Source organism: Azorhizobium doebereinerae UFLA1-100 (assembly GCF_000473085.1).
Taxonomy (GTDB): domain Bacteria; phylum Pseudomonadota; class Alphaproteobacteria; order Rhizobiales; family Xanthobacteraceae; genus Azorhizobium; species Azorhizobium doebereinerae.
The window spans coordinates 56701-110723 of record NZ_AXBA01000020.1; the positions used below are offsets into that span (position 1 = coordinate 56701).

The 54023-nt window shown below is 67.6% G+C and carries 56 protein-coding genes and 1 tRNA gene (2 of these 57 only partly in view); 14 read left to right on the forward strand and 43 right to left on the reverse strand.

All coding sequences use genetic code 11. The annotated features are described in order from the left end of the window. Window positions 1-174: the end of a phosphodiesterase gene (locus YU1_RS0114855; protein ID WP_029004745.1), read on the forward strand. It extends 657 nt beyond the left edge of the window; the window shows 174 of its 831 coding nt (coding positions 658-831); the start codon falls outside the window, past its left edge; the stop codon is at window positions 172-174. 20 nt (window positions 175-194) lie between these two features. Here YU1_RS0114855 and YU1_RS0114860 read toward each other — a convergent pair whose 3' ends face one another. Genes YU1_RS0114860 through uraH form a run of 3 tightly spaced genes read right to left on the reverse strand, consistent with a single transcriptional unit; the run spans window position 195 to window position 3248 of the window. Continuing rightward, window positions 195-1445, reverse strand: a complete 1251-nt coding sequence (locus YU1_RS0114860) for an allantoate amidohydrolase (protein ID WP_029004746.1) — start codon at window positions 1443-1445, stop codon at window positions 195-197. Beyond that, window positions 1442-2887: an allantoinase PuuE gene (puuE, locus tag YU1_RS0114865; protein ID WP_029004747.1), complete on the reverse strand. Its 1446-nt coding sequence runs from the start codon at window positions 2885-2887 to the stop codon at window positions 1442-1444. The genes YU1_RS0114860 and puuE overlap by 4 nt, the downstream gene beginning before the upstream one ends. A 7-nt stretch (window positions 2888-2894) precedes the next feature. Then, window positions 2895-3248 carry a hydroxyisourate hydrolase gene (gene uraH / locus YU1_RS0114870; RefSeq protein ID WP_029004748.1) on the reverse strand — a complete coding sequence of 118 codons (354 nt, stop codon included), beginning with the start codon at window positions 3246-3248 and terminating at the stop codon, window positions 2895-2897. Between the two features lie 297 nt (window positions 3249-3545). On the opposite strand from uraH, the gene YU1_RS0114875 reads away from it, so the two are divergent. Further along, window positions 3546-4931, forward strand: coding sequence for a nucleobase:cation symporter-2 family protein (locus tag YU1_RS0114875; protein ID WP_035715461.1), 1386 nt, complete (start codon window positions 3546-3548; stop codon window positions 4929-4931). Window positions 4932-4972: 41 nt separating this feature from the next. On the opposite strand, the gene YU1_RS0114880 is transcribed toward YU1_RS0114875, so the two are convergent. Continuing rightward, window positions 4973-5899 (reverse strand): LysR family transcriptional regulator, encoded by a 927-nt coding sequence (locus YU1_RS0114880; protein ID WP_029004750.1) that lies wholly within the window; start codon window positions 5897-5899, stop codon window positions 4973-4975. A 121-nt stretch (window positions 5900-6020) separates the two neighbouring features. Between YU1_RS0114880 and YU1_RS0114885 the strand changes: the two genes are divergently transcribed. Together YU1_RS0114885 and YU1_RS0114890 are read left to right on the forward strand one after the other, a co-directional pair. After that, the gene (locus YU1_RS0114885) at window positions 6021-7244 is read left to right on the forward strand and encodes a urate hydroxylase PuuD (protein ID WP_029004751.1); all 1224 of its coding nucleotides are present in this window, start codon (window positions 6021-6023) and stop codon (window positions 7242-7244) included. Window positions 7245-7312: 68 nt separating this feature from the next. Then, window positions 7313-8542, forward strand: coding sequence for an ArgE/DapE family deacylase (locus tag YU1_RS0114890; RefSeq protein ID WP_029004752.1), 1230 nt, complete (start codon window positions 7313-7315; stop codon window positions 8540-8542). A 77-nt stretch (window positions 8543-8619) separates the two neighbouring features. On the opposite strand, the gene YU1_RS0114895 is transcribed toward YU1_RS0114890, so the two are convergent. The 4 genes from YU1_RS0114895 to def all read right to left on the reverse strand — a co-directional run bounded on the left by YU1_RS0114895 (window position 8620) and on the right by def (window position 13254). Then, window positions 8620-10689 (reverse strand): methyl-accepting chemotaxis protein, encoded by a 2070-nt coding sequence (locus tag YU1_RS0114895; RefSeq protein ID WP_198018937.1) that lies wholly within the window; start codon window positions 10687-10689, stop codon window positions 8620-8622. A gap of 310 nt (window positions 10690-10999) precedes the next feature. Next, complete coding sequence (gene truA / locus YU1_RS0114900; RefSeq protein ID WP_029004754.1) at window positions 11000-11740, reverse strand: tRNA pseudouridine(38-40) synthase TruA; 741 nt, start codon at window positions 11738-11740, stop codon at window positions 11000-11002. 30 nt (window positions 11741-11770) lie between these two features. Beyond that, window positions 11771-12694, reverse strand: a complete 924-nt coding sequence (gene fmt / locus YU1_RS0114905) for a methionyl-tRNA formyltransferase (protein ID WP_029004755.1) — start codon at window positions 12692-12694, stop codon at window positions 11771-11773. A gap of 41 nt (window positions 12695-12735) precedes the next feature. Next, complete coding sequence (gene def, locus YU1_RS0114910; RefSeq protein ID WP_029004756.1) at window positions 12736-13254, reverse strand: peptide deformylase; 519 nt, start codon at window positions 13252-13254, stop codon at window positions 12736-12738. 82 nt (window positions 13255-13336) lie between these two features. On the opposite strand from def, the gene YU1_RS29615 reads away from it, so the two are divergent. The 5 genes from YU1_RS29615 to YU1_RS0114935 all read left to right on the forward strand — a co-directional run bounded on the left by YU1_RS29615 (window position 13337) and on the right by YU1_RS0114935 (window position 17923). Further along, window positions 13337-14539, forward strand: a complete 1203-nt coding sequence (locus YU1_RS29615; protein ID WP_051356892.1) for a DNA recombination protein RmuC — start codon at window positions 13337-13339, stop codon at window positions 14537-14539. A 141-nt stretch (window positions 14540-14680) separates the two neighbouring features. Then, window positions 14681-15562: a bifunctional DNA-formamidopyrimidine glycosylase/DNA-(apurinic or apyrimidinic site) lyase gene (mutM, locus tag YU1_RS0114920; protein WP_029004757.1), complete on the forward strand. Its 882-nt coding sequence runs from the start codon at window positions 14681-14683 to the stop codon at window positions 15560-15562. A 134-nt stretch (window positions 15563-15696) separates the two neighbouring features. Beyond that, the gene (locus YU1_RS29620; protein WP_051356893.1) at window positions 15697-16728 is read left to right on the forward strand and encodes a lysophospholipid acyltransferase family protein; all 1032 of its coding nucleotides are present in this window, start codon (window positions 15697-15699) and stop codon (window positions 16726-16728) included. 156 nt (window positions 16729-16884) lie between these two features. Continuing rightward, window positions 16885-17655 (forward strand): enoyl-CoA hydratase, encoded by a 771-nt coding sequence (locus YU1_RS0114930; RefSeq protein ID WP_029004758.1) that lies wholly within the window; start codon window positions 16885-16887, stop codon window positions 17653-17655. A 181-nt stretch (window positions 17656-17836) separates the two neighbouring features. After that, a tRNA-Leu gene (locus YU1_RS0114935) sits at window positions 17837-17923 on the forward strand. An 8-nt stretch (window positions 17924-17931) separates the two neighbouring features. Here the strand turns inward: YU1_RS0114935 and YU1_RS0114940 are convergent. The 7 genes from YU1_RS0114940 to YU1_RS29630 all read right to left on the reverse strand — a co-directional run bounded on the left by YU1_RS0114940 (window position 17932) and on the right by YU1_RS29630 (window position 21151). Beyond that, the gene (locus YU1_RS0114940) at window positions 17932-19029 is read right to left on the reverse strand and encodes a tyrosine-type recombinase/integrase (RefSeq protein WP_029004759.1); all 1098 of its coding nucleotides are present in this window, start codon (window positions 19027-19029) and stop codon (window positions 17932-17934) included. Window positions 19030-19037: 8 nt separating this feature from the next. Beyond that, window positions 19038-19166, reverse strand: coding sequence for a hypothetical protein (locus tag YU1_RS34755; RefSeq protein WP_280790718.1), 129 nt, complete (start codon window positions 19164-19166; stop codon window positions 19038-19040). Between the two features lie 77 nt (window positions 19167-19243). Further along, window positions 19244-19432 (reverse strand): helix-turn-helix domain-containing protein, encoded by a 189-nt coding sequence (locus YU1_RS0114950; RefSeq protein WP_035715463.1) that lies wholly within the window; start codon window positions 19430-19432, stop codon window positions 19244-19246. Next, complete coding sequence (locus tag YU1_RS0114955) at window positions 19422-20003, reverse strand: hypothetical protein (protein ID WP_029004761.1); 582 nt, start codon at window positions 20001-20003, stop codon at window positions 19422-19424. Before YU1_RS0114955 ends, YU1_RS0114950 begins: the two co-directional genes overlap by 11 nt. A 103-nt stretch (window positions 20004-20106) precedes the next feature. Next, window positions 20107-20598: a hypothetical protein gene (locus YU1_RS0114960; RefSeq protein WP_029004762.1), complete on the reverse strand. Its 492-nt coding sequence runs from the start codon at window positions 20596-20598 to the stop codon at window positions 20107-20109. After that, the gene (locus YU1_RS29625) at window positions 20598-20960 is read right to left on the reverse strand and encodes a hypothetical protein (RefSeq protein WP_035715465.1); all 363 of its coding nucleotides are present in this window, start codon (window positions 20958-20960) and stop codon (window positions 20598-20600) included. The genes YU1_RS0114960 and YU1_RS29625 overlap by 1 nt, the downstream gene beginning before the upstream one ends. Further along, window positions 20957-21151, reverse strand: a complete 195-nt coding sequence (locus tag YU1_RS29630) for a hypothetical protein (protein ID WP_035715467.1) — start codon at window positions 21149-21151, stop codon at window positions 20957-20959. Before YU1_RS29630 ends, YU1_RS29625 begins: the two co-directional genes overlap by 4 nt. 137 nt (window positions 21152-21288) lie before the next feature. Here YU1_RS29630 and YU1_RS32710 point away from each other — a divergent pair, with 137 nt between their 5' ends. Then, on the forward strand, window positions 21289-21489 hold the full coding sequence (locus YU1_RS32710) for a helix-turn-helix domain-containing protein (protein WP_245263340.1): 201 nt from the start codon (window positions 21289-21291) through the stop codon (window positions 21487-21489). A 1-nt stretch (window position 21490) separates the two neighbouring features. After that, the gene (locus YU1_RS33485) at window positions 21491-21799 is read left to right on the forward strand and encodes a VpaChn25_0724 family phage protein (protein WP_156922156.1); all 309 of its coding nucleotides are present in this window, start codon (window positions 21491-21493) and stop codon (window positions 21797-21799) included. A 70-nt stretch (window positions 21800-21869) separates the two neighbouring features. Here the strand turns inward: YU1_RS33485 and YU1_RS32715 are convergent, their stop codons facing one another. The 20 genes from YU1_RS32715 to YU1_RS0115090 all read right to left on the reverse strand — a co-directional run bounded on the left by YU1_RS32715 (window position 21870) and on the right by YU1_RS0115090 (window position 45972). Beyond that, complete coding sequence (locus YU1_RS32715) at window positions 21870-24392, reverse strand: S8 family peptidase (protein WP_245263341.1); 2523 nt, start codon at window positions 24390-24392, stop codon at window positions 21870-21872. Next, window positions 24298-25371 carry an AAA family ATPase gene (locus YU1_RS32720; protein ID WP_084539890.1) on the reverse strand — a complete coding sequence of 358 codons (1074 nt, stop codon included), beginning with the start codon at window positions 25369-25371 and terminating at the stop codon, window positions 24298-24300. Before YU1_RS32720 ends, YU1_RS32715 begins: the two co-directional genes overlap by 95 nt. A 160-nt stretch (window positions 25372-25531) precedes the next feature. Beyond that, entirely contained in the window at window positions 25532-27142 is a 1611-nt protein-coding gene (locus YU1_RS0114995; protein ID WP_029004766.1) for a terminase large subunit, read from the reverse strand. Further along, window positions 27096-27497, reverse strand: coding sequence for a phage terminase small subunit P27 family (locus YU1_RS0115000; protein ID WP_245263342.1), 402 nt, complete (start codon window positions 27495-27497; stop codon window positions 27096-27098). Before YU1_RS0115000 ends, YU1_RS0114995 begins: the two co-directional genes overlap by 47 nt. A gap of 26 nt (window positions 27498-27523) precedes the next feature. Continuing rightward, on the reverse strand, window positions 27524-27907 hold the full coding sequence (locus YU1_RS0115005) for an HNH endonuclease signature motif containing protein (RefSeq protein ID WP_029004768.1): 384 nt from the start codon (window positions 27905-27907) through the stop codon (window positions 27524-27526). 4 nt (window positions 27908-27911) lie between these two features. Then, the gene (locus YU1_RS0115010; RefSeq protein ID WP_029004769.1) at window positions 27912-28532 is read right to left on the reverse strand and encodes a hypothetical protein; all 621 of its coding nucleotides are present in this window, start codon (window positions 28530-28532) and stop codon (window positions 27912-27914) included. A gap of 233 nt (window positions 28533-28765) precedes the next feature. Beyond that, entirely contained in the window at window positions 28766-29932 is a 1167-nt protein-coding gene (locus YU1_RS0115015) for a phage major capsid protein (protein WP_029004770.1), read from the reverse strand. Window positions 29933-29936: 4 nt separating this feature from the next. Beyond that, window positions 29937-30440, reverse strand: coding sequence for an HK97 family phage prohead protease (locus tag YU1_RS0115020; RefSeq protein ID WP_029004771.1), 504 nt, complete (start codon window positions 30438-30440; stop codon window positions 29937-29939). Then, on the reverse strand, window positions 30440-31645 hold the full coding sequence (locus tag YU1_RS0115025; RefSeq protein WP_051356895.1) for a phage portal protein: 1206 nt from the start codon (window positions 31643-31645) through the stop codon (window positions 30440-30442). Before YU1_RS0115025 ends, YU1_RS0115020 begins: the two co-directional genes overlap by 1 nt. Before the next feature lie 271 nt (window positions 31646-31916). After that, on the reverse strand, window positions 31917-33239 hold the full coding sequence (locus YU1_RS32725) for a diguanylate cyclase domain-containing protein (RefSeq protein WP_084539891.1): 1323 nt from the start codon (window positions 33237-33239) through the stop codon (window positions 31917-31919). Between the two features lie 150 nt (window positions 33240-33389). Continuing rightward, window positions 33390-34142 carry a hypothetical protein gene (locus tag YU1_RS32045; RefSeq protein WP_156922158.1) on the reverse strand — a complete coding sequence of 251 codons (753 nt, stop codon included), beginning with the start codon at window positions 34140-34142 and terminating at the stop codon, window positions 33390-33392. Window positions 34143-34968: 826 nt separating this feature from the next. Beyond that, window positions 34969-36555 carry a DUF4832 domain-containing protein gene (locus tag YU1_RS0115050; RefSeq protein WP_029004775.1) on the reverse strand — a complete coding sequence of 529 codons (1587 nt, stop codon included), beginning with the start codon at window positions 36553-36555 and terminating at the stop codon, window positions 34969-34971. Window positions 36556-36842: 287 nt separating this feature from the next. Then, window positions 36843-37457, reverse strand: coding sequence for a YitT family protein (locus tag YU1_RS0115055; RefSeq protein WP_029004776.1), 615 nt, complete (start codon window positions 37455-37457; stop codon window positions 36843-36845). Between the two features lie 201 nt (window positions 37458-37658). Then, a complete protein-coding gene (locus YU1_RS0115060) occupies window positions 37659-38837 on the reverse strand; it encodes a M20 family metallopeptidase (RefSeq protein ID WP_051356897.1) in 1179 nt (392 codons plus the stop codon). Further along, the gene (locus tag YU1_RS0115065; protein ID WP_029004778.1) at window positions 38834-40243 is read right to left on the reverse strand and encodes a M20 family metallopeptidase; all 1410 of its coding nucleotides are present in this window, start codon (window positions 40241-40243) and stop codon (window positions 38834-38836) included. The genes YU1_RS0115060 and YU1_RS0115065 overlap by 4 nt, the downstream gene beginning before the upstream one ends. A 159-nt stretch (window positions 40244-40402) precedes the next feature. Beyond that, window positions 40403-41380 (reverse strand): ABC transporter ATP-binding protein, encoded by a 978-nt coding sequence (locus YU1_RS0115070; protein WP_029004779.1) that lies wholly within the window; start codon window positions 41378-41380, stop codon window positions 40403-40405. Further along, window positions 41377-42357 (reverse strand): ABC transporter ATP-binding protein, encoded by a 981-nt coding sequence (locus YU1_RS0115075; RefSeq protein WP_029004780.1) that lies wholly within the window; start codon window positions 42355-42357, stop codon window positions 41377-41379. The genes YU1_RS0115070 and YU1_RS0115075 overlap by 4 nt, the downstream gene beginning before the upstream one ends. 3 nt (window positions 42358-42360) lie before the next feature. After that, the gene (locus tag YU1_RS0115080; RefSeq protein WP_156922179.1) at window positions 42361-43287 is read right to left on the reverse strand and encodes an ABC transporter permease; all 927 of its coding nucleotides are present in this window, start codon (window positions 43285-43287) and stop codon (window positions 42361-42363) included. A 5-nt stretch (window positions 43288-43292) separates the two neighbouring features. Beyond that, the gene (locus tag YU1_RS0115085) at window positions 43293-44210 is read right to left on the reverse strand and encodes an ABC transporter permease (RefSeq protein WP_029004782.1); all 918 of its coding nucleotides are present in this window, start codon (window positions 44208-44210) and stop codon (window positions 43293-43295) included. 232 nt (window positions 44211-44442) lie between these two features. Further along, on the reverse strand, window positions 44443-45972 hold the full coding sequence (locus tag YU1_RS0115090) for an ABC transporter substrate-binding protein (protein WP_029004783.1): 1530 nt from the start codon (window positions 45970-45972) through the stop codon (window positions 44443-44445). 137 nt (window positions 45973-46109) lie between these two features. Between YU1_RS0115090 and YU1_RS29645 the strand changes: the two genes are divergently transcribed. After that, on the forward strand, window positions 46110-47069 hold the full coding sequence (locus YU1_RS29645; RefSeq protein WP_051356898.1) for a LysR family transcriptional regulator: 960 nt from the start codon (window positions 46110-46112) through the stop codon (window positions 47067-47069). Between the two features lie 425 nt (window positions 47070-47494). Here YU1_RS29645 and YU1_RS0115100 read toward each other — a convergent pair whose 3' ends face one another. The 7 genes from YU1_RS0115100 to YU1_RS0115130 form a co-directional block, all read right to left on the reverse strand. Beyond that, window positions 47495-47734, reverse strand: a complete 240-nt coding sequence (locus YU1_RS0115100) for a hypothetical protein (RefSeq protein ID WP_029004784.1) — start codon at window positions 47732-47734, stop codon at window positions 47495-47497. 1 nt (window position 47735) lies between these two features. Beyond that, entirely contained in the window at window positions 47736-48665 is a 930-nt protein-coding gene (locus YU1_RS0115105) for a hypothetical protein (protein ID WP_156922161.1), read from the reverse strand. 12 nt (window positions 48666-48677) lie between these two features. Further along, the gene (locus tag YU1_RS29650) at window positions 48678-49256 is read right to left on the reverse strand and encodes a DUF4376 domain-containing protein (RefSeq protein ID WP_035715469.1); all 579 of its coding nucleotides are present in this window, start codon (window positions 49254-49256) and stop codon (window positions 48678-48680) included. Between the two features lie 11 nt (window positions 49257-49267). Continuing rightward, window positions 49268-50371 carry a glycine-rich domain-containing protein gene (locus YU1_RS0115115; RefSeq protein ID WP_029004786.1) on the reverse strand — a complete coding sequence of 368 codons (1104 nt, stop codon included), beginning with the start codon at window positions 50369-50371 and terminating at the stop codon, window positions 49268-49270. 16 nt (window positions 50372-50387) lie between these two features. Beyond that, the gene (locus YU1_RS29655; protein WP_084539895.1) at window positions 50388-51059 is read right to left on the reverse strand and encodes a YmfQ family protein; all 672 of its coding nucleotides are present in this window, start codon (window positions 51057-51059) and stop codon (window positions 50388-50390) included. Further along, window positions 51056-52093 carry a baseplate J/gp47 family protein gene (locus YU1_RS0115125; RefSeq protein WP_198018939.1) on the reverse strand — a complete coding sequence of 346 codons (1038 nt, stop codon included), beginning with the start codon at window positions 52091-52093 and terminating at the stop codon, window positions 51056-51058. Before YU1_RS0115125 ends, YU1_RS29655 begins: the two co-directional genes overlap by 4 nt. A 67-nt stretch (window positions 52094-52160) precedes the next feature. Continuing rightward, window positions 52161-52631, reverse strand: a complete 471-nt coding sequence (locus YU1_RS0115130; protein ID WP_035715471.1) for a phage GP46 family protein — start codon at window positions 52629-52631, stop codon at window positions 52161-52163. A gap of 64 nt (window positions 52632-52695) precedes the next feature. Between YU1_RS0115130 and YU1_RS0115135 the strand changes: the two genes are divergently transcribed. Next, window positions 52696-52926 (forward strand): hypothetical protein, encoded by a 231-nt coding sequence (locus tag YU1_RS0115135; protein WP_029004789.1) that lies wholly within the window; start codon window positions 52696-52698, stop codon window positions 52924-52926. A 59-nt stretch (window positions 52927-52985) separates the two neighbouring features. Beyond that, window positions 52986-53588 (forward strand): hypothetical protein, encoded by a 603-nt coding sequence (locus YU1_RS0115140; RefSeq protein ID WP_029004790.1) that lies wholly within the window; start codon window positions 52986-52988, stop codon window positions 53586-53588. Here the strand turns inward: YU1_RS0115140 and YU1_RS32050 are convergent. After that, window positions 53585-54023 carry the 3' portion of a phage baseplate assembly protein gene (locus YU1_RS32050; RefSeq protein WP_051356900.1) on the reverse strand. The gene runs 122 nt beyond the window's last position, so 439 of the gene's 561 nt are visible here — the last part of the coding sequence; the start codon falls outside the window, past its right edge — the gene reads right to left on this strand; it ends in the stop codon at window positions 53585-53587. The two genes, YU1_RS0115140 and YU1_RS32050, sit on opposite strands and share 4 nt — an antisense overlap.

Consider the following 54023-nt stretch of genomic DNA (forward strand, 5'->3'; position numbering starts at 1 on the left):
GTGAGCCTCGCGCTCGGGCCGGATGCGCCGCCCAGCTTCCACATGGAGCCGCCGGCGATGAGCCTGCACCGGTTCGCCGACGGGCGGCTCGCCACCCACACCAGCTTCATCGGCCCCTATGACGGGCCGTATCCCTTCTTCGACGCCCACAACCGGCTGGTGGGCGAGGACTGAGCGGCCCCGCCTTCGACCCGTCAGCCAGCCGGGTCGAAGGCGGTGACGAAGCCGTGCAGCACCTGCGCCGCAAGGCCGATGTCCGCGGCTTCGGCATGCTCGCGCGGGTTGTGGCTGCCGTTCGTTGAGCGCACGAACAGCATGACGATGGGCATCGCGCCGCTGAGCGACAGCCCGTCGTGGCCGGCGCCGGAGGGCAGGCGGTGGGCCGGAAGGCCGAGCCGCTCCGCCGCGTGGCTCAGCGCCGCCTGGAAGTGCGGGTCGCAGGGCGCGGCCGCCGCCTCATAGGTCACGTCCAGGCGGGCCTGGAGGCCGCGCGCCGCCGCGATGTCCCGGATGCGCGCCGTGATGTCGGCGAACGCCCGCAGGCGCTGGCCGTCGTCCGGCGCGCGCACGTCGAGCGAGAAGCGCACCGTGCCCGGCACCACGTTCACCGCCGCGCCGGGAATGGCCAGCGTGCCAACCGTGGCGACGAGGCCGGTCTCGCCTTTCGCCCGCGCCTCGGCGGCGAGGATCATCTCCGCCGCCCCGGTCAGCGCGTCCTGGCGCATCTCCATCGGCAGGGTGCCGGAATGGCCCGCCTGCCCGCGCACGTCCACCACCGCGCGCGTCGCCCCGGCGATGGCGGTGACGATGCCGAGCGGCAGGCCCAGCGCCTCCAGCACCGGCCCCTGCTCGATATGGGCTTCCACATAGCCGAGCGCGCGCCCGGCGCGGGAGCAGGCGGCGATGGCCGCGGGATCGGCCCCGAACGCCTCCAGCGCGGCGCGCCGGCTGATGCCGTCCGCGTCCCGATCGTCCAGCGTGGCCGGGTCGAAGCGCCCGGCGAGCGCCCGCGAGGAGGTGAGCGTGGAGGGAAAGCGCACGCCCTCCTCGTCGGCGAAGGCGACCACCTCGATGGGGAAGGGCAGGCGCGTCCCGTCGGCATGGAGCCGTTCCACCACGGCGAGGGCGACCACCACGCCGAGATTGCCATCGAAGATGCCGGCGTTGCGCACGGTGTCGATGTGCGAGCCGAGGATGAGCGGCGGCATGCCGGGCGTTCCGCCCTCATAGCGGCCCACCACCGCGCCGGTGGCGTCGAGATGCACGGCCATGCCGGCGCCGGCGAACCAGCGCGCCACTTCGCCCGCCGCCGCCTTGTGGGCGGGGGAGAGAGAGAGGCGGGTCATCTCGCCGGGCACGTCGGTGAAGCGCGCCAGGTCCTTCAGGCGGGCCAGCAGGCGGCCGCCGTCGAGCGGGTCCGGCGCGGGGGCCTGCACCGTGCTCATGCGGCGGCCCCCGCCGCCGGCAGGATGGTCTGGAGGCGCAGCAGGACGATGCGGGCGATCTGCGCCAGCGCCTCGGCGCGCTCCTGCTCCTGGTCGTGGGCGAGGCGGCGCTCGAAGGCAGCCAGGATCTCCGCCTTGGCGCGGCCGCGCACGGCCATGATGAAGACGAAGCCGAATTTCTTCAGGTAGGCGTCGTTGAGTTCGGTGAAGCGGGCCTTCTCGGCGGCGGTCAGCGCATCCAGCCCGGCGGAGGCCTGCTCGTCGGTGGAGGCTGCGGTCAGCAGCCGCGCCGCCGCCAGCTTTCCGGCGAGGTCGGGATGGGCGTTGATGACCGCGAGCTGCCGCTCCACGGGCGCCGCCTCCAGCACCGCGAGGAGGGCGTCGCGCAGTCCCTCGGCGGTGTCGTGGGCGGGCGTCAGGCCGGCGTCGTACAGCGCCTGCGCGATCCAGGGCGAATGCTCGATCACGCCGCCGAAACGTTCCACGAACAGCGCGCGGGAGAGGCGGGAGGGCACGTAGCCGCCCTTTGGCGGGTGGTGGGCCACCCAGTGCCGGGCGATGTCCAGGCGGCGGGCCACCCAGACGCGCTCGTGGCTGGCGATATGGTCGAGGAAGCGGGCCAGCGCCTGGGCCCGGCCGGGCCGCCCCACGAGGCGGCAGTGCAGGCCCACGGAGAGCATGCGCGGGGCGGTGGCGCCTTCCGCATAGAGCAGATCAAAGCTGTCGCGCAGATAGGCGAAGAAGTCATCGCCCGAGGCATAGCCCTCGGGGATGGCGAAGCGCATGTCGTTGGCTTCCAGCGTGTAGGGCACCATGAGGAAGGGGCCCTGGGCGCCCTCCACCCAATAGGGCAGCTCGTCCGCATAGCTGTCGGCGGAATAGAGGAAGCCGCCCTCCGCCATGGTGAGCGGCAGCGTGTTCTCGCTGGTGCGGCCCTGGTAGAAGCCGAGCGGCCGCGCGCCGGTGAGTTCCGCCTGGATGCGCACGGCCTCCGCGATATGGTCGCGCTCGGTCTCGGCCGGCAGGTTGCGATAGTCGATCCAGCGCAGGCCGTGGCTGGCGATCTCCCAGCCGGCCTCGGTCATGGCGGCGGTGGCGTCCGGGTTGCGCTCCAGCGCCTTGGCGATGCCGAACACGGTCACCGGCATGTTGCGGGCGGTGAACATGCGGTGCAGCCGCCAGAAGCCGGCGCGGGCGCCGAATTCGTAGATCGACTCCATGTTCATGTGGCGCTGGCCCGGCCAGGGCTGGGCGCCGGAAATGTCGGAGAGGAAGGCTTCGGATTCGCCGTCGCCATGCAGCAGGCAGCGCTCGCCGCCTTCCTCGTAATTGATGACGAACTGGACCGCGACCCGGGCCTCGCCCGGCCAGCGGGGATGCGGCGGATTGCGGCCGTAGCCGATGAGGTCGCGGGGATAGGCCGGGGCGGGAGGGACGGGCATCGGAACCTCAGGAGCCGCGATAGGTGGAGTAGCTCCAGGGGGAGCAGAGCAGGGGCACATGGTAGTGGCCGTCCTCAACGATGGAAAAGCGCAGCGGGATGGCGTCGAGGAAGGGCGGCTCGGTCACCTGGGCGCCCGAGGCGCGGAAATAGGCGCCCATGTGGAACACCAGCTCATAGGTGCCGGGCCGGTAGTCCTCGCCGGCCAGCAGGGGGGCGTCGGTGCGCCCGTCCGCATTGGTGGTCCGGCGGGTGATGAGTTGGCGGGTTCCGTCGGCGGCGAGGGCGAACAGTTCCAGCGCGACCCCGGCCGCCGGCTTGCCGGCCACCGTGTCGAGAACATGCGTGGACAGCCGCCCCATCGGAATCTCCCTCGAAGTGCGAGACGGATCCAGCGATCAGGCTGTTTCAAGCTGATCGGATCCGGCTCCAGCCCTGGCGCCGCCGGGCGCCTCGCGTTTTCGGCGCGCCAGCATAACCGGCGGACAATCGTTTCATTTCCCGAAAAAATCGGAAGATCTTCTCATTGCACAGATATTCCGCATGACTAAAAAATGACGTCTGATGGTTCCCGACGCGCGCAGACGCGATGCCTGAGCGCCCGGAGACGGGCGTCGGACAACATCCTTTCAGATCAAAGCTTTTCGCTGGGGGACAGCATGGCCGTTGATGCCGTTGACGAGGTTCTGCCCGCGCCCAGGATGGTGGCGCTGGGCTTGCAGCATGTGCTGGTGATGTATGCCGGGGCGGTGGCGGTGCCGCTCATCATCGGGCGGGCGCTGAAGCTGCCGCCCGAGGACGTGGCCTTCCTCATCAGCGCCGATTTGTTCGCCTGCGGGCTCGCCACGCTGGTGCAGTGCCTCGGCCTGCCCGGCATCGGCATCCGCCTGCCGGTGATGATGGGCGTGACCTTCGCCTCGGTCGGCCCCATGCTCTCCATGGCCGCGAGCCCCGACGTGGGGCTGCTGGGCATCTATGGCGCGGTGATCGCCTCCGGCCTCTTCGCCATGCTGGTGGCGCCCTTCATCTCGCGCATGCTGCCGCTGTTTCCGCCCGTGGTCACCGGCACCATCATCATGGTCATCGGCATCTCGCTGATGCGGGTGGGCATCAACTGGGCCGGCGGCGGGCTGCCGATGCTCACCAAGATGGTGAACGGCGAGATGGTCACGGTGGCCAATCCCAATTACGGCCAGCTGCCCGGCCTCGGCCTGTCGCTGTTCGTGATGCTGGTGATCCTGGCCCTGGTGAAATGGGGCAAGGGCTTCCTGGCCAATGTGGCGGTGCTGATCGGCATCGTCGCCGGGGCGATCGCCGCCAGCGCCATGGGCGTGATGCATTTCGAGAAGGTGGTGGCGGCTCCCTGGGTGGACGTGGTGCTGCCGCTGCACTTCGGCATGCCCACCTTCGCCCTCGTGCCCATCGTGACCATGTGCATCGTCATGGTGGTGGTGATGATCGAGAGCCTGGGCATGTTCCTGGCGCTGGGCGAGATGACCGGCAAGGCGGTGGACCAGAAGGCCCTGGCGCGGGGCCTCAGGGCGGATGGGCTCGGCACCCTGCTGGGCGGCCTGTTCAACACCTTCCCCTACACCTCCTTCTCGCAGAACGTGGGCCTGGTGGGCGTCACCGGCGTGAAGTCGCGCTGGGTGACGGCGACCGGCGGCGTCATCATGCTGGCGCTGGGGCTTTTGCCCAAGATGGCGGCATTGGTGGAGGCGGTGCCGCAGGTGGTGCTGGGCGGCGCGGGGCTGGTGATGTTCGGCATGGTGGCGGCCACCGGCGCGCGCATCCTCACCCAGGTGGACTTCAAGACCAACCGCTTCAACCTGTTCATCGTCGCCATCTCGGTGGGCTTCGGCATGATCCCTTTGGTGGCGCCGAACTTCTTCAAGGCGCTGCCGCACGACCTGCACCCGCTGCTGGAATCCGGCATCCTGCTCTCGGCCATCGCGGCGGTGGGGCTCAACCTGTTCTTCAACGGGGTGAAGGGCGCCAGCGTCGAGGCCGTGGTCGCCGCCGCCAAGCAGGCGGAGGCGCATTGATCCCGCGTCCCGCAAGGCAGGTCCCGAGACCAGCCGTGGGCTCAGCCCCGCGGCTGTTCGCCGAGCTTGGCCAGTTCGGCGGCCACGTGGCGCCGGCCGTCCTCCACCAGCATGTCGGCGAAGGTCTTCACCTTCAGCGGCACCAATTGGCGGGCGGGGTAGAGCACGGCGAGCGTCATGGGGCGGGGCGCATGGCGCTCCAGCACCGGCACGAGGCGGCCGTCCGCGAGGGCATCGGCCACCTCGAAGCGCGGCTTGACCACGATGCCCCGGCCCTCCACCGCCCACAGGGTGAGGATGTCGCTGTCGTCCGCCTCCAGATGGCCGGAGACGGGAACGGCAAGGTCCTTGCCTTTGTCGGTGAGCATCCAGCGGAATTCCCGCAGGGTGGCGAAGCGCAGGAGCAGGCATTGGTGGCGCAGCAAATCGGCGGGCTTCTCCGGGATGCCGTGCCGCTCCAGATAGGCCGGGGCGGCGCACAGGATGCGGTCCACCTCCGCCACCTTGCGCATGATGGTGCTGGAATCCTCCAGCGTGGCGAGGCGCAGGGCGACGTCGATGGATTCGGCGATGAGGTCGGGGGTGTGCTCGGACAGGCGCAGCCGGACGTCGATCTGCGGATAGGCGTCCTGGTAGCGCGCCGCCATGGGGGCGAGCAGCCGCCGGCCGAGGTGCAGCGGCGCCGTCACCCGGAGCGCCCCGCGCGGCAGGGCGCCCAGCTCGGAGATGTTCATCTCCGCCGCCTCGATCAGCCGCAGCGCCTCGGTCACCGTCTCGTAATAGACCCGGCCCTGCTCGGTCAGGCTCATGCGCCGGGTGGTGCGGTTGAACAGCCGGCAGCCGAGGTGCTTCTCCAGCACCTGGATGCGGTGGCTGACCACGTTGGGGGAGACCCGCAGCCGCCGCGCCGCCTCCGAGAAGCTGTCGCTTTCCACCGCCTGGGTGAAAGCCCGCATATTGTCGAGCACGCCGTCGATCCCCCGGATTGCCGGGATCCTATCCAGGCGCGTTTCCCCGGCCAATGCCACACGGTGTTGCAAATGGGAAATTGCGCGTCGAACCGCCGTTTCCGGCGTCACTGAGGGCACAATGGAACCCATCCTGCACGAATTCGGCAGCCTCCTGCTGCGCTGGGCCCATATCGTCGCCGGCATGGCCTGGATCGGCGCATCCTTCTATTTCATGCATCTGGACGCCGCCCTGCGGCCGACGCCGGACCTGCCGGCGGGCAAGGGGGGCGAGGCCTGGGAGGTCCATGGCGGGGGCTTCTACCAGGTGCGCAAGTACTTGGTAGCGCCGGCTTTTTTGCCCGACCACCTGATGTGGCACAAATGGGAATCCTACACCACCTGGATCACCGGCGCTTTGCTGCTGGTGTGGACCTATTATTACCAGGCGACGCTCTATCTTATTGATCCCTCTGTGCTTTCCCTGACCCCGCTGACCGCCTTCCTGATCGGCGCCGGTGGCATCGCCTTCGGCTGGATCTTCTACGACCTCGTCTGCCGCTCCCCGCTGGGCCGGAGCGACCTCAAGGTGGGCCTCGTGGTGTTCGTGTTCGTGGTCGCCATGGCCTTGTTTTTCCAGAAGGTTTTCTCGCCGCGCGGGGCGTTCATCCATATCGGCGCGCTGATGGCCACCATCATGACCGCCAATGTCTTCCTCATCATCATCCCCAACCAGCGCAAGGTGGTGGCGGCGCTGAAGGCGGGCGAGGCGCCGGACCCGAAGTATGGCAAGATCGGCAAGCTGCGCTCCTCGCACAACAATTACTTCACCCTGCCCGTCATCTTCCTGATGATGTCGAACCATTATCCCATCACCTATTCCACCCCCTATGCCTTCGTCATCGTCGCGCTTGCGCTGATTGGCGGGGCGATCATCCGCGTGTTCTACAATAAGCGCCATGCGGGCCAGGGAAATTGGTGGTGGTGCTGGGGCGTTGCTTTCGCCTGCCTCGTGCTGGCGGTGGCGTTGTGCCTGACCACCACCCCCGCCGGCCGCACCGCGCTGGGCCTGCCGGCGCTGGTCGGCACCGCCGAGGCCGCCCCCGCCCCGGCCGCCGCCGTGCCGGGCGAGGTGCAGGACGTGGTGATGGGCCGCTGCTCCATGTGCCATGCGGCGGAGCCGGTCTATGAGGGCATCGCCACTGCCCCGCGCGGCATCCTGCTCGACACGCCGGAGGCGATGGAACGCAACAAGCCCTTGATTCTCATGCAGGCCGCGCTCACCCACGCCATGCCGCCGGGCAATGTCACCGAGATCACCCCCGCGGAGCGGGCGGCGCTCAAGGCCTGGGCCACGGCCCGCTGATCGGCCCGGCTTGACCTTCATGCGCCCGCGCGCCTATCCCCCACCGTCCACAGAGAAAGAGACGATCCATGACCAGCCCTGATCCCGCCCGCCTGCGCGCGCTCCTGGCCGAGCGCGCCGAGGCGCAGCAGGGCTTCCTCGCCGAACTGGTGAAGGTGCCCTCGAACAATCCCCCCGGCGACTGCGCCGCCCATGCCGCGCGCACCGCCGACCTGCTGGAAGGCCTCGGCTTCACGGTTGAGCGCCATGTGGTGCCGGCGCCGCTGGTGAAGGCGGCGGGTATGGTGTCGGTGACCAACCTTATCGTCCGCCACCGCTTCGGCGACGGCCCGGTGATCGCGCTGAACGCCCATGGCGACGTGGTGCCCCCCGGCGAGGGCTGGAGCCAGGACCCCTATGGCGCCGCCGTGGTGGACGGGGTGATGTACGGCCGCGGCGTCGCGGTCTCCAAATCCGATTTCGCCACCTATGCCTTCGCCCTCGACGCCCTGAAGCGCTCCGGCCTGCCGCTCAAGGGCACGGTGGAACTGCATTTCACCTATGACGAGGAAATCGGCGGCGAGGTCGGCCCCGGCTGGATCCTGTCCGAGAAGATCACCCGGCCGGACGCGGTGATCTCCGCCGGCTTCTCCTATGCGGTGGTGGTGGCCCACAATGGCTGCCTGCACCTGGAGGTGGAGGTGAAGGGCAAGTCCGCCCACGCCGCTTTGCCCCATACCGGCGTCGATGCGCTCGCCGCCACGGCCAAGGTGCTGGACGCCATCTATGCCTATCGCGAGGCGCTGAAGGCGACCGTCTCGCCCACCAAGGGCATCGGCTCGCCGCAGATCACGGTCGGCCTCATCTCCGGCGGCATCAACACCAACGTGGTGCCCGACCGGGTGACGCTGCGCCTCGATCGCCGCATCGTGCCGGAGGAGCAGCCGGAGGCGGTGGAGGCCGAGGTCAAGGCGCTGATCGAGAAGGCTGTCGCCTCCTATCCCGGCGCGTCGGTGGAGATCCGCCGTATCCTGCTGGCCCGCCCGCTGGTGGCCAATGAGGAGAGCCTGCGCATCGCCGGCATCCTCGCCCGCAACGCCGCCGCCGTGGTGGGTGAGGACGTCTCCACCAATGGCGTGCCGCTCTATACGGACGCGCGGCTCTATGCGGAGGCGGGCATTCCCGTGGTGCTCTACGGCGCCGGCCCGCGCACCATCGAGGAAGCCAACGGCCACCGCGCCGACGAGAAGCTGCGCCTCTCCGATCTGGCGCTCGCCACCGAGGTGGTGACGCTGACCCTGGCCGAACTTCTCGGCTGAGGCTGACCCCGCGCAAACAAAACGCCCCGGATCGGTCGATCCGGGGCGTTTCGCGTTTCAGGTCAAGGAGATGGCGCTCAGGCGCGCTTCTTGGTCCACAGCGTTTCGAGCTGGGTGACGAACTCGTTGGTGACGCCCTGCAGCTTCACCGTCTGGCTCTTCAGCGTGTCGGCGGCCGAGCGGCTGCTGCGGGCGGCGTCCAGCGTCGCCTCTGCCTCGGTGAACACCGTGTCGAGCCGGGTGCGGGCGACGTCCGCATGCTCGGAAGTGCGCTGGGCGTGCTCGGCGACGATGGTGGTGGACGAACTCTGTTCCTCCACGCTGGCGGAAATGCCGGTGACGTGGCCCTTGATGGCCTCCACCTGGTCGGAGATCTGGCGGATGAAGTCCGCCGCGCCGTTCGCCGCCTGCTCGATGGCGCCGATCTGGGCGCCGATCTGCTGGGTGGCGTTTGCGGTCTGCTGGGCCAGCGACTTCACCTCGGTGGCCACCACGGTGAAGCCCCGGCCCGCCTCGCCGGCGCGCGCGGCCTCGATGGTGGCGTTGAGCGCCAGAAGGTTGGTCTGCTCGGCGATCTGCTGGATGATGCGGGTGATGTCGCTGATGCGCGACGCCGAGACGGCCAGTTCCCCGATCACGGTGTCGGTGGCGCGGGCGCGGTCCACCGCGTCCAGGGTCAGGCGCACGGACTCGTCCACCCGCACCGCGATCTCGCGGATGGAGGCGGCGAACTGGGTGGAGGTGGAGGCCACCTCCGAAATGCCGCCGCTGGTGGCTTCCACCGCCGTGCGGGCATCCCTGGCGCTTTCCTTGGTGGAATCGGAGATCTGCAGCAGGCTCTCGGAATGCTTGCCCACCCGGTCCACGTCGCGGATGACGTCGGTGACGATGGAGGACACGCTCTCCTTGAAGGCGGCGGAGAGATTCTCCGAGAGCGTCTGGCGCTCCTCCTCCTCGCGCCGGGTGCGCTCGGCATTCTCCAGTTCCAGCGCCTTGACGGCGATGAGGTTGGCCTTGAACACCTCCAGCGCGCGGGCCAGCAGGCCGATCTCGCTCTTCTCGTCGCGGCTCGGAATGTCCACGTCGGTGGAGCCGGCGGCCACCTGCTGCACCACCACCGCCAGCTTGTGCAGCGGCCGGGCGATGGACAGGGCCACCAGCAGCGCCACCAGGCTGCCGACCACCAGGGCGCCGATGGAGACGGAGAGAATGGCGGTCTTGGTCCAGGTGCCGAGCGCCAGCGCGGCATCCACCGTGGTGCGCTGGAGCGCGCCCTGCTGGTCGCTGACCTCGCGCACCAGGCCGGCCAGCTCGGTGCGGGCCACGTCCACGCTCTCGCGACGGATCTGGGCGCGGGCGAGCAGGGCGGGGATGAGGTTCTTCAGGCCGGCGACATAGGCCGTCGCGGTCTTGCCGGCCGCCTCATAGGCTTCCCGGTCGGCCGGGTCGGAGGAGGCCTTGGCGAGTTCGTCGAACTGGCCGGCGACCGCCGCCCAGTCCTTCTGCACGGTCTCGGCGGTCTTGCCCAACTGCTGGAGATCGGTGGCGGCAAGGCCGGAGCCGGTGTCGGTGACGAAGCGGGTGAGGGTCAGCCGGTTGGCGTTGACCTTGGCCTGGATGCCCGCCACCAGCGCGGCCCCGTCGGCGTCGAAGATCAGCTTCTTGCGCTCGATGAGATTCTCGAACGCCTTGTCCACGGCCGGGTCGAGGCCGCCCAGGGCCTTCAGGCTTTCCAGCGCGGCGCGGGTCTTGGCGGTGGCCTCGCGCATGCCGGTGGCGTAGCGGCCGTAGATGCGCCCGGCAGCCTCCTGGCCGCTCGCGGCGATGATCTGCGTGCCGTCCTGAAGGGCGGCGTCCAGCGCGTCGGTCCTGCCCTCCAGCATGGCGGTGTCGACGGCGGGCCAGATCTGGGTGAGGCGGCGTTCCAGATTGGCGGCCCCGGTGGCGCGGTCGATGGCCTGGCGGATCTCCGCCAGATCGCTGCTCAGATGCGACAGCGTCATGAAAGCGTAGATGCCGACGGCGAGGATGAGCAGGATCAGGAAGCCGAACCCGGCCGATATGCGCGCCACCACCGACATGTTGCGCAACAGCCGGAGGCCCTGGCCGGACGTCTGGGTTGTACCCGGCTGCGATGCTGTCGCCATGGCCATGCAATCTCCCACCAAAAATTCACAACGGCCCGCTGACCACTATTTGGCCAATCCTAGAAATTGAGCAGAGATACTGTCCAATTATGATAGTTGATGAGGTTTGATAATCAGGATTTATTGAAGGTATAAAGGTAGGTTAAATACATATCGCAGATTGCGATGTCGATTGTAGAACGCGCGCCAGGATTGTTTTTGGCCGACTCGTTTCTCGGCTGCCGTGCGCTCGCGGCCACAGGTGCGGCGGAACTGGTCTCGCGCCGCGCGCGCTTCACCCGGCCGCCTCGCCCTCGAAACGGGCGCCCCGCTACGGATAGCTGACTGCGGCGAGATAGAGCCCGCAGGCCGGCGCCATCGGCCCGCAGCGGCGGCGGTCGCGCGCGGCGAGGGCGTCCGCCAGCGCGTCCGCGCTCCAGCGGCCTTCGCCCACCCGGATCAACGAGCCCACCATGGAGCGCACCTGATGGTGCAGGAAGGAGCGGGCGGACGTCTCGATGCGGATCTCGTCGCCGTGGCGGGCCACGTCGAGCTGGTCCAGCGTCTTCTCGGGCGAGGCGGCCTGGCACTCGGCGGCGCGGAAGGTGGTGAAGTCGTGCTTGCCCAGCAGGCGCTGGGCCGCCGCGTGCATGGCCGCGGCATCGAGCTTCTGCGGGATGCGCCACGCCCGGTCCCGCTCCAGCGCCAGGTCCGGGCGGCGGTTGACGATGCGATAGAGATAATGCCGCTTCACCGCCGAGAAGCGGGCGTCGAAGTCATCCGCCACCTTCTCCACCGCCACCACCGCCACCGGGTGGGGGCGCAGATGCGCGGTCATGGCGTCGCGCACCTGGTCCGGCCGCCAGTCGCGGGTGAGCTGGATGTGCGCGACCTGGCCCGTGGCGTGGACGCCGGCGTCCGTGCGCCCGGCACCCGCCACATGCGCCGCCTCGCCGGAGAAGCCCTGCACCGCAGCCGCGAGCACGCCCTGCACGGTGGGCAGGTCCGCCTGGATCTGCCAGCCGGCGAACGGCGTGCCGTCATATTCGATGGTGAGCTTGTAGCGGGGCATGGGGGAGCAGTGGCAGGACGGCGCGGGCCGTCAAGCCAGCCGTGTGCCCGTGGGGACGTCGTTGCCGTTCAGGAAGGTGGCCGCGCCCATGGGCTGCTTGCCGGCCTTCTGCAATTCCACGAGGCGCACCGCGCCGGAGCCGCAGGCGATGGTGAGCGTGTCGTCCAGCGCCTCGCCCGGCGCGCCCGCGCCCTCGGTGCGGGTCGCGCGCAGCACCTTCACCCGCGTGCCCTCGTCCCCCAGCGGGAACCACGCGCCGGGGAAGGGCGAGAGGCCGCGGATGGTGTTGTGCACCGTCTCCGCCGGCTGCGACCAGTCGATGCGCGCCTCGCTCTTGTCGATCTTGGCGGCATAGACGACGCCGTCTTCCGGCTGCGGCGTGAAGTCGAGGCCGCCGCGCTCCAGCGCCGCCAGCGCCCGGCCCATGAGGTCGGCGCCGATCAGGCTGAGGCGGTCGTGCAGCTCGCCGGCGGTCATGTCCGGGCCGATGGCGACGCGCTCCAGGAGGCCGACCGGTCCGGTATCGAGCCCGGCCTCCATCTTCATCACCGCGATGCCGGTCTCCGCGTCGCCCGCCATGATGGCGCGCTGGATGGGGGCGGCGCCGCGCCAGCGCGGCAGCAGCGAGGCGTGGAGATTGAGGCAGCCGAGCTCCGGCGCCTCCAGGATCGCGGGGGGCAGGATCAGGCCATAGGCCACCACCACCGCCACCTGCGCCTCCAGGGCACGGAACTGCGCGGCCGCCTCCTCGCCCTTCAGCGACCTCGGCGTGAACACCGGAATACCGAAGCGCTCGGCTACCTGATGGACCGGGGAAGGGACGAGATCGAGCCCGCGGCGGCCGGAGGCTGCGGGCGCGCGGGTGTAGACCGCGACGACCTCATGCCCCCGTCCGACGATCTCGCTCAAGGTGGGCACGGAGAAATCCGGCGTGCCCATGAAGACGATGCGCATGGCGCGAACCTGGTCTCAAGAAGGACGGGGCGAGGCGGGCCTCAGCCTTCCGCCTCCCGGCGCGCGGCCTTGGTGAATTTCTTGATGACCCGCTCGCGCTTCAGGCGGGAGAGATGATCGATGAACAGGACACCGTTCAGATGGTCGATCTCGTGCTGCACGCAGGTGGCGAGCAAACCGTCGGCTTCCATCTCCTGCGCGGCGCCCTTCAGATCCTGGTAGCGGATCTTCACCTGCGCCGGGCGCTCCACTTCCTCGTAATATTCGGGAATGGACAGGCAGCCCTCGTTATAAACAGAGAGCTCCTCGGAGGCGGAGACGATCTCCGGATTGATCAACACCAAAGGCGACTTCGGCGCATCCTCGCGCGCGACGTCGATGGTGATGAGGCGCTTCTTCACCCCCACCTGGATCGCCGCCAGCCCGATGCCGGGCGCGTCATACATGGTTTCCAGCATGTCCGCAGCCAGCCGCTCGACCTCCTTGTCGATCTTGGTGACCGGCTCGGAGATCTGCCGCAGCTGCGGCTCGGGGATGATGAGGATCGAACGGATAGCCATGACCGCCAGATAGGCGATGGTAACGGCGGGGTCAACATGTTCGCCATTTGTTCGGTTGGCGGAATCGCGCTACAAGGGCCAAATGACGGATATGCTCTTCATGCTCGGCAGCCATGCCGTGACCGTGGGCGAAGCCCTGGCCGCGGCGCTGACCGCGCTCGTGGTCTGCCTGCTCCTGGCCCTGTGGCGCAATGCCGGCGCCCGCGCCGAGGATGCATCCGCCCTGGCGGCGGAGCAGGCCGCGCGGGCGGAGGCCCTGGAAGGGCGGCTGCGCGATCTCGCGCGCTTCCAGTCGGAGACAGCCGGCCGGGTCCAGGCCATGACCGAGGTGATCTCGCAGCGCCAGAGCGAACTGGCCCGCGCGGTGTCGGAGCGGCTGGATTCCACCTCGTACCGCCTCGGCGAGAGCTTCAGCACGGCGGCCCGCGCCACCCATGAGAGCCTGACCACCCTGGCCGAGCGCCTGGTGATGGTGGAGAAGGCGGAGAAGAGCCTGACCGATCTGTCCTCGCAGGTGATCTCCCTGCGCGAGACGCTGTCCAACAAGCAGGCGCGCGGCGCCTTCGGGCAGGCGCGCATGGAGGCGATCGTCGCCGACGGCCTGCCGAAGGGCAGCTTCGCCTTCCAGTACACGCTGTCCAACGGCAAGCGGCCGGATTGCGCCATCTTCCTGCCCGGCGATCCCCGCCCGCTGCTGGTGGACGCGAAATTCCCGCTGGAAGCCATCACCGCCTTCCGCGAGGCCTCCACGCCGGAAACCCGCAAGGCCGCCGCCGCGCGCCTGACGCAGGACATCCTGAAGCATGTGAAGGACGTGGCCGAGCGCTATCTGGTGCCCGGCGAGACGCAGGACATCGCCATCATCTTCGTGCCGTCCGAATCCGTGCACGCGGACCTGCACGAGCATTTCGACGAGGTGATCCAGCGCGCCTTCCGCGAGCGGGTGGTGCTGGTGTCGCCCTCGCTGCTCATGCTGGCCATCCAGGTGGTGCAGGCCATCGCCAAGGACGCGCGGATGCGCGAGCAGGCGGACGCCATCCGCCGCGAGGTGGGCCTGCTGGTGCAGGACGTGACGCGCCTGCGCGAGCGGGTGGGCGACCTGTCGAAGCATTTCGGCCAGGTGGGGGACGACGTCTCCAAGGTGATGATCTCCGCCGACAAGATCGCCAAGCGCGGCATCCGGCTGGAGCAATTGGAATTCGAGGCCCCGCCCGCCGAGGCCGCCGGCACGCCCGGCGCGGCGGGCCGGAGCCTCGGCCTCAGCCTGTCCGGCGCGGCCGAATAGGCCCCGGCCCCCGGGGCGTTCCCGGCCTTGATCCTTGCTTTGGCGCTTGCGCTCCTCTGCCGCACCGATAGCTTGATCGGTGAGACATGATTCATGCCGCTGCCGGTGCGCACGCGCCGGGGCGGGAGGTACGAAGAGAAAATGCCTGAACTCCCAGAGGTGGAGACCGTCCGCCGGGGACTCTTGCCGGTGTTGCAAGGTGCGGTGATCGAAAGCGCGGAGGCGCGCCGGCCGGATTTGCGCTGGCCGTTGCCCGAGGCCTTCGCCGAGCGGCTGGCCGGCCGCCGGGTGGAAGCGGTGGGCCGCCGGGCCAAATACCTCCTGGCGGATCTCGACGGCGGCGAGGTGCTGATCGTGCATCTCGGCATGTCCGGCTCCATCCGCATCGAGGGCGGCAAGGCGAAGGGGCGGCCGGGCGCCTTCCATCATCCGCGCGCGGAACCCGGCGCGCATGACCATGTGGTGTTCCACCTCGCCGGCGGCACCACCGTCACCTTCAACGATCCGCGCCGGTTCGGCGCCATGCTGCTGGTGCCCTACGACCAGCTCGACAGTCATCCCCTGCTGCGCAGCCTCGGCCCGGAGCCGTTGGGCAACACCTTCCATGCCGACTATCTGGCGCGGGCGCTGGCCGGGCGGCGCACCAGCCTCAAGGCGGCGCTGCTGGACCAGAAGGTGGTGGCCGGGCTCGGCAACATCTATGTGTGCGAGGCCCTGCACCGGGCGCATCTATCGCCCCGGCGGCTGGCGGGCACGCTGGCCACGGAGGCCGGCGGCCCCAACGCCCGCACCGAGCGCCTGGTGGTGGCCATCCGCGAGGTGCTGCGCGAGGCCATCCTGGCAGGCGGCTCCAGCCTGCGCGACCACCGGCAGGTGAATGGCGAGCTGGGCTATTTCCAGCACGCCTTCAAGGTCTATGACCGGGAGGGCGAGAAGTGCCCCACCCTGCACTGCAAGGGGCATGTGCAGCGCATCGTGCAGGGCGGGCGGTCCACCTTCTTCTGCCCCACCTGCCAGCGCTAGGCCCCGGCCGCAACGGGTCCCGGTCTCCGTGGCCCGCCGGCGCCGGTCATGATCGGGCAATGGTTTTGCGGCAGCTTGCGCGCGGATGCGGTGGCCCGTTGCGGGCGCAGCGGTTGGAAGGGGACGGGCGGCGGATGCAGGCGGGCGAAGAGGATGCGGCGGGCGAGGTCGGGCCGGCCGGCGCGGATGCGGCGCGCCCGCGCAAGACCCGCAAGCCTTATGTCTGGAACCCGCCCGCGGTGCCGGGCTGGGCGGATTTCCGCGCCGGCGGCACGCGGCGCAGCGCCTTCCTCGCCTATTGGCGCGGGGCGGGGCTGAAGGACCTGACCGATTTCGCCTTGCACGCCGCCTTCCGCCTGCTGCCCATCGATGTCTGCTCGGCCATCGGCGGCGCCATGGGCCGCCTGGTCGGGCCGCGCTTCCACAAGGCGGCGGCGGAGCGCGCCAGGGCCAACCTGCGGCGCATCGACCCCACCCTGACGGAAGCCGAGATCGAGCGGCGGGTGGTGAGCCATTTCGACAATGCCGGCCGGGTGATGGCGGAATTCTCCATCCTGCACCGGCTGGTGAAGGCCGGCCGGATCACGGTGGAGAATGCCGCGCCGCCGCTGAAGCGGAGCAAGGAAGGCCCGCTGATCTTCGTTGCCTGCCACACCGGCAATTGGGAGGCGACGGGCGCCCTGATGCATTCCGCCGGGCTCGACTGGTCGGCCATCTACACGCCGCCGCGCGGCCGGGCCCAGCAGGTGATCGCCGACCGGGTGCGCAACCAGTTCGGCGTGAACCTCCTGCCGCCGGGCAAGGCCGGCATCCGCCCCACCATCCGCACCCTGGAGGAGGGCGGCGCGGTCTCCATGTTCTGCGACGAGGTGCACCACGGCACGGTGATGGCGCCCTTCTTCGGCCGCCCGGCCCATGTGGACGGCAATTTCGCCATCGCCCTGCGCTTCGCGCGCATGACCGGAGCACAGATCTTCATCGGCCATTGCGTGCGCCTGAATGGCGCGCGCTTCCACGTCACCTGCTCGGACGCGGTGGTGCTGCCCTCGCACACCGACCCGGACGCCCCGCTGCTGGAGGACGTCAAGGCCCTCAATGCCCTGCTGGAGCCGATCATCCGCGCCAATTGCGGCCAGTGGTATTTCCTCGACAACGCGTTCGAATAGCGCGGCCGTCGGCGCAAAGACGGATTTCCTCCGCCGTCGTCCGGCTCTACAGGAGAGGGGCGCCCGGCGTCATGCCCGGCGCGGGATCGATCCGAAGGGCCGAAGCGATCGACCGCCGCTGCAATCACCCGGCCCATATGGCTCACGGAGGCGCGCATGGCTTATGAGACGATCCTGGTGGAGACGCAGGGGAAGGTGGGCCTGATCCGGCTCAACCGGCCGCAGGCGCTCAACGCGCTGAACCACCAGATCATCAACGAGCTCAACGCCGCGCTCGATGCCTTCGAGGCCGACCGCAGCATCGGCTGCCTGGTCCTGACCGGCTCGGAGAAGGCCTTCGCCGCCGGCGCGGACATCAAGGAAATGAAGGACTTCACCTATCCGGACAGCTATCTGGACGACTTCATCACCTCTTGGGAGCGCCTGTCGCGGGTGCGGAAGCCGGTGATCGCGGCGGTGGCGGGCTTCGCGCTGGGCGGGGGCTGCGAGCTGGCCATGATGTGCGACTTCATCCTGGCCGCCGACACCGCCAAGTTCGGCCAGCCGGAGATCAAGCTCGGCGTCATTCCCGGCGCCGGCGGCACCCAGCGCCTCACCCGTTTCGTGGGCAAGTCCAAGGCCATGGAGATGTGCCTGACCGGCCGCTTCATGGATGCGGCGGAGGCCGAGCGGGTCGGCCTGGTCTCGCGGGTCATCCCCGCCGCCGACCTGCTGGCCGAGGCGCTGAAGGTGGCGGCGGCGATCGCCGATCTGTCCCTGCCGGTGACCATGATCGCCAAGGAAAGCGTCAACCGGGCCTATGAGACCACCCTGGCCGAGGGGGTGCGGTTCGAGCGCCGGGTGTTCCAGTCGCTGTTCGGCCTCGCCGACCAGAAGGAGGGCATGGCGGCCTTCATCGAGAAGCGCAAGCCGAGCTTCGGCGGCTGACCGTCCGGCGGCCCCTTCTCCTTGCGCCGCAGGGCCTGGAGCGGGGGGCGGCCGCTGCCGGCGGCGGCCGGGTTACCCACAGCCCACATCTTTCCGACGGGCGCGTGACAGTGGGCGTTGACAAGGCGGGACGGTGCCCCTTAGAAGGGCCTTCTCCGAAACGACCTCGCGGTCGCACGGGGCCCAGGTGGCGGAATTGGTAGACGCGCTGGCTTCAGGTGCCAGTGGCTTAACGGTCGTGGAGGTTCGAGTCCTCTCCTGGGCACCACACATTTTCTAATCTCCTGACATCATTTCGTTTTTTGGGCTGACGCCCGTACTGGAGGCACCGGTGCGGGCGTTTTTAGTTTTGCGGGGCTTCGCGAGCATGAGGTGCGCCGCCTCTCTAGCAAGGCGCTTCTGGCTGGCGGCCTTGGTGTAGTGCACGGCCATCTTGCCGGTGCTCCAGCCGAAGATGGCCATAAGCTCCCGCTCACTGGCACCATTCTCCGCCGCGCGGGTTGCCCCTGCTTTCCTCAGGCCGTGCGCAGAGCCGGGCACCTTCGCTTTTTCGCAAACCTTCCGAAACCAGTTGCCGAACGACTCCTTCACGAAGGGCCTTCCACGCTCGGTCACGAGGAAGGTTTCCTCGCCGACCTTGCTCGCCGCGATGGAGGCGGCGAGCGGGGCGAGGATGGGGAGGACAATGACGCCGCCGGTCTTCTCGGTGCGGATGGTGAGCACGCCATCGTCCACGTGCGCGGGTCCGAGCTTGACCGCATCGCCGCGGCGCAGCCCGGTGAAGAGGAGAATGTCCAACGCCAGCCGTTCGCGCGTGCCGAGCGGCCAGCGCGTTTCGAAGCGGCGCACCTCGTCTTCCGTCCAGGTGTGGAAGCCGACATTCTCATTGGCGCCTTTGAGCAGTTTCACGCCCGTGGTGGGGTTCGAACTCACTAGGTGGGCTTCATCCAAAGCCCAGCCGAAAAAGTGGCGCATGGCCTTGAGGAAATTGTTCGCCGAGTGCGGCGTCTTTTGACGGCGCTCCCGCCCGTTCAGGATGGTCCGCTGCGTGATCTTCGCGAGCGGCTCATCTCCGGCCGTCTTCAGAATCTGAAGGATGATGTTCTCGCGCGAACGCCGCGTGGCGGCCGAAAGCGCACCCCATGCCGAGCCTGCCCGATAGCGATCCATCGCCCATCGCAGCGTGCCCTTCTTCGCAGCTGCCGTGGGCATAGCGGCGCCTTCAAGGGCGGCGCGATACTGCGCCCAGAATTCTTCGCTGTCGTAGTCGGCAGTCAGGCGGATACGCGGGCCATGGCCGCGCCGCACATACCAGGTGGTGACACCATGGCGGGTGCGCTCTTTGTGCAGGAAAGGGGGGCGAGGGCGGGGCATGGTTCGGGTCACAGAATGATGTCGTCGCCGGCGTCGGCATCGACCGGCGGGGAGGCCTTGTGCCTGTCGGCGTCGCGGTCCAATGGCTTAATGGTGATTGCGCCCCCCTCCAGGCACACGACCACCTCGCCGAGCACGCCGGCGTTCTTGCAGGCGCGCAAGGCTCGCGCGACATCTGCTTGAGTGACGCTGGCTGGCCGGCGGGGCATCTGGGTCAGGCCTTCTTCACGAGTTTGGCGAGATCAGCGCGGTCGATTTGCAGGGGGCTGGTGCGCCCGCCACAGCCGCCCTTCTGGACGGGGAGCATGCCCTTCGCGACCATCCGGCTCACGGTGCGGGTGGAGACGTTCAGTTCGTGGGCGATCTGCTTTGAGGTCTTGAGGGTGCGGACATCAGGCTTCATCGGCCGCCCCCTTGGCGTCGGTGCCCCATTCGGCGCCCTCGTCATCCTCGTGGCCCAGATCGAACGCGAACTGGTGGATCAGCGCGCCGCCGATCACGGCCTGGTCCAGGATTCCCGTGGTTCCGAAGGCCTTGACGCCGCCTTCTCCCACCTCAAGAATCTTCGGGATGTCGGCTTCGCGGAAGAAGCGCCGCGTCGGGTGGGCGCCGTCGTATTCGATCTCCGCAATCAGGTTCGTATGGCACAGCCGGACGCAGTTCACCGCCCCCGCGAGGTCTACGTCGCCGAGGAGGGTGGCGAGCGCTTCGCCGAAGGTATCGCCCGCCGGGCCGATTTCCCGCAACGGCGCAAAGTCCAGCACCGCGCGGGCGGCTTCGCTGGCGCGGCTGGCGCCGGCGACCCCGATCAAGATCGTGGAGGCCTGTTCCGCGTCGATATCGGGCGCGTGACGCCCACGGCCGCCGGTGGGCAGCATGCGCATCTTCCGCAATTCGCGGAAGCGGAGGTCGAGATCGGAGGCGGTGCGACCGGAGAGGGTCTGCAAGAGCATTTCGAAGTGCCGGGCGTGCATTTTCCAAATCCGATAATTGTGAAAGCTGCGATAATTAGAATGTCGCCGCGCATGGGCGTCAATTCCATATTTGCGTCATTCACAATTCACTTCGGACACGTGCTCACGCTCCCATCTCCGCCCGCGCCGCAGCGAGCCGGTCATCCACGGTGCGCCAGGGGTCGGTGTAGGCGCCGAACAGGTAGTCCACCCCGTGGGCAGCGCTCCATGCTGGCGCGCCCTCTGAAGCCAGCCCGATCAGGACGTGATTGACCGAGGCCAGGAGGCGCATCAGAGCGCGGCATGTCCCGGCGTCGGAGCCCTCCGACGTTGCCCACATGCCAATGGCCGAATAGGCAGCGGCGCATTGGATGGCTGCGGCTGCGGCGCTCTTCGCCTGGACGGTGGAGAGGCCGTCCCGTGTCAGGGCGATGCGGTCGGATGTCTGCGTGATCTCCCGGTCAAGGTAGATCTGCGTCATGGGGTCGGTGGTGCGGCGGGTCTCAAGCTGCTGCTGCTCGGAGAAGAGCCGGCCGATCTCGCGACCGAGGAAGAGAATGATGTCGTCCGCGCTCGCCGGCGAGGCGGGCGCCGGTGCGTCCGTGCTGGTGGCCATCACGCGGCCTCCCCATCGAAATAGGCGAGCGCGGCGGCGATCACGATGGGAGCCGCGTCCAGATGGGTGTGCTCCAGTTCTTCACAGAGGAAGCGCAGGGCCTCCACGGCGCCGGTGCGGGTGGTGGCGGCGGGGGCGTGGGATAGGGCCGCGTAGGGCGGGCCATAGGTCAGGGTTATGGCCGCGTCGTTGGGGTGGCGCAGGGCGTTGTAGGCGTCATTGCCGGCACGACAGGCGCGGATCAGATCCAGCAGCGGATCGGGGATGGCCGGAGATCCGGCGGCAAGGCCTGCGAGCGGCAGGGTGCCGAGGAAGGCGACGGCGGCGGCGCCCGTCAGGAGGTGGCGGCGAGGCGCGTTCATGCGGGCTGGTCCCCTTCGCAATCTTCGCACTCCAGATCTGCGCTCTCTTCGAGATCCGGATCGCCGTTTATTTCATCCAAGAGGGCGAGCAGGGTCTCCACGGCGGCTTCCATGCGGGCGCGTAGGCGTTGCGTGTCCACCATCACGAACTCGGGGACATAACTTCCCCGTTCACCAAAATGCGTGCGCATCGGCGGCCTCTTGTGGTAATCATGTTTGACGTTACGCGCCATGCTCAATGTGGGTGCCTGTGTCAACACTATGCGCAACGTTGGGCATGATGACGATTAATTCAGCGCAGTGCCGAGCTGGCCGGGCTTTGGTCGAGATGGACCAGGCCGTTCTTGCGGCCGCAGCAGGTGTCTCACGAAATGTGATCGTCGATTTTGAGAAAGGTCGACGCACGCCGACGAAGAACAATCTCGCAGCAATCCGTGCCGCGCTTGAAGCGGCCGGCGTGGAATTCATTCCAGAGAATGGCGGCGGGGCCGGCGTCCGGCTAAGGCAGAAAAGCAATGACAGAGAATGAGATGTCGCTATTCGAACAGCTTCGCGAAGAGCACCAGGCTTTAGCTTTGCTCTCGGTTCTGCACCGCAGCGGCTACGCCGGAGCCGCCAATAGTCGAATTCTCGCAGATTATCTTGAAGCGATTGGGCTTGGAGCCTTGCCCGAGGTGGTGACCGCCCGCTTGGAAAGGCTGGAGAGGCAAGGCTTGGTGAAGCTGTCACTTGCAGAAGACATTCGAGTGGTCACGCTTACGCAGCGCGGTGAAGAAGTAGCGACAGGCAAGCGTGAAGCGGAAGGAGTCCGTCGCCCAGGGCGAGACAACCCATATTGATAAATGAAACCAAGGTGTTTCAGTGGATGTTTGCCGTGAAACACCTCAGGTGATGCACGTGCCGACGCGCTCACGCTGGAGCACGAATTCCGAGCGCAAGCCGTTGCCGAATTTCCTCATAAATCTGTAATACCCCAGGCATCGCTAAAGTTACAGCCAAGCCAAACGGTACGGCTTCATCTATTCCTTGCCCCTGGTCTGGATCGCGCTGGACTGTGAGCGAAATAGAGCTGCCAGCTGCAACTACAGGTGCCCGGTCTCCGGTCCACCTGCGCATAAAGACCGTACCCCTGTTAGTCTGATTTCCGTCCGGCTGGTTACCGTCAGCGCTGACTCTGAGTGTGCTCAAACCTGCGGGTTCAAGCAATTTCAAGCGAACGGAGCGATAGCTTCTGCGTCCCGGGGCTGTAGGGGTGAACCAAGCGAGCGTCGCTGACAGGAAATGAGGGCGCGATTGACCAGTTATTGCGACCGGTAACGGCACATTCACTACTGAAATTTTGTCGCTATGGAGCAAGCCCGTCGCCCAAAAGGTCGCCCTATCGGACGCGCAACCAACCGCATCATCCGGCTCAATAATTCCGAACCCCAGAAATCGCCTAATGTTGTCTTTCTGTCGAACATGATGTTTGCCATCGGGCGGCCCAATGACTTGGCGGATCAGTTGCGCGGCCTCATCGGGCCACTTCGCGGTATGCGCAAGAAGTGCCTTTATCAAAACCGCGCGCTGTACATGAGTTAAGCTCGCAAAAACGTTGCCATACGCAAACTCGAGAGCGTCATGGATACGATGGGCTGTCCGCGACGCCAGTGCCGTCGCGGCGCTAGTCCCATTTGTGTAGCCATCCAGATTTTCGCGTCCGTCGCGAGGCGGGGCCGCAACGCGCAGGCCCGCGGCCCGCATGGGGCGAGCAGGCGCTACCTCAATGTGCCTGTGATTGCGAACGAAACGTAAATATTCACGCGCACCCGGCAGTAAAATATCAGGTTTTACGGATAGGGCGAAGCCGGGACCGAGAGCGCTCGAGGGATTGGACATTCGACGGTCACCATATGGGTCCACGTTAACACGGGCAGTGGCACGATCCGAAGTAGTAACCGCGTCGCCATTCCAGGCGCCGATAGTTAAGCCGTTAACCGTCTCCGCGGGTGAAAACAACTTCCGATCCGCAATGACGGCTCCTAAAGCTCTAAGCGTCTCTTCCGCTCTCCTCTCCGGTCTGGCATCTTCATACAGGCTATTATTGGCGAACGCGGGTATAGCGAAAGGGTCGAGGCAATTACCAGCGCTTACCAAAAACAGAATTCCATATTGATAAGCTAAGCGATCTAATAAGCGTGCCCAAGCTGAGAGGTGGCCATGAAATGGGCGCCTCGCGTTTCCCAGTGATAAATTCACCAAGAGCACTCCTGGTGCCGTGGCGGTTGGTCCCTCGCGCATAGCCCTGACGGCAGCGTAAATCATGTCTACTATGAGCCGGTTGGCGGGAAACGTGTCGCCCACCCCAAGCACAGGCACCACATGAAGGCGTCGGGGCAACCCGGGCTCGGGGCGGTTCCTATCGCCATGAAGAATCAGCGAAGCCATCGCCGTTCCGTGAACGCGTCCGGCAACGGGCGCCGCGGGCTCCAGGCCAAATTGATCATCAATTATAAGATGTCGGGTGAGGAGCGCATGCCCGGCAACCGGAACCCCATCGAGTAACGCCAGGATCGGTGCGCCTAACGTGGTTGGAGCCTCGGGCGTTCCCCCGGGAGAGGCATCAACCACCTCCAAGCCATCAGCCACGCTTTGGGGGCTAATGCGTAAAACTGGCTCCAAAGCAGCCAACCCATCAGGAGTTCGTTCAATAATGAGTTGAACCGCAGATACGGGAAGTTCTACTAGAAGGGCATGATAGGAAATATCTTCAATTTGCGTGGCGGAGACAATCCGGCCGCCCTGCCGTTGCACAAACTTTCGAACTTCTTCTTCTTTTTCATTTCTCGATTTTCCATTTTGACGAAAAATCAACTCGACTTCGAGTCGAATCATGTGGTCCAGCGGGTGACCAAATATCTCATCTTCAAGGATGCTGGCCTCGAGAGGTTGGACACGATCCAATGGCCCCCATTGCCTCAGGTTTTTGAGTAGGCTGAATACTTCACTCCATGGAGTTTCTCCATGAATGAGAGTTCCATTCAGCCATCTTTTCCAAAGGCTCGCAAGTTGAGTTAAAGCCTTGCTATCTGGAACCATAAGATAGGCTATAGGAGACTTATCGCCATCGCTAGTCTCGAGTTCTTCCTCATCAACAAGCTCAAGGCCCGGCACTTTGCGGACTGCGGTGGCGAACTTGCTTACTGCTCCACGGACTTCGAAGACGAATAAGCGTTCCGGCGCTAAGCCGGAGGGATCTGATCGGAGTTCGAGCCCCGCTCCGTCTCTGCTCAGCACCTCTGCGAGGCGATTAAATTTCGCAGAAAACTGATCTACTTGTCGACCAACTGGAAACGGCTCAGGCTTCGGTATTATCCGTTGCCTTCCGACGGGTCGATCTTGAGCTGCTTGCGGGGTCAGCCGCAGGAGCGGCTTGTCTGGATCGCTCGCCATTTAACGCCTCCGGTCGCACGCGTGCCGACCAGAGACCCAACTCTCTTTCGAGTGCTTCATCGACCCCGATTTCCCCCAGTCCCAGGATCTGTCTTCGCCTTACATTTTGGCAAAAGTCAAGAACTTCAGCGTAGCTTACGACACCCAAAGATTTTGCGATTTTCTGCACGGGGGAAGTTGGCGCATAGGGCCAGCTCGAAATGATGCGATCGAGAAAAACCTCAATTTGCCTGACGTCTGGCTCTGGAAAAGAGAGGCGCACCTGAAATCTTCTCCAAACCGCCCGATCGAGAAGCTCCGCGTGGTTGCTCGCCGCAATTATTATGACGTAGCTAGGAAGCTGATCGAGCTGCATAAGTAAAAATGATACAACTCGCTTTATCTCGCCGGTTTCGTGGGTATCCCCTCGCTCTTTGCCGATTGCGTCAAATTCATCAAAGAATATGACGCAAGGTTGCGTGCGAATGTAGTCGAAAAGTTTTCGCAACCGAGCATTTGTTTCGCCCAGATAGCTACCGATCAGCGCATCGTAACGAACCACAAAAAACGGAAGGCCAAGAGCTTCGGCAATACCCTCTGCATAGGTGGTCTTTCCGTTTCCAGGGGGGCCAGAGAGCAGCACACGATGGCGTGGCTCAAAGCCGTGAGCTCGCAGAACGTCAGCTCGGATATGTTCTTCTATAAGTTGCCGACCACTCTCTCGTGCCGGCAACGTGAGCAGAAGGTCGTCCAGCCTAGCGTGAGGATCGAGTTCGATAATCGCCTCACGTCCGGTCGCCCCCCCGATTAGCGCCGAAGTGGTAAGCGGGGGCGGTGCGACCGGTACTGCGGACAAAGCACGCTGCAATCGGTCTGCGAGGATGTGATGGTTCTTTGCCCGCTCGTCAGCCGCCAAGGCCTCGGTAGTTGACCTTAGGCCATCCCGATCACCAGCGGCGGCGGCGCGCACGAGAGAAACCAATAGATCGCTTCGAGCCATCTCTATCCGCAAAATCGATTCGTGGGCACAGGCATCCTGCCTAATCCTAACTTAGTGGTCGTCAATTGTCCCCTCCGCAAACGCTCGCTGCCCGTGCCATCTGCTGAAAATGACGGCACCTTCTCTGGCTTTCGCGGGCTCGAGATATTTTCAGCGCAGCTTATAATACCATCATCTCCGGCGCCCATTCCTCGCTCTCATAGACCGAGCGTGCCTCGCCGGCGGCCGCGCGTGCGACAGCCATGGCGCAGGCTACGGCGCCGTCGATCCGGTCCCGGCTCTTGCCCTTGTGGAACATGGCGTTGCCGGCGGTGTCGGTCTGCACCGCCACGTTGTCGAAGTTCCAGCGCAGCACCGGATGCCCGCCATGGGTTAGCCGGCGGCCGATGATGGCCCGCTCCAGATCTTTGACGGCCGGGGCCATGGTCACCCAGCCTTGGCGCATCTCTACGGCCGGCAGCCCGTCCTCCAGCAGATTGTTGAGCATGTTGCGGGCGAGGTGCGGATCGAAGGCGATCTCGCGTACGTCGAAGCGGTCGCACAGGTCACGGATGGTCTGCTCCACATGGCGGAAGTCCACCACATTGCCCGGCGTGGGATCGATGAAGCCCCGTTCCGCCCACGTCACATAGGGCACGCCATCGCGCTCGGAGCGCAGGCGCAGATTGTCCTTCGGACAGAAGAACCAGGGGTGGACGATGTAGCCCTCTGCCCCGTCGCGCCACGCCGCCACCACGCAGGTGAGATCGCCGTTAGAGGACAGATCCACGCCAAGCCAGCACGGTTCGCCCTGAAGGGCCTCCAGATCCACCGGCGATGCGCCGGCATCATAGATGCCCATGTCCACGAACGGGTCGGCGCTGTGATCCAGCCATATGTTGAGGTTGAGTTGCCGGAAGGCTTCCCGGTCGCCCGGCCGCTGGCGCGCCTCACGGGCGAGCTGGCGCAGGCCCTCGATGTCGGGATAGCCGTGGGCAAGGCCAGGGTTGACCTGGTGCCAGATGGCCTCATCCGTCCAATCGCAATCCCTGTCCGCCTCGAACAGGATCGGTAACGTGGCCGGATCGTGGATCTCGCCGCGGGCGACCTTGCGGGCATAGTCCACGATGTCGTGGGCGATGTTCTCCTGTCCCCGGCCGGCGGTGGTGGCCACCACCAGAAGCGAGCCCTGCGACTTCACCAGACCGGACTTGAGCACGTCCCACAGGTCGCGCTTTTTCCAGGCGTGCAGTTCGTCCGCCAGCACGAAGGCTGGCGTGCGCCCGTGCTGCGTGCCGGCATCGCACGAGATCGCCTCATAGAAGGTGCGCCACTTCGCATTGGTGATGCGGTTGCGGTATTCCTGAAGCGTCATGCGGGCCTTGAGCGGCGGCGTCACATGGATGATGCCGATGGCTTCCTCAAAGCCGATCCGCGCCTGCTTCCGGTCGGACGCAGCCGAGATCACCTCGCCGCCCGGCACGCGCTCGGGGCCGAAGGTGTGCAGCAGGGCGAGGGACGCCGACAGCGAGGTTTTGCGGTTGCCGCGCGGCAGCAACAGCACGACGGTCTTCACCACGCGCGAGCCGTCCGGGTGGCGCGGTCCATAGATCCGCCGCACGATGCGTTCCTGCCAGGGATCAAGCTGGAATGCCCGTCCGGGCAACCGGCTCTTGGGATGGCGCAGCGCCCGCAAAAACTCCACCGCCCGTTGGCCGTGGCCGAACGGGTCGGAGATTTCGGTCTCAGTCGAGACGCAAGCCGCCGAAGAGGGGGCCAAGGCCTTGGCCATCATCCGATCCTTCCCTGATTGCCGGCCGGGCGCGGCTCGCCGGCGTCAACCCCAACTCGGCAGCGATCTGCCGCGCTTGCGTCATGCCATCGGAGCGGATGGCGACAGCCGGATGCCGCTTCGGCCCGCTGGTGCCGGTGAAGGTGAGCCCCTCCCGTGAGAGGATGCGGGCGGCTTCCGCCACCTGTCCGATGGCGGTGCAGTAATTGGCGAAGCTGGCCAGGTCCGCGACGGTCAGCGTGCGGCGCTCATTGAGCAGAATCGGCAGCACCCGCTCCCATTCCACCCGCGCATCGTCCGACAGCCAGGTGGGCGGATCGGGGATGTCGTCCGGCGGCGGCTCGTCGCTGGTCATGGTGGTGGCCTTGCGCCCGCGCATGGTCAGAACTCCCATTCCCTGCGGCCGGTGCTGTCGGCATTGCCGACGCCACGCCGCTCAAGCGATTGCTTCCACCGGTCATGACAGGGGCGGCACAGCGCCTGCCAGTTGGACCGCGACCAGAACAGGTGCTGATCGCCCTTATGCGGGGTCTTGTGATCCACCACGGCAGCCGGCGCCGAACAGCGCACGCACACCGGATAGGCCTTCAGATAGGCCGCGCGGGCGGTGTCCCACTTGCTGTCATAGCCTCGCTGGCGGGCGGAAGGACGTGCAGCCTCCGCACGGGCCTTGCGCTCTTTATCGCTCCGCATCTGGCAGGGGCAGCGGGTGCCGGCGGGGATGCGATGGCCGCAGCCGCAGATATGAGGGGGCGCATAGGGCATGGCGTCAGCCCATGCCGTGGGCGCGATAGGGCGACAGCAGACCCTCCACGTCCGGCGGCAGGGTGATGCCCTGTCCGATGCCGGCAAGGCCATAGGAGAGGTTGCCCACGCCGGTGACGTCCTCGCTGCGCAAGGTCGGGTCACGGTCGCGGCTGAACCAATAGCCTTTCACCAGGGCGATGGCGGCGCGCTCGATATCATGGGGCAAGGTGCGGCCCTCCTGATCGGGCAGGATGAAGCCGGCCCGGTAATCCACCACGAGCCGGCCGGCGGGCCAGGACAGGCGCCGGCGATTGGCAGCGAGGCGATAGACCGAACCGCAATCGAGATCCGCTTCCACCTCGGACAGATCGAGCGACACCGCGCCGATGGTGGCGGCATCGATGGCGACCAGGGGCCAGCGGGAGAGCAGCAGGCTCGGCAGGGGCTCCGGCGCGTGGAAGGTCTCGCGGATCGTCTCCAGGGCGAAGGTCCGCCCGCACCAGGTGCGTACCGCGTCGCTGGCCTGCGGGATGGCGCCAGCAAGGAAGGCCGTCACCGCCTCCCCGTCTATGCCCAGCTCGCGGCAGACGGCGGCGGCGGTCGTCAGGTGGTGGTTTGCGGCGGGGGTGACGATGGTCAGCATGGGATGGCTCCTCAATGATGATCAATGATGAAGGGGAGACGAGCCAAGCCCGCCTCCCCATGAGCCCTTCGCGGGCTTAGCCTCCCGCCGGTGCTCGCGGCCTCGCCCGCCTTGGCCCTACATGAACGGCTGTCGCCGGGGCGCCAGGGAGGCGGGCTTTTCGCTATTGGGCAGGCCGCTACATGCCCTCAATGACCGGCGCCCTCAGCCGGGTCTAAGGATGGGATGGCTTCTCAGCTCACCGCCATCTTGAGCTTGCGCAGCGCCTTGGGCTGCACCACGCCGGCGCCGACGCGCCGGGTGGCATGGATGCGGGTGATGCCGTTGGTCGCCAGCAGATACGGGTTCACGAGGATGGACAGCGCCACCCGATCCACGATCCGGTACGCGGTGCCGAAGTCACCGAACAGGATCGGCGTGGCATTGGCCGCCACGTCCGGCATGTCCACGGCCTCCACCACCGGGCGACCGAGGATGGTTTCCGGCTGGCCAGCCTGGAACGCCGGCTGCCACAGGTAATTGCCCTGCCCATCCTTCAGCTTGCGGATGGTGGCCAGCGTGGTGCCGTTGAGCAGCCAGGTGCCCCGGTTGCGGTAGGCGGCCGGCAGCGCATACATCAGCGAGATCAGCGCGTCGGTGGCGAGGTTCGTGGCGTGGCCGTTGAGCAGCGCCGTCACCGCCGGGTCGGTGAGCAGGCCCACGGGCTCCAGAACCCCATCGCCCTTCACGAAGGCCGCGCCCTCCTTCTGGCCGAAGTCTTCCGCCAGGGCGAGCCGCACTTCCGCTTCCGCCACGCCGGCACTGTCCGCCAGGAGCTGGTTGGAGATGTCCACGAAGGTGTTCACCTCGCGCACCGGGATCTCCAACTGCGCAAAGCCGGGCTCGGAGGCTTCGGCCGCCTGCAGCTCGCCCTTCCACTTGGCATTGGTGATGCCGGTGCGCTTGGGATAGGTCACCGCCGGCGAAGAGGTGGTGCGCACGCTGGCCAGGGCGCGGATGGGCGAGAACTCGGTGAGGTCGCGGACGAACTCGGTGGAGATCTCCACCGGCGCCAGATAGCCGCCCTGCGTATCGGTGGAGACGTTGAGCGCCTTCAGCTCGGTCTCCGGCATGCCCTTGTCGCCGCGCCGCAGATAGGTACCGAACGCCTTGCGCTCCTCGGTGACATCCGCCGGCCCGTCGCTGGTGCCGCCGGTCCCCGGCCGGTTGAGCCGGGCTTCCATCTTGTCCAGTCGGGACACCAGGGCCTCGGCAGAGCCAGCCTTGGCTTCCACCTTGTCGAGACGGCCGATCACCTCGCCCTTGAAGGTGTCGAGCGCCTTGGTGACGATGGCGGCGGGATCGTCTTCCTCGCCCTTGCGTTCGATGACGCCCTGCGGCGCCGGGATGCAATGGAACATGGGTCTACCTCGCAGAAAGCGCCGACGCGGCGCGGTGGATGGCCTCGGCAATGGCGAGGGCATGAAGGGCGGTCTTGGCGCTGGTGACGCGGGCGCCGGGATGCATGGGGACGGTGACCAAAGAGCACTCCACCAGATCCAATGCGCTGATGGTCCGCCCGCCGCCCTTGCGGGCCATGGCTTTGCGGGTGAGGAAGGCGATGGACAGCCCGCCCACGGCGCCGGCGCGCACCAAGGCGCGCACCTCACGAGCGCGGGCCACGTCATCCACCAGCAGCCGGCCCTTCAGGCGCAGGCCGTCCGGGGCCTCTACGGCCTCGGTCCAGGTGCCCACGGGGTCGTTCTGGTCATGGCCGAACAGCATGGGCAGCGGCAGGCGGGTGTTGGCAAACGCACCCTTCTCGATCATGTCGCCCATGCGATCCGGCGACCCGAACGGCCATGCGAGGCCCTCCACGGCGCCGGCATCGTCCATGAGGATCTTGGTCTCAACGAACAGGCGTTCCATCACGCAGCCCCCTCGGACGCGGGCGCAGGGGCGCCGCTGGTGGTGTTGGGATTCTCGAAGCGCTCGCCGCCGGCATAGGGCGCCCGGTTCTCCATGGCGCGGGCCTCATTGGGATTGAGGACGCGGGAGGCGATCAGCTTCTGATAGGCATCCGCGCGGCTGGAGAGATCCGCCCGCAGCAGGTCATCCACGAGGAACTCAGCCAGGTATTCCCGGCGCTCGTCCGGCGTGAACAGCGCCCGGCGGATGGCCCCCTGCCACACCTCAAGCCAGGGCAGGAGCGAATAGGTCAGGAACTCCTGCCCCATGTCGCCTACGTTGGACCAGGTGGCCCGCCCGAGCTCGAACAGCATGTGCGGCGGCACCCGGAAGGCGCGGGCAATCTCGAGGATCTGGAACTGCCGCAGCTCCAGATACTGCGCATCCACTGACGTAAGGGTGAGGGGCGTATAGCTGGCGTCGCCGTCCACGATGGCGGTGCCGCCGGAACGCCCGCCGCCATGGGCGAGCTGCCAGCTCTCCCGGATGCGCTTGATGGTCTCCGGTTGGGTGCGCTCCTTCAGCGACAGCACGCCGGAGGGCCGGGCGCCGTTGCCGAACAGCCGGGCGCCGTGCTGCTCCATCACCAGGGCGAGGCCGATGGCCTCCCGCGCCGTGGTGAGCGGCGCCACGCCACCCGGCGCGCGGATGTGCAGGATGCTGTCGCGCGGCAGCAGAGCGCCGCCGGCCATGCGATAGGCGGGCTCGCCGGCCTCGCCGTACGCGACGGTGACCTTGGCCGGATCGAGCCGCAGGATCTCCACCACCTTGCCGCCGACGCGGTTGACGAAGCCGATGCCGCCCTTGTCGGTGGTGAGCGCGTCCAGGGTCAGGGCGAGCTTCAGGTCGTAGGCGCTGGTCCAATCGTTGGCATCGTCATGCAGCAGGCCATAGGCGGGATGATCGCTCGCCCGCTCCTTGGAGCCGTCCACGTCCCGCCGATAGGTGATGATGGGCAGGGTCGCGACCGCTTCCGCGATGATGCGGATGGCGCAGGCGGCGGCCGGGTGGCGCATGGCGGTGGCCACCGACACCGCGACCCCGGAGGCCGTGGGCGCCGCGCCCGCGAACAGCTCCAGCAAGGCCGCGTCGGGCGAGGCCAGGGAGGCCGTGCCGGCCGACTTGGCTTCGAACAGGCGGGACAGAAAATGGAAGGGCGTGCGCATCCATGAGTTTATGCGCCGGCCGGCGAGCCGTCTCTAGACGGCCACTTGCGCCAGTTTAGGACAGGGCGCCCCTCACGGAGGTGAGAAAAAGAGCGCCCATCCCCCTCTAACGCTCTGATCCAAATGTAAAAAACACCATATAGGCCCCATCGCGCGCGAACCTCCCCCACCGGTCCGGACCCCCGGGGCCGAAGTCGCGAGGTGCCCCCCGCCCGGTGCCGGGCCTGCGGTACCTCGGTCCCATGGCGAGATCAGTTCCGCGCATTGGGGCCTACCTTTCGAATATCGAATAGGTGTTTCGCCCTGCCTTCTTAGCTTGGTACAGGGCTTGGTCTGCTGCCCGCAGCAAACTGTCGGAATCAAGGTTCACCGATGTCGCAAGTGCGATGCCGATGCTAAGGCCGATGGTGATCTCGGTTCCGTTAAATCGCACAGGCTCGGACATGGTGTCGATTAAGCGCTGTGCTAAGTTTAAAGTGGACATGGATGGGTCATCGCCAATGCTCTGAATGACGACGAATTCGTCTCCGCCGAGGCGCGCCACCATGTCTTCCGCGCGCACCAACGATCGAAAGCGATTGGCGGCAGCGCGCAACACAGCATCTCCCGCCTGATGCCCAAACGTGTCGTTGGCGGGCTTAAACTGATCCAAGTCGAGGCAGAGCAGCGCGAAGCCTTTCCCGGTGCGTGCCGCGCGCGCCACTTCCCAGGCGAGGCGCCGATCAAACAATATGCGGTTTGGTAGGCCTGTCAGCGGATCATGGGAAGCTGTGTGTTCCAGTCGGGATTCCGCTTCTTTGCGCCGTCCGACATCACGGACAGAAACCACGTAACCATCCGGGGCGCCACTTACCTCGTCCCTCGTCAATCTGATGGAGGCCTCCATCCAAACCCATGAGCCGTCCTTGTGGCGTTGCCGATGCTCGATCAAGGCCTGATCGATATGGCCTGCCCGGACGTCCTCCATCAGCTTCCGAAAATCGGCAGCATCGTCTGGATGCAAGATCTCGGCAGCTCGCTTTCCGATCAACTCCTCGGGTTCGTAACCGAGCAGTGTTCGAACCGCCGGCGAGATGTAAAGACGAACGCCATCGAGATTCCCGCGGACAATGGTGTCGGTCGAGTGGTTCGCGAGCAGTCGATAGAGGGCCTCCTGCCGAGATGCCTCTCGGAGACTAGATGTTACGGTCAGGCCTAGGGACAATATTTGCGCGAGATCTTCGAGGTGGCCGCGGTCGCTTTCAGTAAAGGTCCGAGGCGAGGTGTCCAAAAGGCAGATTGATCCCGCACGGATGCCGGTAGCGAGTATAAGGGGGGCTTCGGCGTAAAAACGGACGTGAGGGGCGCCCGTCACGAATGGGTTTGCCGCAAAACGCGCATCCCTTGTGGTGTCCTCAATGATCAGCGTTTGGTCGGGTGAGCCTGAATGAGCCCGGAGCGATGAAGCCGGGGCCATGTCGTGACCATCCAGATCGAGCCCGATCTCGAACCGACCTTCCCCATCGTCGGCCGAGATGTGCACCGAGGGCACTGAGAATAATGCCTGCGCCACACGGCACATAGCCGCAAGTTTAGGCTCCCAGGAGATGTGCATCGCTTCCGTCTCAACTCTCGCCCGTGCGAGCTATGCCTAAAGGATGTACGCCATTCGCGTCGAACGTGCATGCCTGCGCCACGCTCAAATCTGCCAAGCCAGATCCAACGGTATCAGCAGACATTGCATGCCCAGGGAGGAAGGCAATCGCTATCCGCGCGAGGACACCGGCCTCCATCCCCACTGAACCGGGAAGGACCGGCCACCCATGCGATCCTCTTCGCAGGCCCCTTGATAAGGATGCCGCACTTTAATACCGCTCTTTTCTTGGTGCATATTCTTCGTGGGGTTCACTTTTTTGGACGGTATCAGCGAGTTGGACCCTATCGCCCGGCGCGCCTTGGCACCGCGCTTGAGCCAAAGCAGCCATTCGGGCGAAATGATCTCGACCACGTTGGGCAGGTTCTTCCGGCCGCTCTGCGGGCGCACCGTGATGCGGATGTGCTGAAGGCGGCGGGCCTCATGCATGGCGGTCTGCACTGTCGTCCGGCCGACACCGGCGAGTGCCGCGATCTGGTCGATCGGCAGATCACACCGACCGTGACGATCCACCTCGCCCGCTACGATGAAGAGCACCGCCCGCTGCCCCTCCGTGTAGAGGCTGCGCAAGGGAGCGGGGAGAGCGCCCGATCCACCAAGATTGCGGCGACGTTCCCTGGACGCCTGACGATCCGGCGAGCGGGGGCGCTGGCGCGGCTTGAAGATGCTGCCAAGGCGCCCGGCCACAGCCTTGATCGGGCTGGCCTGCAAACCGCCATTGCGCAGCGGGCGCCGCTTGGCGACGCACTCAGCGAGAGACTGGGCATCGTCGTCCGAGAGTCGCTCGGCTCCGTGAGCGGTCCAGATTTCACGCATCCGGTGGTCAAGCTGCGCCTGCGTGCCGGCTTGATTGATGGCGCTCATGAAGTGCGCCGCCAGGGGGCTAGCGAGCTGCGGAGCGGCGGCGGTCACTGGACGCCTCCCGCAACCGAGCTGAGGCGATCCGCAGCGGCCTTCACGCTGTCGAAGTGACCCAGCGAGGAGCCGTCCGAGCCGCGGGCCACATAGCCGCCCGCCTTCCGGCCGCGCACATTGCCGAGGCGGCAATGTCCATCATAGACGGCGAATGCAGCGCCAGATGTGTCCTTGATTTTCGCCCGGCCGCGCCGCTTGGGCGCCGCCTCACGGTGCGGGACGGTCTGAAAATTCGCCTTATTTACCAAGGACGGGGCAGCAGCCCGCACGTGGTCGCAAGTCGCTGGAATGGCTGAGGATTCTTCGGCCCTCTCCTGGGCACCACCATCCAGCCTTTCGATAGGCGGATGGCCCGCTTCGCAGACATTCTCAAAAAATCTGCTCAGCCCCAAAATCTGCTCTGACGGTCGACGGCGAGGAACGCCGGGGCCGGAGTGTCGCATCGCGTGATGGACCTGTGTTCACCGCTTGCGACACCGTGGCATGCGACACGCCGGCAAGGCGTCGCGCGGATGAGAAAACAGCAAGCCTTTCAGTCTCTTGCGCGGATTTCGCGGCGCCGGTGAGGCGCGGTCCGCGCGGCCGTGACAAACGGCGCCGGGATGCCTTCCGTGTCTCAGACATTTTCCGGCGGACACTCGGCCTCGGGGCGCCGGTTCGCGCCATGGATTCAATCCTGGATTGCAATGATCGGCATGTCGGTTGCGTGGTCCGCCCACCGCCGCCCACCCCCCCTGCGCCGGGCGGACCCGGCGCGGGAGGGGGGCCCGTCCGCCTAATAGGTAATCCGCCCCAGCAGGGCGTAGCCGGGAAGGACGTTGCCCACCCCCACATTCTCCACCGGCAGGGCATACTCGTCCCGCCCCGCCAGCCGCTGGTGCGGATCGGGCAGGCGGAGCAGCAGGTCATAGGTGCCGCGGCCGGGAAACCGCGCCCGGCCGGTCGCGCGCAGCGCCGCCGCGCCGTTGGGCGGCAGCCGGGTGAGGTTCCCGTCCAGCTTGCCGATCTGGAACGGGGCGCCGCCCGTCGCCTTGCGCGCGTAGAGCAGGATCGGCCGGTTGCGGGCGAAGCGGCTCATGCCGTGGTTGCGCAGGCTCACGCGGACGGTCAGGCCGAGGCCGGGCGCCATGCCGGCCGGGGTGAAGGACGCCCGGTCCAGGGCGAGATGCGGGCCGATGGAGCGGAGGACGCGCGCATAGCAGGGCGGCTTGCTGTCGTACCAGCCCTGCGCTACGGCGGGGGTGGTCTGGAGGTTCTGGCTGGTGAGCGAATAGCGCTGGGCGTAGGGGATGAACGGCCGGCAGTCCTGGCGCTGGGGATAGTGCCGGGCGAACTCGCCGGTGGTGGTCAGCGCGGCGCCGGCGGCCAGGGCGGCGGCCCTGAGCTCGCCCGAGGAATAGCCCTCCCGCGCCGTGAAGGTGCCGAGGTCGTCGGCGCTGGAGGCGAAGGCATCGTTATGGATGCCTAGGCCGAGCGCCTTGTAGTCCGGCCGCGCGCGGCCCTTGTACTTGGCATAGTCCAGCAGGACATAAGGATAGCGCACCTCCAGGTTGAGCCGGGACTGGAACGTGCTGCGGAACTGGTCGAGGAAGACGTTGTGGGCGTCCGGCGTGGCGTTCTGGCTGCAGGACGAATTGTGCCATTCGCCCCAGTAGCCGATGAAGCCGGCCTCCAGCGCGAAGACCACGTCCGCATTCTCCAGCACCACGGCGGAGACCGCCTGCATGTCGGTGAGGATGTCGGAGATGGGGCGGTCGGGCGGCACGTTGGGCATGCCGCAGGTGCTGTCGCCTGCATTGTAGAGGCTGGTCGTCGGGCCGAAATTATAGATGAAGCGCAGGATGACCTTCAGGCCCGCGGCCCGCACCAGGGCCAGCTTCTCCTGCAACTGCTCCGGGATGCTCCAGCTGGTGCCGCCGGAGGTGGTGCCGCTGGCGCCCAGCGTGCCGTAGTTCGGGCAGTTGTTGGCCGGCGAGGGGCTGCTGCTCAGGCAGATATAGGCATGCACGACGCCGAACGGCGGCAGCAGGGGCGCGCCGGGGTCTTGGAAGACCGGCTCGTTGGTGGTGCCGTCGCGCAGCGCCTGGAGGCGCGCCTGGGTCATGCTGAGCAGGTCCACATGGATCCACGGGCCGCCCTCGGGGGTGGGATAATAGGTGGCGGCATCGAAGCGGTAGCGGCATTGCCGCGTCCCGGCGGGGCCGTTGCCGTTGCCGGGGCAGGTGATGGCCTGCGCCCCGGCCGGGGCGGAGAGCAGCAGCGCGCCCGCGCCGAGGGCGAGGCCGGAAAGGGCAAAACTGAGCAGGGCGAAACCGGACAGGGCGAGGCCGCGCAGGGCGGCCGGAATGCGCAGGCGGGTCATGGCAATCCCCATCGTCATCAATGGGGCCCATCTTATACCAGAGCCGGGCGCGCCCGGCGCGCCCGGTTTCAGCGCGGCTCGCCGGGGCGCGGCGCCGGCTGACGTCGACGGCGGGTATGGACGGCGCGGGGATGGCGCGGACGGCGCTGGGATGGGCAACGGGCTCGGGCAAAGAGGCTGGGTCCGGGGGACGGCTTCGTCCCGCGCGCACACCCGTGGGACACGCCGGTGTCCGCCCGGCCGGTCGCGCCGGCGGCCGCGCCGCTCCGTCCCTGCTGATCGCGCGCTTACCAGCTCCAGCCGGCGTAGCGGCCGGGCTTGTGGTTGAGGGCGATGATGAGGTTGACGATGGCGATGCCCAGCACCGAGAAGGCCAGCCGGTCGGGCGGGATGACGAACCAGGCCGCGGCCATGATGGCGAGGTCCACCGCCATCTGGAAATAGCCGGCGCGCAGGCCGAACCGCTCCTGCAGGAACAGCGCCAGGATGTTGATGCCGCCGAGGCTGGTGCGGTGGCGGAACAGCATCAGCAGGCCGGTGCCCACCAGTCCGCCGCCGATCACCGTGGCATAGAGCGGGGCGATGCGCGCCACCTCGATCCACTCCTGCGTCAGCCGCGAGAAGGCCGAGACCAGCCCCACGGCGAGGATGGTGCGCAGGGTGAACGGCCAGCCCATGCGCTTCACCGCCAGCACGTAGAACGGCAGGTTGACGATGAAGAAGATCGGCGCGAAGCTGACGCCGCTGGCGTAGCTGATGAGCAGCGAGAGGCCGGCGAGGCTGCCCACCAGCAGCGTCACCTTGGCGTAGAGCAGCATGCCCAGCGACACGAACAGCGTGCCGAGGACAAGCGCCAGCGCGTCCTCATAGAGGCGGTGGCGGTCCTGCGCGGTCTTGTCCATGGCTCTGCCCATCCGGGGGTGATCGGGCGGCGCGGGCCGCCCTGGCGTGGCCGGCTCCGGCGCTGGCGCCGAACGGTCCCCTGCTGTCTAGCAAAACCCCGGCCCCGGATCAGCCCCGCTCTGCGCGCCGCGCTCCCTCCCCCGCAGGCGGGAGAGGGGTTTTCCGGTGCGCGGGACGGCGGGGGCGCGTCCGGCGGGCGCTCAGGCCAGGGCGCAGAGCGTGGCGGCCAGGGCCTGGGTGCGGGGGACGAGGCTGTCGAGGCGGCAGAATTCCTCGTCCGTGTGCGCCTTGCCGCCGATCGGGCCGAGGCCGCACAGCGTCGGCACGCCGAGCGAGGCGGTGAAGCCGGAATCGGCGCAGCCGCCGGTGAACTCGCCGCCCACCGAAAAGCCCACCTTCGCCGCCGCCGCCTGATAGAGCGGGAACAGCGCGGCGGAATGCTCCGCCTCCAGCGGCAGGAACACCGACTTGGGCGTCAGCGTCGCCGCCGTGCCCGGCACCTCCTCGGCGCGGACGATGGCGGCGATCTCCGCCTCCAGCCGCGCATGCTGCTCCAGCGTGACGAAGCGCAGGTCGAGCTCCGCCTCCGCCCAGGGCGCCACCGTATTGTGGGTGTTGCCGCCCTTGATGACGCCCACATTGGTGGTGATGCCGGCGTCATAATCGGTGAGGGCGTGCAGCTTGACGATCTTGCGGGCCAGCGCCTCGATGGCGCTTGCCCCGTCCTTGTGGTTCACGCCCGAATGGGCGGCCTTGCCGGTGACGTGGATGGCGAAGGAGGCGCCGCCCTTGCGGCCGGTCACCACATTGCCGCTCACCCGGCCAGGCTCGGAATTGAACACCGCGCGGGCGCCCGCCGCGGCCTTTTCGATCTCCGGCCGGCCGGTGCCGGAGCCGATCTCCTCGTCGCCGGTGAACAGCGCCACCACCGGGAAGGCGAGGCCTCCCGCCGCCTTTATGGCGCGCAGGGTGAAGATGTTGGTGACGAGGCCGGCCTTCATGTCGCAGACGCCGGGGCCATAGGCCATGTCGCCCTGCCGGGAATAGCCGCGCTTCGCCACGGTGCCGGTGGCGAACACCGTGTCGCGGTGGCCGAGCAGCAAAGCATGGGGCCCGCCGCTGCGGCCGGGCACCTCGGCGCGGAACACGTCGCCGAAGCCCGCCTTGGGGATGCGCGTCACGGCGATGCCGTCGGCGGCGAGCAAATCGGCGATGACCTCGCCCACCTTGTCGGTGCCGGCCTTGTCGAAGCTGCTCGATTCCATGTTCACGAGGCGTTTGAGCAGCGCCTCCATCTCGTCGAAGCGGGGGGCGAGCCAGGCGACGACCTGGTCGGCCAAGGCGGCATAGATGCCGGCGGAGGGGAGAAGCGAGGTCATGCGGCGCGGGCCTTCACGATTCGGGAGCCATCTTCGCCGAGGTCGTAGAACAAGCCGGCCATCAACTGAAGGGCCTCGCGCGCCACGGGGGCGAGCAGATGCTCATTGGGCGCGTGCTGCGAGCAGGACGGATAGGAGTGCGGCACCCAGATGGTGGGCATGCCGAGGATGAGCGCGAACACGTCGTTGGGCAGCGAACCGCCGAGATTCGGCAGCAGCGCCGGGGTCTTGCCGGTGGTGGCCTTGATCGAGGCGAGCGCCCATTCCACCCACGGGTCGGTGGGATCGACGCGGGTGGCGGCGAAGGTGGCCATGCGCGAGGGCTTCACGCTGACCTGCGGGAAGCCGTGCGCATCCAGCGCCGCGCGCACCAGCGGAATGATGGTCTCCGGATCGGTGCCGACCACGAAGCGCAATTGCAGGGTGGCCTTGGCCTTGGGCGGCACGGCATTGGCCGGGGCCTCCGGCGCGCCGGTCTTGAACGCCAGCACTTCCAGCGTGTTCCAGCCGAAGATCTTCTCCGCCGGGGTGAGGCCCGGCTCGCCCCAGGCGGGGTCGATGGCGGGATCGCCGGGGTTCTGCTCCACCGTGATGTCGGCGAGCGCGGCGCGCACCGCGGCGGGGATCTCCGTCGGCTTCAGGCCCTCCACCAGGATGCGGCCCTTGGCGTCCACCAGCGTGGTGATGGCGTGGGCCAGCAGCGTGCCGGCATTGGCCAGCACGCCGCCCCAATTGCCGGAATGGTGGCCGCCCTCGCGCAGGTCCACCTCCAGCTCGAAGTTGAACGCGCCGCGCGAGCCGAGGAAGACGGTGGGCCGGGCGGCGGAGAGGCGCGGCCCGTCCGAGCCGATCAGCACGTCGGCGGCGAGCGCCGCGCGCTCCTGCTCGGCGATGGCGCGCAGGCCCGGCGAGCCGGCCTCCTCGCCCATCTCCAGCAGCAGCTTGCAGTTGAAGCCGAGCTTGCCGCCGCGCGCGGCGATCACCTGCTCAAGGGCGGCGAGGTTGATGGTGTGCTGGCCCTTGTTGTCGGCGGTGCCACGGCCGTACCAGCGCTCGCCCTCCTCCACCAGCGTCCAGGGGGCAAGGCCGGCGCGCCAGCCCTCGGCCTGGCCGAACACCACGTCGCCATGGCCGTAGGTGAGCACGGTGGGCAGGCCGTCCGCCTCGTGCCGCTCGGCGATGAGGAAGGGGCCGTAGCCCGGCACCGGGTTCTCCACGATGCGCCAGGTGAAGCCGAGCCGCTCCACATTGGGGATGATCTCGCCGGTGAGATAGGCACGCAGCGCGTCGAGGCTGGTGCCGGTCTGGCTCTCGGTGGGCAGCGCGACGCGGCGGGCGAGATCGGCGCGGAAGGCGCCACGGTCGAAATAGTCGCTCGCGCGGGCGACGGCGTCTTGGCGGCTCATGATGTCAGCTTCGTTCTGTGAGGGAATGGAAAGTGGAGGCGGCGCGCGCGGCGGGGGCGGTTCTCCCGGCGCGCGGCAAACCCTCTCCCGCTTGCGGGGGAGGGCAGGGTGGGGGCCGAAGCGCAGCTTCGGAAAAGGGCGTGCGCGCGCGGGCGGGCATCAGGCGGCGCTCTGCGCGGCGAGGCCGGGGGCGTGGTGGCAGGCGGCCCAGCCGTCGGCGAGATGGACCAGGGGCGGGGCCGTGGTGCGGCAGATGTCGGTGGCGGCCGGGCAGCGCGGATGGAAGGCGCAGCCGGCGACCGGGGTGAGCGGATTGGGGAAGACGGCGCCCAGATGCGTGTCCGGCACGCCGAGGTCCGGGTCCGGGGTGAGCACCGACTCAAGCAAAGCGCGGGTATAGGGATGCTGCGGGCCGGCGAACAGGCCGGCGCGGGTGCGCTCCTCCACGAAGCGGCCGAGATACATCACCGCCACCCGGTCGGCCAGGTGCTCCACCACCGCCAGATTGTGGCTGATGAAGAAATAGGTGAGGCCGAACTCGCGCTTCAGTTCCAGCAGCAGGTTGAGGATCTGCGCCTGCACCGAGACGTCGAGCGCCGAGGTGGGCTCGTCGCAGATCACCACCTCCGGGCGCATCACCAAGGCGCGGGCGATGGCCACGCGCTGGCGCTGGCCGCCGGAGAGCTGGCTGGGCGAGGCGTCCAGCAGGCGGCGGGGCAGGCCCACCACGTCCAGCATCTCCGCCACCTTCTTCTGCCGCTCGGCCGAGGTGCCGATGCCGTGCACCACCAGCGGCAAGGCGATGAGCTGGGCGATGGATTTCCTCGGATTGAGCGAGGAATAGGGGTCCTGGAAGATCGGCTGGATGCGCCGCGCCACCGCGATGCGGTCGGTGGCGGCGATGGGCGTGCCGTTGATCAATATCTCGCCGGAGGAGGGCGGCAGCAGGCCCAGCAGCATCTTGGCCAGGGTGGACTTGCCCGAGCCGCTCTCGCCCACCAGCGCATAGACCTCGCCGCGCTGGACCTTCAGCGACACGCTGGCGACGGCGGTGAGCGTCGCCTTGCGGCGGAACATCCCCTGGGAGAGTGAGAAGGTGCGCGAGACGCTGCGCAGTTCGAGGACGGTTTCGCTCATGCGCTGGCCTCCAGCTCCGGCAGGCGCACGCAGCGCACGTCATGGCCCGGCTCGGGGTGGGCGAGGGGGATGGCGCCGGCGCACTCCGGCGCGGCGAAGTCGCAGCGGTTGCGGAAGGCGCAGCCCTCCAGCTTGCCGATGAGGTTCGGCACCTGGCCGCGGATGGCGCCGAGCGGCATGCCCGGCACGGTGCGGCCGGGCACCGGGATGCAGTCCAGAAGGCCGCGCGTATAGGGATGGCGCGGATGCTTGAACACCGCGCGGGCGGCGCCGGTCTCCACCAGCCGGCCGGCATACATGACGCCCACCGTGTCGGCCACGCGGGCCACCACGCCGAGGTCGTGGGTGATAAGGATCACCGCCATGCCGAACTCCTTCTGGAGGTCGGCCAGCAGGTGCAGGATCTGCGCCTGGATGGTGACGTCAAGCGCGGTGGTGGGCTCGTCGGCGATGATCAGGTCCGGCCCGCACATCAGCGCCATGGCGATCATCACCCTCTGGCGCAGGCCGCCGGAGAGCTGGTGCGGATATTGCGACAGCCGGCGGTCGGCGGCGGTGATGCCGACCTTCTCCAGCAGGTGGACGGCGCGGTCGCGGGCCTCCCTTTGGCTGACCTTGCGGTGGCAGGTCAGCGCCTCCATCAATTGGTTGCCGATGGTGTAGGCAGGGTTGAGCGAGGTCATCGGCTCCTGGAAGATCATCGCCATGCGGTTGCCGCGCAGCTTGCGCATGCCGCCCGCCGAGATGGTCTGCAGGTCGATGCCGTCGAAGCTGATCCGCGCCGCCCGGCGCTGGGCGCGCTTGGGCAGGAGGTTCATCAGCGCCAGCGAGGTGAGCGACTTGCCCGAGCCGCTCTCGCCGACGATGGCCAGCGTCTCGCCGCGCTCCACCGCGAACGAGATGCCGCTCACCGCATGCAGCACGCCGGCCTCGGTGGGGATGTCGATGACGAGGTCCCGAACCTCAAGCAGGGCCATGGGTCAGTTCCTGTTCTCGGGCGCGGTCACGTCGCGCAGCCCGTCGCCCACGAGGTTGATGGCCAGCACCAGGAACACCAGCGCGGTGGCGGGGATGGCGATCACCCAGGGGCTGAAGAACATGTACTGCTTGCCCTCGGCGATCATCAGCCCCCAGGACGGCAGCGGCGGCTGCACGCCGAGGCCGAGGAAGGACAAGGCCGCTTCCAGGAGGATGGCGTGGGCCATCTCAAGCGTCGCCACCACGATCAGCGGGTTGAGGATGTTGGGCAGCACCTCGGTGAGGATCAGGCGCGGCGTCGAGCAGCCGATGGCTTTCGCGGCGGCGATATAGTCGCTGCCGGCGATCTGCTGCGTCGCCGAGCGGGTGACCACCGCGAAGCGGTCCCACAGCAGCAGGCCGAGCACGATGATCACGCCCTGCAGCGAGGAGCCCACGAGGGCGGCGGAGGCCAGCGCCACCAGCACCACCGGCAAAGCGAGGCGGGTGGTGACGATGTAGCTGAGCACCGCATCCACCCGGCCGCCGAAATAGCCGGCGCAGACCCCGAGCGTGGTGCCGATGACGCCGGAGATCAGCACGGTGACGGCGCCGATCAAGAGCGAGATGCGCGCGCCGTAGAGCAGGCGGCTCAGATAGTCGCGGCCCAGCTTGTCGGTGCCCAGCAGATAGTCCCAATTGCCCTTGGCCTGCCAGATCGGCGGCACCATGCGGCGCGACAGCTCCTGCGCATAGGGATCGTGCGGCGCCACCAGCGGGGCGGCGAGCGCGAGGCCGACGATGAGGAGGAGGATGACGCCGCCGGCCACCAGCCCGCCGTGGCGCAGGCCCCGGCGCAGCAGGGCCAGCGCCGGGGAACGGCGCGGCGGCGGCAGGTCGAGGGCGGTCTCGGCGCTGGGGGCGGTGGTGGGGGCGGTGGTGGGAGCCATGTCGGTCATGCCACGCGCATCCGGGGATCGAGCAAAGCGTTGATGACGTCCGCCAGGAAGGTGAGGGTGATGTAGATGGCGGCGAGGATCAGCACCACCGCCTGCACCACCGGGAAGTCGTTGCGGGCGATGGCCTCCCAGGCCAGGTGGCCGACGCCGTGCATGGAGAAGACCGCCTCCACCACGATGGAGCCGCCGAGCATGAAGCCGAACTGCACGGCGGCCAGCGCCACCACCGGGATGATGGCGTTGCGCAGCGCGTGCTTGAGCACCACGGCGGCGGGCGAGAGGCCCTTGGCGCGGGCGGTGCGGATATAGTCCGCCGAGAGCACCTCCAGCATGCCGTTGCGCGACAGCCGCATCACGGCGGGCACCGCGTACCAGCCGAGCGCCACCGAGGGCAGCACGTAATTCTGCCAGCCCGCCGTGCCTGAGACCGGCAGCCAGCGCAAATTGACGGCGAAGATGATGATCAGCCCCAGCCCCAGGCAGAAGGTGGGGATGGCCTGCCCGAGCACGCAGAAGGTCAGCGCCAGCCGGTCGATGATCGTGCCGCGGAACACCGCCGCCAGCACGCCCAGCGGCACGGCGATGATGAGCGAGATGGCCAGCGAGATGGCGCCCAGCGTCAGCGTCACCGGCATGCGGGTGGCGATGAGCGAGACCACGCTGTCGCGGAAATAGAAGGAATTGCCGAAGTCGAGGTGCAAAGCGCGCCACAGCCAGTCGAGATATTGCACGGTGAGCGGCCGGTCGAGGCCGTATTGGTGGCGCACCTCGGCCACCTGCGCGGGCGAGGCCTCGGCCCCGGCGATGGAGGTGGCGAGGTCGCCGGACAGGTGCAGCAGCACGAAGGCGATGACCGAGACGGTGAGCGCCACGGAAAAGGCGACGACCAGTCGTCGGAGGGTGAAGGCGAGCATCTTCTGGCGTCCTGCATGACGAGCTGCATGGCGTGTGCGCGGGGCCGGAAGCCCGCCCGGCGCACCGGAGGCGGCGGCAGCGGCGGCGTCTCCACGCCGCTGCCGGAAGATGGAAGAGGGGCCGCCCTTGGCGCCCTCCGGGGCCGTCAGGGGCGGCGCGCCGCGCGCGCCGCTCCCGCTGTTGAGTCCAGGCTTATCGCCCGTTCACGTCCGCTTCTTCACTTCCAGTTTTTCACTTCCACTTGGCCTTGAAGAAGCGCGGCAGCTCGTCCGGCTGGGCGGTGAAGCTGAGGTCGTTGGTGAAGGCGTAATTGGAGGAATAGGAGAACAAAGGCACCAGATAGGTGCGCTCGGCGATCAGCTTGAGCGCCTCGGCATAGGTCTTCAGCCGGGTCTCCGTCTCCACCGTGGTGTCGGCGGTCTTCAGCAGCTTGGTGACCTCGTCGTCGCGGGCGAGATCGTCCTCGTCGCCCTTGAACCAGGCGCCGGTGAAGGCGGAGGCGTCGGCCACCGAGAACGAGCCCCAGGTCTGGTAGTAGATCGGCACCTTGCCGGCGCGGGACAATTCGCGCAGCGCCGCATACTTCATGAAGTTGAGGTTGGCCTTGATGCCCACGGCGCGCAGATAGCCGACCACCGCTTCCGCATATTCGCGCTCGCGATAGGCATAGAGGTCGATGGTGAAGCCGTCGGCGTAGCCGGCGTCGGCCAGCAGCTTCTTGGCCTTGGCCGGGTCGTAGTCATAGCGCGGCACGCCCTTGTCGGTGCAGCCGAACTGGTCGATGAAGCAGGCCGAATTCATGATGCGGGCGCCGCCGCGCACCAGATTGTCCAGCATCGCCTTGCGGTCGATGGCATAGGCGATGGCCTGGCGCACGCGCACGTCCTTCAGCGGCACGGCGCCGGGCGTCTGGCCGCGGGCGTCGAGCTGGAGGAAGCCGACGCGCATGGTCTCCGCCGCCAGCACCGAGAGGTTGGGCACGGCTTCGAGCTGCTTGGCCTGGTCGGCCTGCACGCGCCAGATCCAGTCCACGCCGCCGGTCATCAGCTCGGCGAGCTGGGTCTCCTGGTCGGGGATGACGCGGAACTCCAGCTTGCCGATCGACGGCGTGCCGAGCGGGCTGCCCTTCCAGTAATTGGTGTTCTTCTCCATCTTCACGCCCTTGCCGGGCACCACGGCGGTGACCTTGTAGGGGCCGGAGCCGATGGGCGCCTTGGCGAAGCCATCCAGCCCGACCTTCTGGAAATAGGCCTTGGGATAGATGACGACGGGGCCGGAGAGATATTCGATGGCCGCCGGGAACGGGCCGACGAGGTGGATGCGCACCTTGTCGTCGCCGATCTTCTCGGCGCTCTTCACCCAGTTGACGTTCTGCTTGGTGACCACCTTGGAGGCCGGGTCCACCGCGTAATTCAGGGTGAACACCACGTCGTCGGCGGTCAGCGGGTCGCCATTGTGGAAGGTCACGCCCTTGCGGATGGTCAGGTCCAGCGTCTGCGGGTCCACCCAGGTCCAGTCGGTGGCGAGCTGCGGCTCGTATTTGCCGGTGGCGAGGTCGTGATAGATCAGGTTGTCGAACACGTGCCGGGCGATGATGACGCCCTCGCGCACGTTGTTGTGGTACGGGCTCACATTCTCCGGCTCGGTGTCGGACGCATAGGTGAGCGTGTCGGTGGCCTTGCCGGCGAACGCGGTCGCGGGCGCGAGGGCCAGAACGGCGGCCGTGAGGGCACGCGAGAGACGGGACTGAAGGTGCGCCATGTTCTCTCTCTGGTTTGGTTCTTGGATGCCGGGCTAGATAGCTCAACATCTAGGCATGTCAGATTATTGAGCTTAGCGAATATCGCAATTAGAATATTTCGCGATTATCGTTGCCGGGTCGGCAATGGTGCCGGGGTATGGGGGTAGGCGTGCAGGACGCGGCCTTGCGCTATTTCCTGGAGGTGGTGCGGGTCGGCTCCATCGCCGAGGCGTCCGCGCGGCTCAATGTGGCCGCCTCCGCCATCAGCCGGCAGATCGCCAAGCTGGAGGCGCAGCTCGGCTCGCCTTTGTTCGAGCGCCGCGCGCGCGGCATGGTGCCGAGCCCGGCCGGGGAATTGCTGGCCCAGCACGTCCGCCGCACCCTCCTCGACGAGGAGCAGGTGGTCAACGAGATCCGCCGGCTGCGCGGGCTGGAGCGCGGCGTCATCCGCATCGGCTGCACCGAGGGCTTCGCGGTGGACCTGATGCCGGAGGTGATCGGCGCCTTCCGCGAGCGCCATCCCGGCATCCTGTTCGACATGCGGGTGGCCGCGCCCCAGGCGGTGACGCGCATGGTGCGCGAGGGCGAGGTGGACCTCGGCCTCACCTTCGGCTTCGTGCCCGAGCCCAGCGTGCAGGTGGAATTCCTCGGCAACGCGCCGCTGATGGCGCTGATGGCGCTCGACCATCCGCTCGCCGGGCAGGAGCATGTGACGCTGGCCGACATCGCCGCCCATCCGGTGGCGCTGTCGGCCAAGGACACCACGGCGCGGCAATTGTTCGACCTTGCCTGCGGCACCGAGGGCATCGTCATCGAGCCGGTGCTGACCACCAACTACATGTCGGCGCTGTGGCGGTTCGCGGAGATCAGCGGCGGCATCACCGTCACCGGGCGCATCACCGTGCTGTCGCGCATCTGGCGCTTCCAGGTGCGGGCGCTGCCGGTGAAGGCGCCGCACGTGGGGCACCGGCGCTACGAGGTGCAGTCGATGATCGGCCGCTCACTGCCCGACGCGGTGCGGGTGTTCCTGGCGCATCTGAAGCTGTGCCTCGGCCGCATGGAGCGCGGCGAGGCCCCGCTCTCGGCGCGCTCCATCTTCGTGAAGGCGGAGGTCTGAAGGGGCGCTTTCCCTTCCAGCGGGCCGAAGCCCTCTCCCGCATCGCGGGGGAGGGTTGGGTGGGGGCGACGGCCGTAGGCCGGCGGTGTTCCGCCAAACCGGGCCTGAAAGAACGCGACGTCGCCTCCCGCGCGACGCGCTCCCTCCCCCCTTGCGGGGGAGGGGTGGGGAGGGGGGGGNGAAACGCGCGCCGACTGAAGCGTGACATCGCTTTTTGCAGCGATGGACAGCGCTTTTTTCATCACCCCACACAGCTACGGAAGGGCCTCTTCAAGAGCAACTCGTGCCTCTCCAGGACGCCGAACTGCGATGTCATGGGAGGAGGCCTTGCGGGTTAGCGCCCCCTGGGGGACCGAAACCCGTCTCCGGTCGCGGGGATCATGCTTGCCGGCCGGCCCGCGTTGGGGCGCTCGCGCCCCGCCCCACTATTCCGAGATGACCGGCACCTCGGCCGTGGGGAACAGGTCCGACGTTACCTCATCGACGGGCAGAGCGACCAGCTCGGCATGGCGGCTGCCATGGGCCGGATCGTCGAGCACGGACATTGGCAGCACCCACCGCGCGCCATCGGCCAGCGCCACGGGCTCCAGTGCGGCGCCAGGCGCCGTCGGTCCGCGCAGGGCATTGGCCTGCGCACTGGTGAGGATCAGGAACGTCGTAGCCATGTCAGGCTCCCAGGGTCGTCAGATAGGCTCCCAGGGCGGCCGACAAGTTGGCCACCTGCGGCGCGGTCAAGCCGCCGCCGACGAAGGCCGCGGAGATCCGCTCGGTCGCCGGGAAGTTCGCCCCGCTGGCAATGAAGTGATCGGCGAGAAGGTACAGCTCGGTCGAGAGCGAGCGGGACGCCGAGGTCCGGCTCTCGATGAGTTGGCTGCCTAGATAGGCTTCGGAGGTTGCCGCCGAATTGCGGGTGACGGTGTAGAGGCCCAGCGCGGCGAGAGCGCCGGCGGCGGATACCGAGTTGCTGGCGTCATTGACCGCGAGCATGTGATAGGTCGGGCCTGCGGTCTCATAGCGCATCATCACCCGCGTGCCAGCCGAGCCGCCGGGCGCCCCGGTATCCGTGGAGCCCGCCAGGCAGGTGGTGCCGGCAGCCGCGAGCTGCTGCACATACACGCCCACGGTCGCGCTGCTCTGCTGGCATTTGTCAGTCGCGCCGCCGCCGACGAAGCCGGTGGAGAGATAGGCCGCAGCCCCGTCGCCCTTGTAGCCGCGATCCGCTGTCCAGGCCGGGCTGTTGACCGCCGTGAGATTGTAGCGGTCGCCGATCCAGTTGAGGCGGCCGGCTTGCGCGTCGTGCGCGGCCGGGAGCCACAAGGCGTCCAGCCGGTCCCACACGCCGGTGCCGATCAGGCTGGCGATGAGGCGGATCATCGCCCGCTGGCGGTCGGCCGAGGGCACCGCCGTCATCCGCGCCGCCAGCGCCGCGAGCGCCACCGAGGCCTCGGCCGCCGCTGTGCCCGCGCGCGCGACCAGGGCCTGCGCATAGAGGTCGAGGTCGAGCCAGTAGGGGTTGGATGCCCTCCAGCCCAACAGTAGATCGCCCGGCGCGGCCGGCGCCTCGGGCACCTGTGTCCTATCGGCAAGTTCCGGCATCACACACCTCGCTCAAGCGACTTCGGGCCAGACGATCGCGGCAAGGGCCGTATCATCGGACGCGGAAGCGGCCTCCTCGGCCAGGGCGGCCAGCAACGTCTGGCAGGCGACCACATGGGCCTTGCCATCGGCGCCCACGGCTTGGATCTGCACCGCGTCATGGTCGCGGAATGCCCAGGCGCCGGCCATGTCGCGGCACCAGAACGGGGTGGTCCAGCCGTCAGCCAGCCCCGGCAAGAGGGAGGCCGTCACCGAGCCCATCAGATTGATCTGGTCCGTCTCGTTGGACGGATAGGCGTGCAGGCTGCCCAACGCCGAGGACCGAAAGCCGCCCAGGATGGTGGCGGCGCAAGCCGCGTCCAGCTCGGCGACCTTGGCGGCCAGCAGATCGGTCGCCAAACGCTCGGGGGCACCGAAGGACCATCCTCCGTCCTCGGCTTGGAGCGCGGTGCTCCCAATCTGCGGAGGCGGGCCGTCAAGTGGCGTCAATGTGGCCACATACTCCGCGTGGTAGCGGTCCGAGATAGGTAAATCTGATGCGGGAATAAGCTCCACCACCACACCGCCCTGTATGCGCACGTATCCCATCATGGCCGCCCCCCTCAATACGTGATCTTGATGTAGCCCGAGGCGCCCGCGCCGCCCGGCGCCGAGCCCCCGAGGCCGCCGCCGCCGCCTTGGCCCAGCAAGCTGGCATAAGAGCCGCCGATGGGGCTGCTGTTGCTGTAGCCCGCACGGTCCGTGTAGCCCCCATTGGGGGGCGGACCACCTGGCGACATGACAAGGGTGGTGCCGATCTGGTAGGCGGGCTGAGCCTGCGAGCCGATCAGGCCGATAATGTTCGCCCCGGAGGTGGTGGCGTTTGGCTGGATGATGGTCTGGACGCCGCCGCCCGAGCCAATCCCGCCATACCCGCCGTTAGCGGTGACATAGGACCCGAAGGAGGACGCGCCGCCCGCGAAGCCGTTTTGGGCGCCGGCAGCCGCCGCCCCACCGCCCAAGCCTACGGTGATCGGGATGACTTGGCCTGGCGTGACAGCGTAGCGCCCCACGGCAAACGCCCCACCATTGCCGCCCGTCGCCGCCGCCCCGGTGACGCTGGTTCCGCCGCCGCCGCCGCCCGCGCCCAACACCTCGGCGGTGACGTAGAAAACACCTTGGGGCACCGTCCAGGACGTGCTGTTAGCGAACCACTGGTAGCCACCACGGCTGAACACGCTCGGGGTCAGGCTCAGGACCTGATACACCGTCCCGTCGTAAGCCGCCTCGACGATGCCAGGCACAAGTTGGTTGGCGATCATGTCCGAGCCGCCATACATCCGGAGCGGCAAGGCCGCGAAATCGTTGACCTTGAGAGTTGTGGCGCCCCCGTTGCTGACGTGGACGTGGAACCGAATGGGCGTCCCGAGCAGTTCGTCGAGGGTGGCCGGTGCGGGATCAAGCACCAGGGTGAGCGCGTTCGCCGTGCCACCCGCCACCACGTAATTCGGTCGCTGCGTCCGAATGGCTCTCAAGAGCTGCTGCACGTCCAACGTCGAGCCGGTGAAACCGGCCCGCTCGATGACGGCCATCAACTCCTCTTGTAGGTCGTTGAGCCAGTCGGCCGTGACCTCCGTGCCGGCGATGCCGGCGACGGCGTCCCGGCCGCGAAAGCCCCGGCGGCCGCCGCCGATGTCGATGGTCGATGATCCGGTGATGCGATCCATGGTCCAGGTCCGCGAGTTAAGCCGGCAGCACCAGCAGGGAGCCGAGCAGTCGGAGGGGATCGCCGTGGACCGTGACAGTCACCGGCGACGTGGCGTTGGCGTCGAGATAGGAGAACACCACCTCGGTGTGCGCCGGCTTGGCGCGGCGGATGTCGCACTCGATGTCGGAGAGCTCGAAGTCATAGAGCCGGTCGCCGGCGACGCTCTCGCCGGCCCGGAACACGTCCCACGCGCCCAGTGAGAGGATCACGCGCCACACATACTGCTCGGGCGAATTGACCAGTTCGTCGCCGGCGCGCAGCACGCCCACCTGGCTGACGTGGACCTCCTCGATCGTGATGGTGACGCCGCGCTTGGCGGCGAGCCCGACGAAATAGGCGATCGACTGCCCGCCCCGCGCCGTCCAGCGCTGATGCGCCAGCCGCTGGCGCGCGGGCACGTCCATGGACGAGACGTCGCGGCCGCAGGGGTCCGGCCCCAGCACGCGCTCGAAATCTTCCAGGCACAGCACCGCCGTGCGCGGATCGATCTCCTCCATCATCGCCTCGGCGGTGGCCTCGATGTCGGCCACCTCGTCGGCGATCGGCCGCAGCACGGCGGCCAGCACGCTGTCCCGGCCCGGCCAGATCCAGCCGGGCGGCAGCAGCGAGAGCACCTCGCGATGGGCGGCATCCGCGCTGCGGCTCATGACGCGGCCTGCCAGGTGAGCACGCCGGGCACAGGCAACTGGCGCAGGGTCGGCACGATGTCGCCGGCGGGCGCGATCAACTCGTGCCGATACTCACCGGATGCCGCCGAGATAGCCTCGGACAGGCGCGAGTGATAGAGCCGCTCGCCGATCCTCGCCTCTCGCGCGAAAAAGGCGGTAGCGGCGGCGGTGGCGGCATTGCGGACGGTGGCCTCATAGGGGTCGAGCCCCACCGTGACGTCGCAGGCCAGCAGTTCCACGGCGACCATGATGACCTCGGCCGTCACCGGCCGGAGCGCATCCAGATGGGCAGCCATGGCGTCCAGCTCGGCAGGGGTCGGCACGCGCGGGATCGCCGCCGAGCCCATGGCCACCACCACGCCGACCGTGCCGACGCCCACCCAATTGGGCAGGCAGCGAACGTGGCTGGCGGCGAAGCTGTTCTGGATCCAGCGCGGATAGTCGAATCCGGCGCCGCCGTGAGCGGGCTCGCGGATCTCCGCCAGCACGCGGGAGAGCAGCGAGGCTTGAGTCTCGATGGGTGCGCCGCCGGCGAGCCCGTCCGCGTCCACCGCCGCCTCCTGCGGCGTGAGGCCCGACACCGTGGTGATGAAGGACAGGCGAGTGCCGGCGGCGGCATTGCCGTCCGTGCCGGCGGCCAGCGCCCGCACGTCCACGCTCGCCGTTCCGGCGGCGCCGATGGTGACGGCGGTGACCACCTCATAGGTGACCGATCCAGCGCCCTGGAGCACGGCGCCGAGGGGCACGACCGTATCGGCCCGGCCGGCGACGGTGGCCCGGCCGATCGCCTTCGTGGCCGGGCGCTGCTGGATGCCCCAGATGTCGGCATGCCGCAGCAGGTATTCCACGTCGGCGGTGTCCACGAAATACTGGTCGCCCCACCAGCGCAAATGGAGATGTACCTGGTGCAGTTCCAGCGCCACGACGCGCAGGATGGTGGCCAGCATGCCCCGCGGCGAGCGGATAGCACGCGAGAGCGCGGCCGGATCGGCGTCCGGCCGGATGCGGAGCATCTCGCCTTCCATCCGCGCCTCAAGGCGCCGAAGGATCTCAGTGGGTGTGGGCAGCGGAAACGGCATCTCAGGCCACCGCCCGCGTGATGGTCAGCTCGCGCCCGTCCACCTGAACACGCGCGGCCAGTATGCCCCTGGCCTCCGGTCGCCATTGGGCCGCGATCACCGCCGGCACGCCGGTGTCGACCTCTACCCAGGCGTAGCCCTCCTTGAGCCACTCGGCGGCCATGAGCTGGGTGAGTTCGGTCTGTTTGGCGCGGTCCAGCAGCCAGAGTCGAACACCGATGCGCCCGCCGTTCGCGTCAAGCGCGTCGCCCACCCAGCCGCGCCGCTCGATGAAAGAGGACGGCGCGTTCAGTTCGGTGATGCCGGTGGGCAGTTCGTCATCGGCGCGCGCCCGGCGGTCACTGCCGAAGGTGACGAGCATGGGGGTGAGCGGCGTCTCGTCGAGTACGAGGTCGCCGTCCTCGCCCAGCACCAAATCGGCGCGGCGGGTGTCCGGGTCATAGCAGAAGGCGAGGTCGAGCCAGGAAGACATGGTTCGCAAGATGCCGCGCGCGCGCGGCGAGCGTCATGCCCCCACAAGGGGGTGAGACCGTTGTATGCTGTTCGTTCTTTCTGCCGGTGCGGAGGCGGCGGCCATGGACGACGACGCCCAGTTTTCAGTTGACGAGATAAACGCCCTTCTTAAGGGGGGCTCGGCGCGGCCGAACTTGAACTGGTGCGTTCGTTCTGTTCACCGTTGTTTTGGGCGGAGCACCATGGCGGCATTACACGTGTCCGAAATGGGTCCGTTTTTTATCTCGACACAGGCACACGGCTTTTTGCTGTGACCGCCGCGCATGTCATTAGCCAATGGAGGGAGGCCCGGAAGGCATCTCATGCCACCGACATGAAGATCGCCACCAATCGAGTGAGTTTTGGGATCGACATTGAGGAGCGATTGATCGATCTGGCTGACGACATCGACATCGCCACTTTTCGGATCGAACGTACGGAGGTGACGGACCGCCTTGGAAAAGTGGTTCTAACGGGCGCCCAGAAATCCTGGCCACCACCGCCTCCGCAGGTTGATCGATCCATCTATTACTGCGGCTTTCCAGGGATAGCGACCGAATATAATCCGGCGGCCGGAATCATCTTCCGGTCCTGTACGGGCGGTGGTTTGTCCACGAGCATCAGCGAGTTGGACATCTGCAACCAGCTCGAACGCGAGTGCATGTTCCCGACCGGGGGTAAGGGTATCCCGGCCGAGAATTTTGATTTTGGGGGGATCAGCGGGGGGGGCATGGTAGCAATGGTGAAAGGCCCTATCAGGTCCTGGATGCTCGCTGGTGTGATTTACCAGGGCCCTAACCCGAGCGGCGATCCTGATACGGCGATACTCGGACTGGAAGTGATCCGCGCACGGCGAGCTCACTTCATTCGGCCCGATGGCACGCTGGATAGAGATCAGTGGCTCTACGCCGGTGGGCCACGCAAGCTGATTGTTTAGACTCCAGCGCCCGGTTCGCTATCGACCACCGGAATGATCGAGCACGTTACGCCCGCCCCGCTCGCCGCGATGAAGTGCCCGCCGGCCGAGAGCTTCGCCCACCCCTGCCCGGCGGCGAAGCGCGAGCCGTCCGTCATGCGCCCGCGCACGTAATCCGGCGTCACCTCCAGCCTGTTGCCCTTGACCTCGCAGGTCACGGCCTTGCTGGAGACCGCCAGGATGCTGCCGTCCGCCTTGATATGCACCCGCGAGCCGTCGAGCGTGTAGAGCGCCACCTCGCCCTCGGCGAGATTGCCGAGGCGCATGGACGGCGCGCCCACCGGCAGCGCCACCAGGTCGCCCTGGTCGCCGCCCACCGCCAGCACGATACACACCCCGCCCTTCTCCGGCGGCCGCGAAGCGATGCCGAACGGCTGGAGCACCTCGACCTTGGCG

What these genes read in the sequence shown, in the direction of transcription:
- YU1_RS0114860 (WP_029004746.1), bottom strand. Translation starts at nt 1,445, where the DNA reads ATGAGCACGGTGCAGGCCCCCGCGCCGGACCCGCTCGACGGCGGCCGC.
- puuE (WP_029004747.1), bottom strand. Translation starts at nt 2,887, where the DNA reads ATGCCCGTCCCTCCCGCCCCGGCCTATCCCCGCGACCTCATCGGCTAC.
- uraH (WP_029004748.1), bottom strand. Translation starts at nt 3,248, where the DNA reads ATGGGGCGGCTGTCCACGCATGTTCTCGACACGGTGGCCGGCAAGCCG.
- YU1_RS0114875 (WP_035715461.1), top strand. Translation starts at nt 3,546, where the DNA reads ATGGCCGTTGATGCCGTTGACGAGGTTCTGCCCGCGCCCAGGATGGTG.
- YU1_RS0114885 (WP_029004751.1), top strand. Translation starts at nt 6,021, where the DNA reads ATGGAACCCATCCTGCACGAATTCGGCAGCCTCCTGCTGCGCTGGGCC.
- YU1_RS0114890 (WP_029004752.1), top strand. Translation starts at nt 7,313, where the DNA reads ATGACCAGCCCTGATCCCGCCCGCCTGCGCGCGCTCCTGGCCGAGCGC.
- YU1_RS0114895 (WP_198018937.1), bottom strand. Translation starts at nt 10,689, where the DNA reads ATGGCGACAGCATCGCAGCCGGGTACAACCCAGACGTCCGGCCAGGGC.
- truA (WP_029004754.1), bottom strand. Translation starts at nt 11,740, where the DNA reads ATGCCCCGCTACAAGCTCACCATCGAATATGACGGCACGCCGTTCGCC.
- fmt (WP_029004755.1), bottom strand. Translation starts at nt 12,694, where the DNA reads ATGCGCATCGTCTTCATGGGCACGCCGGATTTCTCCGTGCCCACCTTG.
- def (WP_029004756.1), bottom strand. Translation starts at nt 13,254, where the DNA reads ATGGCTATCCGTTCGATCCTCATCATCCCCGAGCCGCAGCTGCGGCAG.
- YU1_RS29615 (WP_051356892.1), top strand. Translation starts at nt 13,337, where the DNA reads ATGACGGATATGCTCTTCATGCTCGGCAGCCATGCCGTGACCGTGGGC.
- mutM (WP_029004757.1), top strand. Translation starts at nt 14,681, where the DNA reads ATGCCTGAACTCCCAGAGGTGGAGACCGTCCGCCGGGGACTCTTGCCG.
- YU1_RS29620 (WP_051356893.1), top strand. Translation starts at nt 15,697, where the DNA reads ATGCAGGCGGGCGAAGAGGATGCGGCGGGCGAGGTCGGGCCGGCCGGC.
- YU1_RS0114930 (WP_029004758.1), top strand. Translation starts at nt 16,885, where the DNA reads ATGGCTTATGAGACGATCCTGGTGGAGACGCAGGGGAAGGTGGGCCTG.
- YU1_RS0114940 (WP_029004759.1), bottom strand. Translation starts at nt 19,029, where the DNA reads ATGCCCCGCCCTCGCCCCCCTTTCCTGCACAAAGAGCGCACCCGCCAT.
- YU1_RS0114950 (WP_035715463.1), bottom strand. Translation starts at nt 19,432, where the DNA reads ATGAAGCCTGATGTCCGCACCCTCAAGACCTCAAAGCAGATCGCCCAC.
- YU1_RS0114955 (WP_029004761.1), bottom strand. Translation starts at nt 20,003, where the DNA reads ATGCACGCCCGGCACTTCGAAATGCTCTTGCAGACCCTCTCCGGTCGC.
- YU1_RS0114960 (WP_029004762.1), bottom strand. Translation starts at nt 20,598, where the DNA reads ATGGCCACCAGCACGGACGCACCGGCGCCCGCCTCGCCGGCGAGCGCG.
- YU1_RS29625 (WP_035715465.1), bottom strand. Translation starts at nt 20,960, where the DNA reads ATGAACGCGCCTCGCCGCCACCTCCTGACGGGCGCCGCCGCCGTCGCC.
- YU1_RS29630 (WP_035715467.1), bottom strand. Translation starts at nt 21,151, where the DNA reads ATGCGCACGCATTTTGGTGAACGGGGAAGTTATGTCCCCGAGTTCGTG.
- YU1_RS32710 (WP_245263340.1), top strand. Translation starts at nt 21,289, where the DNA reads ATGGACCAGGCCGTTCTTGCGGCCGCAGCAGGTGTCTCACGAAATGTG.
- YU1_RS33485 (WP_156922156.1), top strand. Translation starts at nt 21,491, where the DNA reads ATGTCGCTATTCGAACAGCTTCGCGAAGAGCACCAGGCTTTAGCTTTG.
- YU1_RS32715 (WP_245263341.1), bottom strand. Translation starts at nt 24,392, where the DNA reads ATGGCGAGCGATCCAGACAAGCCGCTCCTGCGGCTGACCCCGCAAGCA.
- YU1_RS32720 (WP_084539890.1), bottom strand. Translation starts at nt 25,371, where the DNA reads ATGGCTCGAAGCGATCTATTGGTTTCTCTCGTGCGCGCCGCCGCCGCT.
- YU1_RS0114995 (WP_029004766.1), bottom strand. Translation starts at nt 27,142, where the DNA reads ATGGCCAAGGCCTTGGCCCCCTCTTCGGCGGCTTGCGTCTCGACTGAG.
- YU1_RS0115000 (WP_245263342.1), bottom strand. Translation starts at nt 27,497, where the DNA reads ATGACCAGCGACGAGCCGCCGCCGGACGACATCCCCGATCCGCCCACC.
- YU1_RS0115005 (WP_029004768.1), bottom strand. Translation starts at nt 27,907, where the DNA reads ATGCCCTATGCGCCCCCTCATATCTGCGGCTGCGGCCATCGCATCCCC.
- YU1_RS0115010 (WP_029004769.1), bottom strand. Translation starts at nt 28,532, where the DNA reads ATGCTGACCATCGTCACCCCCGCCGCAAACCACCACCTGACGACCGCC.
- YU1_RS0115015 (WP_029004770.1), bottom strand. Translation starts at nt 29,932, where the DNA reads ATGTTCCATTGCATCCCGGCGCCGCAGGGCGTCATCGAACGCAAGGGC.
- YU1_RS0115020 (WP_029004771.1), bottom strand. Translation starts at nt 30,440, where the DNA reads ATGGAACGCCTGTTCGTTGAGACCAAGATCCTCATGGACGATGCCGGC.
- YU1_RS0115025 (WP_051356895.1), bottom strand. Translation starts at nt 31,645, where the DNA reads ATGCGCACGCCCTTCCATTTTCTGTCCCGCCTGTTCGAAGCCAAGTCG.
- YU1_RS32725 (WP_084539891.1), bottom strand. Translation starts at nt 33,239, where the DNA reads ATGCACATCTCCTGGGAGCCTAAACTTGCGGCTATGTGCCGTGTGGCG.
- YU1_RS32045 (WP_156922158.1), bottom strand. Translation starts at nt 34,142, where the DNA reads ATGAGCGCCATCAATCAAGCCGGCACGCAGGCGCAGCTTGACCACCGG.
- YU1_RS0115050 (WP_029004775.1), bottom strand. Translation starts at nt 36,555, where the DNA reads ATGACCCGCCTGCGCATTCCGGCCGCCCTGCGCGGCCTCGCCCTGTCC.
- YU1_RS0115055 (WP_029004776.1), bottom strand. Translation starts at nt 37,457, where the DNA reads ATGGACAAGACCGCGCAGGACCGCCACCGCCTCTATGAGGACGCGCTG.
- YU1_RS0115060 (WP_051356897.1), bottom strand. Translation starts at nt 38,837, where the DNA reads ATGACCTCGCTTCTCCCCTCCGCCGGCATCTATGCCGCCTTGGCCGAC.
- YU1_RS0115065 (WP_029004778.1), bottom strand. Translation starts at nt 40,243, where the DNA reads ATGAGCCGCCAAGACGCCGTCGCCCGCGCGAGCGACTATTTCGACCGT.
- YU1_RS0115070 (WP_029004779.1), bottom strand. Translation starts at nt 41,380, where the DNA reads ATGAGCGAAACCGTCCTCGAACTGCGCAGCGTCTCGCGCACCTTCTCA.
- YU1_RS0115075 (WP_029004780.1), bottom strand. Translation starts at nt 42,357, where the DNA reads ATGGCCCTGCTTGAGGTTCGGGACCTCGTCATCGACATCCCCACCGAG.
- YU1_RS0115080 (WP_156922179.1), bottom strand. Translation starts at nt 43,287, where the DNA reads ATGGCTCCCACCACCGCCCCCACCACCGCCCCCAGCGCCGAGACCGCC.
- YU1_RS0115085 (WP_029004782.1), bottom strand. Translation starts at nt 44,210, where the DNA reads ATGCTCGCCTTCACCCTCCGACGACTGGTCGTCGCCTTTTCCGTGGCG.
- YU1_RS0115090 (WP_029004783.1), bottom strand. Translation starts at nt 45,972, where the DNA reads ATGGCGCACCTTCAGTCCCGTCTCTCGCGTGCCCTCACGGCCGCCGTT.
- YU1_RS29645 (WP_051356898.1), top strand. Translation starts at nt 46,110, where the DNA reads ATGGGGGTAGGCGTGCAGGACGCGGCCTTGCGCTATTTCCTGGAGGTG.
- YU1_RS0115100 (WP_029004784.1), bottom strand. Translation starts at nt 47,734, where the DNA reads ATGGCTACGACGTTCCTGATCCTCACCAGTGCGCAGGCCAATGCCCTG.
- YU1_RS0115105 (WP_156922161.1), bottom strand. Translation starts at nt 48,665, where the DNA reads ATGCCGGAACTTGCCGATAGGACACAGGTGCCCGAGGCGCCGGCCGCG.
- YU1_RS29650 (WP_035715469.1), bottom strand. Translation starts at nt 49,256, where the DNA reads ATGATGGGATACGTGCGCATACAGGGCGGTGTGGTGGTGGAGCTTATT.
- YU1_RS0115115 (WP_029004786.1), bottom strand. Translation starts at nt 50,371, where the DNA reads ATGGATCGCATCACCGGATCATCGACCATCGACATCGGCGGCGGCCGC.
- YU1_RS29655 (WP_084539895.1), bottom strand. Translation starts at nt 51,059, where the DNA reads ATGAGCCGCAGCGCGGATGCCGCCCATCGCGAGGTGCTCTCGCTGCTG.
- YU1_RS0115125 (WP_198018939.1), bottom strand. Translation starts at nt 52,093, where the DNA reads ATGCTCCGCATCCGGCCGGACGCCGATCCGGCCGCGCTCTCGCGTGCT.
- YU1_RS0115130 (WP_035715471.1), bottom strand. Translation starts at nt 52,631, where the DNA reads ATGTCTTCCTGGCTCGACCTCGCCTTCTGCTATGACCCGGACACCCGC.
- YU1_RS0115135 (WP_029004789.1), top strand. Translation starts at nt 52,696, where the DNA reads ATGCTGTTCGTTCTTTCTGCCGGTGCGGAGGCGGCGGCCATGGACGAC.
- YU1_RS0115140 (WP_029004790.1), top strand. Translation starts at nt 52,986, where the DNA reads ATGAAGATCGCCACCAATCGAGTGAGTTTTGGGATCGACATTGAGGAG.